Source organism: Actinomadura atramentaria DSM 43919, assembly GCF_000381885.1.
GTDB lineage: Bacteria > Actinomycetota > Actinomycetes > Streptosporangiales > Streptosporangiaceae > Spirillospora > Spirillospora atramentaria.
This window is the reverse complement of the sequence record NZ_KB907225.1, coordinates 1-56,248: the sequence shown is the minus strand read 5'-3', so window position 1 is coordinate 56,248 and position 56,248 is coordinate 1. Positions and strand designations below refer to the sequence as shown.

At 74.2% G+C, this 56,248-nt stretch carries 54 protein-coding genes, 1 tRNA gene and 3 pseudogenes (1 of these 58 cut by a window edge); 36 read left to right on the top strand and 22 right to left on the bottom strand.

Annotated elements, in window-relative coordinates; genetic code table 11:
• A protein-coding gene (locus G339_RS0129685; protein WP_026341897.1) for an MMPL family transporter crosses the window boundary here: on the bottom strand, positions 1-1,594 show its 5' portion. The gene continues 569 nt to the left of window position 1, outside the view; 1,594 of the gene's 2,163 nt are visible here — the first part of the coding sequence; the start codon lies at positions 1,592-1,594; the stop codon falls past the left edge of the window.
• A 105-nt stretch (positions 1,595-1,699) separates the two neighbouring features.
• Between G339_RS0129685 and G339_RS0129680 the strand changes: the two genes are divergently transcribed.
• From G339_RS0129680 to G339_RS0129660, 4 genes are all read left to right on the top strand, one after another.
• Entirely contained in the window at positions 1,700-2,416 is a 717-nt protein-coding gene (locus G339_RS0129680) for a TetR/AcrR family transcriptional regulator (protein WP_019634702.1), read from the top strand.
• Positions 2,417-2,719: 303 nt separating this feature from the next.
• Positions 2,720-3,829, top strand: coding sequence for a helix-turn-helix domain-containing protein (locus tag G339_RS0129675; RefSeq protein WP_026341896.1), 1,110 nt, complete (start codon positions 2,720-2,722; stop codon positions 3,827-3,829).
• A gap of 106 nt (positions 3,830-3,935) precedes the next feature.
• A complete protein-coding gene (locus G339_RS0129665) occupies positions 3,936-4,361 on the top strand; it encodes a PIN domain-containing protein (protein WP_019634699.1) in 426 nt (141 codons plus the stop codon).
• Between the two features lie 49 nt (positions 4,362-4,410).
• A complete protein-coding gene (locus tag G339_RS0129660; protein WP_019634698.1) occupies positions 4,411-4,716 on the top strand; it encodes a hypothetical protein in 306 nt (101 codons plus the stop codon).
• Positions 4,717-4,900: 184 nt separating this feature from the next.
• On the opposite strand, the gene G339_RS41170 is transcribed toward G339_RS0129660, so the two are convergent.
• The 4 genes from G339_RS41170 to G339_RS0129645 all read right to left on the bottom strand — a co-directional run bounded on the left by G339_RS41170 (position 4,901) and on the right by G339_RS0129645 (position 6,524).
• Complete coding sequence (locus G339_RS41170; protein WP_420804510.1) at positions 4,901-5,050, bottom strand: DUF397 domain-containing protein; 150 nt, start codon at positions 5,048-5,050, stop codon at positions 4,901-4,903.
• A 111-nt stretch (positions 5,051-5,161) separates the two neighbouring features.
• Entirely contained in the window at positions 5,162-5,407 is a 246-nt protein-coding gene (locus tag G339_RS35760) for a DUF397 domain-containing protein (protein WP_019634697.1), read from the bottom strand.
• Positions 5,408-5,421: 14 nt separating this feature from the next.
• On the bottom strand, positions 5,422-5,664 hold the full coding sequence (locus G339_RS0129650; protein ID WP_019634696.1) for a DUF397 domain-containing protein: 243 nt from the start codon (positions 5,662-5,664) through the stop codon (positions 5,422-5,424).
• A gap of 2 nt (positions 5,665-5,666) precedes the next feature.
• Positions 5,667-6,524, bottom strand: coding sequence for a helix-turn-helix domain-containing protein (locus G339_RS0129645; protein WP_019634695.1), 858 nt, complete (start codon positions 6,522-6,524; stop codon positions 5,667-5,669).
• A 204-nt stretch (positions 6,525-6,728) separates the two neighbouring features.
• Between G339_RS0129645 and G339_RS40120 the strand changes: the two genes are divergently transcribed.
• Positions 6,729-7,238 carry a hypothetical protein gene (locus G339_RS40120; RefSeq protein WP_019634694.1) on the top strand — a complete coding sequence of 170 codons (510 nt, stop codon included), beginning with the start codon at positions 6,729-6,731 and terminating at the stop codon, positions 7,236-7,238.
• Positions 7,239-7,679: 441 nt separating this feature from the next.
• Here the strand turns inward: G339_RS40120 and G339_RS38260 are convergent.
• Both G339_RS38260 and G339_RS0129630 read right to left on the bottom strand, forming a co-directional pair.
• Positions 7,680-8,451, bottom strand: a pseudogene (locus tag G339_RS38260) (IS481 family transposase); the annotation flags it as partial.
• A gap of 197 nt (positions 8,452-8,648) precedes the next feature.
• On the bottom strand, positions 8,649-9,509 hold the full coding sequence (locus tag G339_RS0129630; protein ID WP_019634692.1) for an SDR family oxidoreductase: 861 nt from the start codon (positions 9,507-9,509) through the stop codon (positions 8,649-8,651).
• 88 nt (positions 9,510-9,597) lie between these two features.
• Between G339_RS0129630 and G339_RS0129625 the strand changes: the two genes are divergently transcribed.
• The gene (locus G339_RS0129625; RefSeq protein WP_020722884.1) at positions 9,598-10,326 is read left to right on the top strand and encodes a TetR/AcrR family transcriptional regulator; all 729 of its coding nucleotides are present in this window, start codon (positions 9,598-9,600) and stop codon (positions 10,324-10,326) included.
• A 203-nt stretch (positions 10,327-10,529) separates the two neighbouring features.
• Positions 10,530-11,333, top strand: coding sequence for an SAM-dependent methyltransferase (locus tag G339_RS0129620; protein ID WP_033324749.1), 804 nt, complete (start codon positions 10,530-10,532; stop codon positions 11,331-11,333).
• A gap of 61 nt (positions 11,334-11,394) precedes the next feature.
• Here G339_RS0129620 and moeZ read toward each other — a convergent pair whose 3' ends face one another.
• Entirely contained in the window at positions 11,395-12,576 is a 1,182-nt protein-coding gene (gene moeZ, locus G339_RS0129615; protein ID WP_026341892.1) for an adenylyltransferase/sulfurtransferase MoeZ, read from the bottom strand.
• 203 nt (positions 12,577-12,779) lie between these two features.
• Between moeZ and G339_RS39590 the strand changes: the two genes are divergently transcribed.
• The 13 genes and pseudogenes from G339_RS39590 (at position 12,780) to G339_RS0129555 (ending at position 27,068) form a co-directional block, all read left to right on the top strand.
• Positions 12,780-12,932, top strand: a complete 153-nt coding sequence (locus G339_RS39590; protein WP_019634688.1) for a hypothetical protein — start codon at positions 12,780-12,782, stop codon at positions 12,930-12,932.
• Positions 12,933-12,974: 42 nt separating this feature from the next.
• Complete coding sequence (locus G339_RS40715) at positions 12,975-13,823, top strand: hypothetical protein (RefSeq protein ID WP_019634687.1); 849 nt, start codon at positions 12,975-12,977, stop codon at positions 13,821-13,823.
• A complete protein-coding gene (locus G339_RS40710) occupies positions 13,817-15,010 on the top strand; it encodes a S8 family serine peptidase (RefSeq protein ID WP_019634686.1) in 1,194 nt (397 codons plus the stop codon). The genes G339_RS40715 and G339_RS40710 overlap by 7 nt, the downstream gene beginning before the upstream one ends.
• A gap of 19 nt (positions 15,011-15,029) precedes the next feature.
• Positions 15,030-15,776: a hypothetical protein gene (locus G339_RS0129595; RefSeq protein WP_019634685.1), complete on the top strand. Its 747-nt coding sequence runs from the start codon at positions 15,030-15,032 to the stop codon at positions 15,774-15,776.
• 31 nt (positions 15,777-15,807) lie between these two features.
• The gene (locus G339_RS0129590) at positions 15,808-17,004 is read left to right on the top strand and encodes a S8 family serine peptidase (protein WP_019634684.1); all 1,197 of its coding nucleotides are present in this window, start codon (positions 15,808-15,810) and stop codon (positions 17,002-17,004) included.
• 14 nt (positions 17,005-17,018) lie between these two features.
• Complete coding sequence (locus G339_RS0129585) at positions 17,019-17,333, top strand: MGMT family protein (RefSeq protein ID WP_019634683.1); 315 nt, start codon at positions 17,019-17,021, stop codon at positions 17,331-17,333.
• Between the two features lie 80 nt (positions 17,334-17,413).
• Positions 17,414-17,758: pseudogene (locus G339_RS41165) on the top strand (PucR family transcriptional regulator ligand-binding domain-containing protein); the annotation flags it as partial.
• A gap of 54 nt (positions 17,759-17,812) precedes the next feature.
• A pseudogene (locus G339_RS41160) lies at positions 17,813-18,097 on the top strand (PucR family transcriptional regulator); the annotation flags it as partial.
• An 88-nt stretch (positions 18,098-18,185) separates the two neighbouring features.
• On the top strand, positions 18,186-21,332 hold the full coding sequence (locus G339_RS0129575) for an ATP-dependent helicase (protein ID WP_019634682.1): 3,147 nt from the start codon (positions 18,186-18,188) through the stop codon (positions 21,330-21,332).
• Complete coding sequence (locus tag G339_RS0129570) at positions 21,329-24,658, top strand: ATP-dependent helicase (protein ID WP_019634681.1); 3,330 nt, start codon at positions 21,329-21,331, stop codon at positions 24,656-24,658. Before G339_RS0129575 ends, G339_RS0129570 begins: the two co-directional genes overlap by 4 nt.
• A 139-nt stretch (positions 24,659-24,797) precedes the next feature.
• On the top strand, positions 24,798-25,727 hold the full coding sequence (locus G339_RS0129565) for a metal-dependent hydrolase (protein ID WP_051107999.1): 930 nt from the start codon (positions 24,798-24,800) through the stop codon (positions 25,725-25,727).
• Between the two features lie 189 nt (positions 25,728-25,916).
• Entirely contained in the window at positions 25,917-26,696 is a 780-nt protein-coding gene (locus G339_RS0129560) for a class I SAM-dependent methyltransferase (protein ID WP_019634679.1), read from the top strand.
• Between the two features lie 63 nt (positions 26,697-26,759).
• Positions 26,760-27,068 (top strand): hypothetical protein, encoded by a 309-nt coding sequence (locus tag G339_RS0129555; RefSeq protein WP_019634678.1) that lies wholly within the window; start codon positions 26,760-26,762, stop codon positions 27,066-27,068.
• Positions 27,069-27,072: 4 nt separating this feature from the next.
• Here G339_RS0129555 and G339_RS0129550 read toward each other — a convergent pair whose 3' ends face one another.
• Entirely contained in the window at positions 27,073-28,641 is a 1,569-nt protein-coding gene (locus tag G339_RS0129550) for an AMP-binding protein (protein ID WP_019634677.1), read from the bottom strand.
• Between the two features lie 160 nt (positions 28,642-28,801).
• Here G339_RS0129550 and G339_RS0129545 point away from each other — a divergent pair, with 160 nt between their 5' ends.
• Positions 28,802-28,999 carry a helix-hairpin-helix domain-containing protein gene (locus G339_RS0129545; RefSeq protein WP_019634676.1) on the top strand — a complete coding sequence of 66 codons (198 nt, stop codon included), beginning with the start codon at positions 28,802-28,804 and terminating at the stop codon, positions 28,997-28,999.
• Positions 29,000-29,012: 13 nt separating this feature from the next.
• Here G339_RS0129545 and G339_RS0129540 read toward each other — a convergent pair whose 3' ends face one another.
• The 3 genes from G339_RS0129540 to G339_RS0129530 are packed head-to-tail and all read right to left on the bottom strand — an operon-like array spanning position 29,013 to position 33,288.
• Entirely contained in the window at positions 29,013-30,614 is a 1,602-nt protein-coding gene (locus tag G339_RS0129540) for an IucA/IucC family protein (RefSeq protein WP_019634675.1), read from the bottom strand.
• On the bottom strand, positions 30,605-32,140 hold the full coding sequence (locus G339_RS0129535) for an IucA/IucC family protein (protein WP_019634674.1): 1,536 nt from the start codon (positions 32,138-32,140) through the stop codon (positions 30,605-30,607). Before G339_RS0129535 ends, G339_RS0129540 begins: the two co-directional genes overlap by 10 nt.
• Positions 32,137-33,288, bottom strand: a complete 1,152-nt coding sequence (locus G339_RS0129530) for an ATP-grasp domain-containing protein (RefSeq protein WP_019634673.1) — start codon at positions 33,286-33,288, stop codon at positions 32,137-32,139. The genes G339_RS0129535 and G339_RS0129530 overlap by 4 nt, the downstream gene beginning before the upstream one ends.
• A gap of 101 nt (positions 33,289-33,389) precedes the next feature.
• Between G339_RS0129530 and G339_RS0129525 the strand changes: the two genes are divergently transcribed.
• The gene (locus tag G339_RS0129525) at positions 33,390-33,998 is read left to right on the top strand and encodes an HD domain-containing protein (protein ID WP_019634672.1); all 609 of its coding nucleotides are present in this window, start codon (positions 33,390-33,392) and stop codon (positions 33,996-33,998) included.
• An 18-nt stretch (positions 33,999-34,016) separates the two neighbouring features.
• Here G339_RS0129525 and G339_RS0129520 read toward each other — a convergent pair whose 3' ends face one another.
• Together G339_RS0129520 and G339_RS0129515 are read right to left on the bottom strand one after the other, a co-directional pair.
• Positions 34,017-34,535 carry a hypothetical protein gene (locus G339_RS0129520; protein WP_019634671.1) on the bottom strand — a complete coding sequence of 173 codons (519 nt, stop codon included), beginning with the start codon at positions 34,533-34,535 and terminating at the stop codon, positions 34,017-34,019.
• A gap of 197 nt (positions 34,536-34,732) precedes the next feature.
• Entirely contained in the window at positions 34,733-34,996 is a 264-nt protein-coding gene (locus G339_RS0129515; protein WP_019634670.1) for a DUF4031 domain-containing protein, read from the bottom strand.
• Between the two features lie 221 nt (positions 34,997-35,217).
• Here G339_RS0129515 and G339_RS0129510 point away from each other — a divergent pair, with 221 nt between their 5' ends.
• Positions 35,218-36,600 (top strand): dipeptidase, encoded by a 1,383-nt coding sequence (locus G339_RS0129510; protein WP_019634669.1) that lies wholly within the window; start codon positions 35,218-35,220, stop codon positions 36,598-36,600.
• 8 nt (positions 36,601-36,608) lie between these two features.
• Complete coding sequence (gene nudC, locus G339_RS0129505; RefSeq protein ID WP_019634668.1) at positions 36,609-37,523, top strand: NAD(+) diphosphatase; 915 nt, start codon at positions 36,609-36,611, stop codon at positions 37,521-37,523.
• A gap of 64 nt (positions 37,524-37,587) precedes the next feature.
• On the opposite strand, the gene G339_RS0129500 is transcribed toward nudC, so the two are convergent.
• On the bottom strand, positions 37,588-37,842 hold the full coding sequence (locus tag G339_RS0129500; protein ID WP_019634667.1) for a mycoredoxin: 255 nt from the start codon (positions 37,840-37,842) through the stop codon (positions 37,588-37,590).
• Positions 37,843-37,979: 137 nt separating this feature from the next.
• Here G339_RS0129500 and G339_RS0129495 point away from each other — a divergent pair, with 137 nt between their 5' ends.
• The 5 genes from G339_RS0129495 (at position 37,980) to G339_RS0129480 (ending at position 42,457) form a co-directional block, all read left to right on the top strand.
• Positions 37,980-40,055: an ATP-dependent DNA helicase UvrD2 gene (locus G339_RS0129495; RefSeq protein WP_019634666.1), complete on the top strand. Its 2,076-nt coding sequence runs from the start codon at positions 37,980-37,982 to the stop codon at positions 40,053-40,055.
• A gap of 135 nt (positions 40,056-40,190) precedes the next feature.
• A complete protein-coding gene (tesB, locus tag G339_RS0129490) occupies positions 40,191-41,042 on the top strand; it encodes an acyl-CoA thioesterase II (RefSeq protein WP_019634665.1) in 852 nt (283 codons plus the stop codon).
• A gap of 213 nt (positions 41,043-41,255) precedes the next feature.
• Complete coding sequence (locus G339_RS39185; RefSeq protein ID WP_157408088.1) at positions 41,256-41,600, top strand: hypothetical protein; 345 nt, start codon at positions 41,256-41,258, stop codon at positions 41,598-41,600.
• A 109-nt stretch (positions 41,601-41,709) separates the two neighbouring features.
• Positions 41,710-41,991 (top strand): WhiB family transcriptional regulator, encoded by a 282-nt coding sequence (locus G339_RS0129485; RefSeq protein ID WP_019634664.1) that lies wholly within the window; start codon positions 41,710-41,712, stop codon positions 41,989-41,991.
• Positions 41,992-42,100: 109 nt separating this feature from the next.
• Positions 42,101-42,457 (top strand): hypothetical protein, encoded by a 357-nt coding sequence (locus tag G339_RS0129480; protein WP_019634663.1) that lies wholly within the window; start codon positions 42,101-42,103, stop codon positions 42,455-42,457.
• A 248-nt stretch (positions 42,458-42,705) separates the two neighbouring features.
• Here G339_RS0129480 and G339_RS0129475 read toward each other — a convergent pair whose 3' ends face one another.
• Both G339_RS0129475 and G339_RS0129470 read right to left on the bottom strand, forming a co-directional pair.
• On the bottom strand, positions 42,706-44,055 hold the full coding sequence (locus G339_RS0129475; protein ID WP_169514799.1) for an ABC1 kinase family protein: 1,350 nt from the start codon (positions 44,053-44,055) through the stop codon (positions 42,706-42,708).
• A 124-nt stretch (positions 44,056-44,179) separates the two neighbouring features.
• On the bottom strand, positions 44,180-45,535 hold the full coding sequence (locus G339_RS0129470; protein ID WP_019634661.1) for an MFS transporter: 1,356 nt from the start codon (positions 45,533-45,535) through the stop codon (positions 44,180-44,182).
• A 71-nt stretch (positions 45,536-45,606) separates the two neighbouring features.
• Between G339_RS0129470 and G339_RS0129465 the strand changes: the two genes are divergently transcribed.
• The gene (locus G339_RS0129465) at positions 45,607-46,497 is read left to right on the top strand and encodes a LysR family transcriptional regulator (protein ID WP_019634660.1); all 891 of its coding nucleotides are present in this window, start codon (positions 45,607-45,609) and stop codon (positions 46,495-46,497) included.
• 117 nt (positions 46,498-46,614) lie between these two features.
• Here the strand turns inward: G339_RS0129465 and G339_RS0129460 are convergent, their stop codons facing one another.
• A complete protein-coding gene (locus G339_RS0129460; protein WP_157408087.1) occupies positions 46,615-46,947 on the bottom strand; it encodes a hypothetical protein in 333 nt (110 codons plus the stop codon).
• Positions 46,948-47,232: 285 nt separating this feature from the next.
• On the opposite strand from G339_RS0129460, the gene G339_RS0129455 reads away from it, so the two are divergent.
• The gene (locus G339_RS0129455) at positions 47,233-47,787 is read left to right on the top strand and encodes a M48 metallopeptidase family protein (RefSeq protein ID WP_084693488.1); all 555 of its coding nucleotides are present in this window, start codon (positions 47,233-47,235) and stop codon (positions 47,785-47,787) included.
• Positions 47,788-47,793: 6 nt separating this feature from the next.
• Here the strand turns inward: G339_RS0129455 and G339_RS0129450 are convergent, their stop codons facing one another.
• From G339_RS0129450 to G339_RS0129440, 3 genes are read right to left on the bottom strand one after another with little or no spacing between them, the layout of a single operon-like run.
• Positions 47,794-48,345 carry an NUDIX hydrolase gene (locus G339_RS0129450; RefSeq protein WP_019634657.1) on the bottom strand — a complete coding sequence of 184 codons (552 nt, stop codon included), beginning with the start codon at positions 48,343-48,345 and terminating at the stop codon, positions 47,794-47,796.
• Complete coding sequence (locus G339_RS0129445) at positions 48,342-48,521, bottom strand: hypothetical protein (RefSeq protein ID WP_019634656.1); 180 nt, start codon at positions 48,519-48,521, stop codon at positions 48,342-48,344. Before G339_RS0129445 ends, G339_RS0129450 begins: the two co-directional genes overlap by 4 nt.
• Positions 48,518-49,864, bottom strand: a complete 1,347-nt coding sequence (locus tag G339_RS0129440; protein ID WP_019634655.1) for a zinc-dependent metalloprotease — start codon at positions 49,862-49,864, stop codon at positions 48,518-48,520. Before G339_RS0129440 ends, G339_RS0129445 begins: the two co-directional genes overlap by 4 nt.
• 89 nt (positions 49,865-49,953) lie before the next feature.
• Here G339_RS0129440 and G339_RS0129435 point away from each other — a divergent pair, with 89 nt between their 5' ends.
• Complete coding sequence (locus G339_RS0129435; protein ID WP_051107997.1) at positions 49,954-51,036, top strand: NAD-dependent epimerase/dehydratase family protein; 1,083 nt, start codon at positions 49,954-49,956, stop codon at positions 51,034-51,036.
• A 6-nt stretch (positions 51,037-51,042) separates the two neighbouring features.
• Here G339_RS0129435 and G339_RS0129430 read toward each other — a convergent pair whose 3' ends face one another.
• Positions 51,043-53,916, bottom strand: coding sequence for a UPF0182 family membrane protein (locus G339_RS0129430; protein ID WP_019634653.1), 2,874 nt, complete (start codon positions 53,914-53,916; stop codon positions 51,043-51,045).
• A gap of 120 nt (positions 53,917-54,036) precedes the next feature.
• Between G339_RS0129430 and G339_RS0129425 the strand changes: the two genes are divergently transcribed.
• From G339_RS0129425 to G339_RS0129410, 4 genes are all read left to right on the top strand, one after another.
• Entirely contained in the window at positions 54,037-54,573 is a 537-nt protein-coding gene (locus G339_RS0129425; protein ID WP_019634652.1) for a PPA1309 family protein, read from the top strand.
• A gap of 10 nt (positions 54,574-54,583) precedes the next feature.
• Positions 54,584-55,030: a molybdenum cofactor biosynthesis protein MoaE gene (locus G339_RS0129420; RefSeq protein ID WP_019634651.1), complete on the top strand. Its 447-nt coding sequence runs from the start codon at positions 54,584-54,586 to the stop codon at positions 55,028-55,030.
• 28 nt (positions 55,031-55,058) lie between these two features.
• Entirely contained in the window at positions 55,059-56,105 is a 1,047-nt protein-coding gene (locus G339_RS0129415) for a YlbL family protein (RefSeq protein ID WP_019634650.1), read from the top strand.
• 41 nt (positions 56,106-56,146) lie between these two features.
• Positions 56,147-56,220 (top strand) — tRNA-Met (locus G339_RS0129410).
• Positions 56,221-56,248 lie beyond the last annotated feature (28 nt).

Below are 56,248 nucleotides of genomic sequence, written 5' to 3'. Positions count from 1 at the left end.
GCAGCACGAACGACGCCAGGCCCACGGTCAGCGCCAGCCACGGCAGCCGCGCGCCGATCGCGGACAGGCTGTCGGCCAGCTCGGCGGTCTGGCCGCCGACGAGCATCCGCGCGCCGGGCGGCGGCGTCTGCGCGCGGACGTCCGCGACGAGGCGGCGGGCGGCGGGGGTGTTCGGGTCGCCGCGGAACCGGACGTCGATCTCGGCCGCGCCGCCGCGCGTCCGGGTGACGTCCGCGCCGGTCGCGCCGGGCAGGGCGCGGAGCGTCCCGGCGAACGCGGCGGCGTCGGCGGGCGCGCGCAGGCCGGTGAGGACGACGCGGACCGGCTCGGTGGACGAGCCGGGGAAGTCCACGCGCAGCGTCTCGGCGGCGGTCCGCGCGGACGCGCCGGACGGCAGGACGCGGGCGTCCGTCCCGCCCCACGCGATTCGCGCCAGCGGCGAGCCGACGGCCAGCAGCAGCGCGCCGATCGCGACGACCGTCACGGCCGGGCGGCGCATCGCGGCCGTCCCGACGCGGTGGAAGAACCCGGCGCTCTCCGGCCGCGCCGCGCGCGGCTTCCGGCGGATCGGCAGCCGCAGCGCGTCCACGCGCCGCCCGAGGACCGCGAGCAGGGCGGGCAGGACGGTGAGCGCCCCCGCGACGCACACCAGCACCGTCGCCATGCCGCCGAAGCCCATCGACCGCAGGAACATCTGCGGGAACAGCGTCAGCCCGGCCAGCGACACCGCGACGGTGACGCCGGAGACCAGGACCGTCCGCCCGGCCGTGGCGAGGGTGCGGCCGAGCGCGCCCGCGACGTCGTCGCCGCCGCCCAGCTCCTCGCGGAACCGCGACACCACGAACAGGCCGTAGTCGATGGCCAGGCCGAGGCCGAGGAACGTCGTGATGTTCACCGCGAAGATCGACACGTCCGTGACGGACGCGAGCAGCCGCAGCGCGGTGAACGAGCCGAGGATCGCGATGCCGCCGACGACCAGCGGCAGGCTCGCCGCGACGAGCCCCCCGAAGATCACCACGAGCAGGACGAGCAGGACCGGCAGCGAGAAGCCCTCGGCGCGGCCGATGTCGGCGCTGACGCGCTCGTTGATGTCGGCGACGGTCGCGACGGGGCCGCCGACCGCGACGGTGAGGCCGTCCGCGCGGGCGAGGCGGTCCTTGATGCGGTCGTAGGCGTCGGAGCGGGCCTCGTCGTCGGCCCCGGCCAGGCGCAGCGCCGCGTAGGTGGCGGTGCGGTCGTGGCTGACGAACGCGTCCGAACCGGTCGTCCAGCGGGTCGCGACGCCCGCGACGGCGTCCTTCGGCAGCGCGGCGAGCGCCCGTTCCACCGACGCGCGGACGGTCGGGTCGTCCACGTCCTTGCCGCGCGGCGCGCGGTAGACGGCGACGACGTCGGCGGCGTCGCGGCCGAGCGCGCGGTCCGCGACGGCGGCGGCGCGGGCGCTGTCGCTGCCGGGCGTGGTGAACGCGCCCGCCGAGCTGAGGGAACCGAACACGCCCGTCCCCCAGACGGCGGCGGCGACCAGCGCCAATGCGGACAGGACGAGCGCGGCCCGCCGTCTCCGGTGCAGTAGTCGTCCCCAGCGGTCGAGCATGGCTGCCTCCCGTGATAGCCGTTCGCGTCCGTAAACGCTGTTAACTCGTAACGGGTGTTAACCTCGCATGGCCCCAGCGGGCACGTCAAGCGGGCGGGAGGACGGATGGAGAGCCGGCGGGAGCGGCAGCGCGCGGCGACCGTGGACGAGATCACCCGGACCGCGCGCCGCATCCTGGTCGAGGCGGGGCCCGAGGCCGTCACGCTCCGGGCCATCGCCCGCGAGATGGGCATGACCGCGCCCGGCCTCTACCGGTACTTCGCCAGCCACGGCGACCTGCTGCGCCACCTCGTCGGCGTCCTGTTCGGCGAGATCACCGCCGCGCTGGAGGCGGGCATGGCGCGGGCGGCCAAGGGCGACCACGGGGGCAAGTTCCTCGCGGTGGCGCGGGCGTTCCGGCGCTGGTGCCTGGCGCATCCGCGCGAGTTCTCGCTGCTGTTCGGCGCACCGCTGCCGTCCCTGGACGACGAGGGCGACCTGGACTTCGCCGACCAGTGCGGGCGCGAGTTCGCGTGGACGTTCGTGCGGTTGTTCGTCGACCTGTGGCGCAAGCAGCCGTTCCCGGTCCCGGCCGACGAAGAGCTGGACCCCTCGCTGCGCGCGCAGTTGACCCGCTACCGCGACGACGTCCTGGGCGTCGACCTGCCGCTCGGCGTCATGCAGCTCTTCCTGCAGTGCTGGGTGCGGCTCCAGGGGGCGATCAGCCTGGAGGCGTTCGGGCACCTGAACTTCGCGCTGGACGATCCCGAGCCGCTGTTCGAGCTGATGCTGGCGGAGCTGTGCGGGCTGCTGAATCTGGAGTACGAGCCGCCCGCGGGGTGACGGCGGGCATGGGTTTTCGCCCGATTTCATGCCAGTATTTACTGTCATAGATCCGGGGCGCGCGGGGAGCGGGGCCGCGCTCCCCGGATCTTCCCCGTCACGCCGTCGTGTAGTCGGGGAGCGCGGTGTCCGTGGCGGCGGGCCAGGACCTACGCGCCGACGACGGCGGTCCCGACGCCCATTCCGCCGAGTGTCAGGCCCGCCGGGCCGCAGATCCTCGACGCGCTCGCCCTCACCGCCGCCGAGGACGGCTGACGCCTTTGGTCAGACGACCGGACGTTCGGCGTGTTCTATTATCGAACCATGCTGGTGGAGGCTAAGGAGATCGGCCGCCGGATCGCCGACGCGCGCGGCCGGGCTGGCTTCACGCAGGCGGATCTCGCGCAAGAGATCGCGCTGGACCGGTCGGCGCTCGCGAAGATCGAGACCGGTGACCGACGGGTCACCGCTCTGGAGCTGGCGCGGATCGCGCAGGCGGTGGGCGCGCGCATCGAATGGTTCGTCGAACAAGCTCCCGAGGCGATCGTCTCGAGGCGCAACCGGCAGGAGCCGGGCGCGCCGAGCCCGCGTATCGACCAGTGGGCGGAGCGTGTCGCGCGTGCCGTGGAGTTCACGGTCGGCTCGTCGCTGGGCGGCGTCCCCGCCGAAACGATGCCGACCGACAGGAACGAGGCCGAACGGCTGGCCGCGAAGGCGCGTCGACTGCTCGGCGCGGCTCAGGACGGTCCCCTGCCCGACCTTGCCGAGCACGTGGCGGAAATCGGGCTGCTGGCCTTCTCCTTCGATCTCGGGGTGGATTCGGCGGACGCCGCGACGGTGCTGCTCCGCTCCGGCGGCATCGCCATCGTCAACGGCGCGTCGCAGGTGGGGCGCAGGCGTCTCGCGCTCGCCCACGAACTGGGTCATTACCTCGTCGCGGATGAGTACACCGTGGATTGGCGTATCGCCGAACAAACCGGTGCCGAGCGACGGGAGAGCCTGCTGGACCGCTTCGCTCGCGCGCTGCTGCTGCCCGCCGACAGCCTGCGTCGGGACTGGGCGAAATCGGCCGATGGCCCGACCGGCGATCCGCGCGCGGCTGCGGTCCGCGTCGCGAGCGCCTACCGGGTCGACATGGCGACGCTCTCCCGGCGGCTGAGCGAGCTGGGAATCATCGACGGCACGGCGGCGGGACGCGTTCGCGCCGTGCGCACGACTCGGGCCGACATCGTGGAGCACGGCCTCGTCGTCGCCGACGAACTGGCCCCGCCCGCCCTGCCGCGCGCGTACGAGCGCGCCGTGCTCCGGCTCTACCGGCAGGAGGACGTGTCGGCGGCACGCGCCCTGGACCTGCTCTTCGACACCTGGGATGAGCCGAGCCTCCCGCAGCTTCCCCAGCGCCCCGAGCACGACATCTGGCAGTTCGTTCAGTGACGCCGAGGCAGGTGGAAACCCTCGTCTTCGATACGGGACCGCTCAGCCACTTCGCGAAACAGAATTGGCTCGGTGTGCTCCGCGCGGTCGTCGATGAGAGCGAGCGGTGATCCCGGACACCGTCGTCGCGGAACTGAGGGAGGGGGTTCATGCGCACTCGCACTTGACGGCCGTTCTCGAAGCTTCCTGGATTGAACACTGCGAGGTTCCCGTCAGCGCCGAGTTCGCGATGTTCGCCGCCCGGCTCGTCGGCGCTAACGGCCGCGACATCGGGGAGACCGGAGTGCTGGCCTACGCGAAAACACATGGTGCGACGGCGGTGATCGACGACGGTGCGGCCAGGAAGGCCGCGCAGGCGTACGGCGTCGAGCACACGGGCACGCTCGGCCTGCTCTGCGAGAGCATCCGCACGGGGCTGTTAACGGTGGCGTTGGTGTCCGCGCTCGCCGACCAGTTGATGGAGGGCGAATACCGGTTGCCCTTCGGACTCGGCGGTTTCGAACGATGGGCGAAAGAACAAGGCTTGGTTTGAAAGCGTTCGACCGGCTGCTGAGCGAGCGCATTGCGGGATGATGGTCGGTATGACCCAAGAGGAGAAGCCGACCACTCTGGGGGAGATGGCGGAGATGCTGCGGGTTCTCATCGACTCTCTCGGACCGGAGACGCCGGTTGAGTTCGCTGTGTGCGACGGCACGGGGCTGCTGATCCACGACAACGTCGATATCGGGCCATACCAGAGGTTCAGCGGCGAGTCCGGGGAGGCAGCCGGTGCATTCGTCATGCTCCGCGCGCACCATCACCCCGGCACCTCGCCGGGGCGGCGGCTCACGTCCCCGACTGCGGACCTGGATGAGGAACTGCGCGGGCTCATCGAGGGCGACGCCTGATCGCGCGGAGCACCGGTCGCGGGCGCTGGTCGCGGGCACGCGGTCGGACGGCCCGGAGCGCCGTGGCCGGCGAGGGGCAGTACGTCTGGCTTGGTTCCGAGGGCCATCGGGTCGGCGGGTGACGGACGGGCTCGCCGCCGACCGGGTGTCCCGCCGTCCGCGCGGCGGCGGGACGACCGCGCGGTCAGGCGAAGAAGTCGAACTCTCCGTTGCGGACGCCTGCGGTGAAGGCTTCCCATTCGGCGCGGGTGTAGATGATGAGTTCGGCGTCGGGGTGGTGGCTGTGGCGGACGGCTACGCGGTCGGTGCCGTCGTTGAGCGGGCCGGCTTCTATCGCAGTTCGGCCCGTTGTTGGGGCTGAACGTGCTGATGTGCCAGGCGACCCGGGCGCGCTCGTTGGGTTCGAGGGTGCCCGTCGTGGTGTCGTCCATGTCGCCTCCGGGGGTCAGGCGAAGAAGTCGAACTCCCCGTTACGTACCCCGGCGGTGAAGGCTTCCCACTCTCCGCGTGTGTAGACGATGAGTTCGGCGTTGGGGTGGTGGCTGTGGCGGACGGCTACGCGGTCGGTGCCGTCGTTGAGGGGGCCGGCTTCGACGCAGTTGCCGCCCCCGTTGGGGCTGTAGGTGCTGATGTGCCAACGGACGCGGGCACGCTCGTTGGGTTCGAGCGTGCCCGTCGTGGTGTCGTCCATGTCGCCTCCGGGGGTCAGGCGAAGAAGTCGAACTCCCCGTTACGTACCCCGGCGGTGAAGGCTTCCCACTCTCCACGCGTGTAGATGATGAGTTCGGCGTCGGGGCGGTGGCTGTGGCGGACGGCCACGCGGTCCGTGCCGTCGTTGAGGGGACCGGCCTCGACGCAGTTGCCCCCGTTGTTGGGGCTGAACGTGCTGATGTGCCAGGCGACACGGGCACGGTCCTCCGGACCGAACCCTTCGTGCGTCTTCGCCATGGTTACTGCCACTCCTTCGCTACCGCCAAGATCCGCTCGGCAGAGTCCTTCTGCGACAACGCCAGCGCTGTGTGCTCATCGTACGTTCGGAAGAACACCTCGGTGTCGGGCGACTCAACGTACAGAGCACCAGCCATGGTCTCCGTATGAGCGACCTGCGGAAGAGGATCGGGGAGTTCGAACATCTCAAAGGTTCCGTACGTGCTGGCGGGTGTTCCGGCGTTGAACGGGAGGACACGGATGTCGATGCCGGGCCGCGCGGCATAGTCCGCGAGGCGGCGGAGCTGCGCGATCATGATTTCTGCGCTGCCGATCTGGCGGAGCAGAACCGACTCGTCAAGGATCGCAGAGAAGAGCGGCGGCTCGTCAGAGTCGAGGATCTGTTGCCGAGCCATACGTAGCTCGTGCCAGCGTTCGATCTGTTCGGATGTCGCGTCGTTGTCGTTGATCCTGATGACCTCTTCGGCGTACTCCGGGGTCTGGAGCAGGCCGGGGACCACGATCGCGGCGTAGGTCCGAATATGCCGGGCGCGGGACTCCAGCCACACGTAGTCGATGAGCGAGCCGGTGACGTCCGTCGCGTAGCCGTCCCACCAACCCTTCTGCCACACGTCGTGGCTGAGGTGGAACAGCTTCTCGCGCAGTGCGGCGTCCGAGATGCCGTACAGGTCGAGCAGCGCCATGAGGTCCGGGCGGCGGATGGGGTAGTAGCCCGTCTCGTACCGGCTCAGGGTGGCGACGTCGCGCTGGAGGTACTGCGCGGCGTCCTTGAGAAGCATCCCGCGCTTCTCGCGCAGGTCTCGGAGCTGCTGTCCGAGCCAGTGCGAGCGGAGCGTCGCACCGCGTTGGGCGGCGGCCATCTCGTCCTCCCGGGGGTCGGAAAAAAATCTTGATCGGATTTCGTTGGGAAACTTGCCCAGTGTCGGTCGGGCTGCAACTATACCAAGCGTGCAAGGCCCGACGCAGGGAGTCACCAAAGATCGTTAAAGAAAAACGGACCGGGACGGTCAGTGCTTGGCGGCGTGCCCGTCCCGGCCCGCGGTGCTCGGAAGGGAGCGCATCACATGGATGGCGTCAACGAGTCCGAACGTCCGCCTGTCTACCACGCCTCGGCGGCGGGGACGAACGAGGCCGGGGCCGCCCGGCCCGGCGACGACCGCGATGATCTCGCCGCGCTCTGGCCGGAGGACGACCCGATCGTCCTCGCGGCGGACGCCGAGATGGTCGCGCGGCTGTTCGGGGACGACCTGCCCCGGCTGTTCGCGCTCGTCCGCGACCCCGGCGACGACGAGGACGACGGGGACGACGAGGACGACGAGGGGGACGACGACGGCGTGAGCGGCGACGTGCGGACCGGCGCGGACGGCGGCGACGGCGGCGACGGCCGCGCCGGGGCGGCGGCGGACGACGACGCGGCGCAGGTCGTGGAGCCGAAGCTCGTCGCGCTCGGCGTCGCCCTGCCGGGCGGGTCCGCGGCGACCTTCACCCCCGGCGGGCACACGTTCGGCCACTGGAACAGCGCCGAACGCGCCGCCCACCGCCTCCGCTCCGAACTCGTCTGGTTCGCGTCCTGACGCGGACGACCCCCGCACGACGGCAGGCCCCGGCCCACGGCCGGGGCCTCCCGCACCCCCAGCGCCGCGCCGCCTCGTGCCGCGCCGCCCCGTCCCGTCCCGCGCCGCCCGCCCCGCCCCGCCCCGCGCCGCGCCGCCTCGCACCGCCGCGCGCCGCCCGCCCGCACCGCACGCCCCGTCCCGCACCGCCCGCGCCGCACCGCCTCGTTCCGCGCTGTGCCGTCCCGTCCCGCGCCGCCTCGCGCCGTCCCGTCCCGCGCCGTCCCGCGCCGCGCCGCCTCGCGCCGCCTCGCGCCGCCTCGCGCCGCCCCGCCCCGCGCCGTCCCGCGCCGTCCCGCGCCGTCCCGCGCCGTCCCGTCTCGCGCCGCCTCGCGCCGCCCCGCCTCGCGCCGCCTCGCGCCGCGCCGCCCGCGCGCCGCTGCCCTCGGCTCGTCCCGCGCACTAGTTGTATTGACCCGCGGGATTGTTGACGTGGCTGATGGGTGGTTGGCCGTCAGGTGCGGTGTGGCACCGGTGGTGGTTGTAGGTGTGGAGGAAGTCCGTCAGGGCTTCGGTGCGTTCGGCGTTGCTGGAGTGCGGGCGCACGTGTGCCCATTCGTCGAGCAGGGTGTGATTTAGGCGCTCCACCTTGCCGTTCGTCTGCGGGCGATAGGGGCGCGCGCTTATGGACGATGCCGGTGGCGCTGAGAGTCCGGCCGAACAGGCGGGATCTGTAGCAGGAGCCGTTGTCGGTGAGGACGCGCTCGACGGTGATGCCGTGCTCGGCGAAGAAAGCATTCGCGCGCTGCCAGAAGGAGGCCGCGTTCTCCTTGCGTTCGTCGGTCAGAACCTCGCTGTACGCGAGCCGGGAGTGATCGTCGACGGCTGTGCGAACGAAGCTGTAGCCGATCACGGGACTGCCGCCCCTACGCACGTCGGTTGTGGCCTGCCGATTGCCTGCGGCCTGCTGGCGGGGCACGATCCGATGTCCGCCGCGGTCTGGAATGTTGCCGAGCTTCTTGATGTCGACGTGGACCAGTTCGCCGGGATGTGATCGTTCGTGGCGTCGGATGGTCTGACCGGTGGGCCGGCCCATCCAGCGCAGCCGGTTCAGGCCGTAGCGGGTCAGGACACGGTGGACCGTCGAGCTGGGTATGCCCAGGACCGGGCCGATCCGTGCAGGACCGAGCTTGCGGTCGCGCCGTAGCTCGCAGATGCGATTCCCGACATCGGCAAGAGCCGTCTGCCGTGGACGGTCAGCCGGGCATAGGGGTGGGGCACGGGAAACCTCTGGGATGGTGCGGAATCTGGTGCGGAATCTGAGTTCGTGCCCGAGGCCGCCGATCTGGTGATCGGCGTCCTCGGGCGACAGAGGGCGAGCCTTTTGTGGGCGGCGGGTCAGGCCGGGGCCGTCTGCGCGCCCCACGGGATCTATTCGGCCCAGGCATGCTCCAGCCGGGTGCGGAAGGTGGCGGGCTCTCGCCCGATCAGCTCGGCCAGCGTCGAGTCGACAGCGGTGAACTCGCCGTTCCGCGCCGCGGCGAAGATGCTCAGCATCAGGTCGCCGATCGGAGCCGGAACGCCGTGCGCCAAGACCTGCTCGCGGAAGGCGTCGTCGGGGACGACGGTGCGGGTGAAGGGCCGTCCGGTGGTCTGGGACGCGATCTCGGCGACGGTGTCGAAGTCGAGCGCCGCCGGGCCGGTGAGCGGCGGGGTGGGCCCCTCGAAGCGGTGCTCCTCGGCGAGGATCGCCGCGGTGGCCTCGGCGAGGTCGTCGTGGCCGGTCCAGGCGACGGGGCCGTCGGCGGGAAGGGCGATGTCGCCGGTGTGGCGGGCGGACTCCAGGAACTGCAGGGCGCTGGAGGCGTAGAAACCGTTGCGCAGCGCGGTCCAGGGCAGGCCGGTGGCGCGCAGCAGATCCTCGGTCTGGGCGTGGTCGCGGCATGCCTGGAACCGGGAGTCGTGGGCGGCGCCCACCTGGCTGGTGTAGAGGATGCGGCCGACGCCGGCCTTCACGGCGGCGTCGACGGCGGCGCGGTGGCCGCTGACGCACTCCTGGCCCGCGCGGTCGAGGGAGACGAGGAGCAGTTGCTCGGCGCCCTCGAAGGCGCGCACGAGCGAGGCGGGGTCGTCGAAGTTCCCCTGCCGGACGCGGACGCCGCGGTCGGCGAGGTCTCGGGCCTTGCGGGGGTCGCGGACGCTGACGCCGACGCGGTCGGCGGGGACGCGCTCCAGGAGGCGCTCGACGATGCGGCGGCCGAGCTTTCCGGTGGCTCCGGTCACGATGATCATTGGGTCTCCCGACACTGGTTCCGGTGGAATCGCTTCAACGGTAACATCGGAAATTCCGGTGGAACCAAATCCTCGGTACCATCGGTTCATGGCTACGCGCGACTCCACCGACAGCCCTCGGCGCCGCATCGTCGAGGCGGCCGTCGAGCTGCTGGAGAACGGTGGCCCCGATGCGATGAGCACCCGCGCGGTCGCCGCCGCGGCCGGAATGCAGCCGCCGGCGATCTACCGCCTCTTCGGCGACAAGGAGGGGCTCCTCGAGGCCGTCGCCGAGCACGGCTACGCGCAGTTCCTGGAGAGAAAGCGCGCGCAGCTCGACCCCGCTCCGCAGGACCCGGTGGAGGAGCTGCGCCGCGGCTGGGACATCGTGGTCGAGTTCGGGGTCTGTCGCCCCGAGTTGTTCGCGGTGATGAACAGGGCCACCGGCCGGGGATCGGACGCGGCACACCGCGCGGGCCTGGAGATCCTCCAGGGGCGGGTGCGTCGCCTGGCGGCCGGGGGGTGGCTGCGGGTCGACGAGGAGCTGGCCGCCCAGATCATCCAGGCCACCGGCCAGGGCGCGGTCACCACCTGGCACTCCACCCCTGCGGACCGCCGCAATCCGGCGCTGTTGACTGTCCTGCGCGAGTCCATGGTCGCGGCCGTCACCCGCGCCGAGCCGACACTTCCCACCGCGGAGTCCGGGCCCGCCGCAGCGGCCCGCGCGCTGCGCGCCGCCCTCCCCGACGACGCCGATGTCCTGAGCGACGCCGAGCAGCGCCTGCTGCGTGAGTGGCTCACGCGCCTGGCGGCGGACGGTGGCGCGCCGCATGCCTGATCACGTCTCCGCCGCCCACTGTTAACAACGCTCGTGGTCAATACAACTCGTCGCGGCCCGTGATCCCGGAACGAGCGCCCGTCCCACGTCCGAACCGTTTCCCCCGATCCCGCCGCGCGGTGATCAACGAGCTATTACCGTGAACGGCGACGATCTACGCGAAACGCAGCGACCTGTTGCTCGGACCCGGACGAGGGGCGCGGATGGGCTCTCAAGCGGAGCACGAGGGAATCGACACCACGACGGCCAGTACGGCACGCGTGTACGACTACCTGCTGGGAGGCAAGGACCACTACGCGATCGACCGCGAGTTCGCCGAACGGCTGGCGGAGCGGTGCCCCGAGCTGAATTTCAACTGGGAGGTCCGGCAGAACCGGGGCTTCATGGTGCGGGCCATCCGGCACCTGGCGGCCAACGCGGGGATGCGGCAGTTCCTCGACATCGGCACGGGGCTGCCGACGCAGGAGAACGCGCACCAGGTGGCGCAGGCCGTCGCGCCCGACGCCCGGGTCGTCTACGTGGACAACGACCCGATCGTCCTCGCGCACGCCCGCGCCCTGCTGACGAGCACGCCGGAGGGCGTCACCCGCTACATCGACCGGGATCTACGCGACCCGGACGCCATCCTGGAAGACGCCGCCCAGGTGCTGGACTTCTCCAAGCCGGTCGTGCTCTCCCTCATCGCGGTGCTGCACTTCGTCTCCGACCCGGAGCCGGTCCTGGAACGGTTGCGCGCCGCGCTGGCGCCCGGCAGCCACCTGGTCATCAGCCACGGCGTCCACCGTCCGGAGTTCGAGCCGATCGCGGAGACCTACCAGCGCGTGATGCGGCTGGAGGACGCGGCGCTGCGGCCCTACGCGCGCATCCAGGCGATGTTCGGCGGACCGGACTGGGAGATCCTCGACCCCGGCCTGGTGCCGGTGGCCGTGTGGCGGCCGGACGAGCCCACGCTGGTCGACCCGGCGAGCGGCGTCTTCATCGGCGGGATCTCGCGCAAGGTCGGCTGACCCGGCCGGATGTGGACAAGACGACGCCCCCCGGACGGGCCGGGGGGCGTCGGAACGCCGGTCAGTAGCTCGGCAGGCTCGGGTCGATCTGGTTCACCCACGCGACGATGCCGCCGCCGACGTGGACCGCGTCGCCGAAGCCCGCGCCCTTCACCACGGCCAGCGCCTCCGCCGAGCGGACGCCCGACTTGCAGTGCAGGACGATCTTCTTGTCCTGCGGCAGCAGCGCCAGCGCCGAGCCGTTCAGGAACTCGCCCTTCGGGATGAGCGTCGCCCCCGGGATGGAGACGATCTCGTACTCGTTGGGCTCGCGGACGTCCACGAGGAAGATGTCCTCGCCCCGGTCCTGGAGCGCCTTGAGCTCGTGGACGGAGATCGTGGAGTCCTTGACGGCCTCCGCGGCCTCGTCGGAGACCGCGCCGCAGAACGCCTCGTAGTCCTCCAGCAGCTCGGTCTGCGTGGGGTTCTTGCCGCACAGCGGGCACTCGGGGTCCTTGCGGACCTTCACCGAGCGGTACGTCATCTCCAGGGCGTCGTAGATCATCAGGCGGCCGACCAGCGGCTCGCCGATGCCCGTCAGGAGCTTGATCGCCTCGTTGGTCTGGATGGAGCCGATCGACGCGCACAGCACGCCGAGGACGCCGCCCTCCGCGCAGGACGGGACCATGCCGGGCGGCGGCGGCTCGGGGTAGAGGCAGCGGTAGCACGGCCCGTGCTCGGCCCAGAACACCGACGCCTGGCCGTCGAACCGGTAGATGGAGCCCCACACGTACGGCTTGCCGAGCAGCACGGCGGCGTCGTTCACCATGTAGCGGGTGGCGAAGTTGTCGGTGCCGTCGAGGATCAGGTCGTACTGACCGAAGATGTCCATGATGTTGTCGCGGTCCAGCGCGGTGTTGTGGACCACGACGTCGATCAGGGGGTTGATCTCGCGGACGGTCGCGGCGGCGGACTCCACCTTCGGCTGCCCCAGCGAGGACTGCCGGTGGATGATCTGCCGCTGCAGGTTGGACTCGTCCACCACGTCGAAGTCGATGACGCCGAGGGTGCCGACGCCCGCCGCGGCGAGGTACATCAGCGCGGGGGAGCCGAGGCCGCCGGCGCCGACGCACAGGACCCTGGCGTTCTTCAGTCGCTTCTGCCCGGACATGCCGACGTCGGGGATGATCAGATGTCGCGAGTAACGGTTGACCTCGTCGCGGGTGAGCTCCGCTGCGGGCTCGACCAGAGGTGGCAACGACACGGTGGCTGCTCCTGTGCTGACGCTCGTGGGGCGTGTGGGGGACGGACGACTGTGTCCGGTCACTGTCCTGTCACCGCACAACCCTGCCATGCGGCCCCGCATTCCCGAACCCCGGCCACCGGCCGTGAACGCGCACGTCAGCCGCGCCGCGCGCATGGAACGCCCGCGAGCGGGAAGCACGCCGTCCCGAGCGAAGGAGCGACATGCGATTCACCAGGCGGAAACGACGCCCCGCGACGCTGCGCGAGACCCGCGCCCGGATGCGGACGGCCCAGGCCGAGACGGACCTGCTCGCCACCGAGGTGCGCATCAAGGAGGAGGCCGCGCGCATCCGACGCGCGCTGCGCGCCCGCTGACCCTGCCGGGAAAGGGCGGGATGGTGGGTAATCTTGGCTGCTGTGGCGTTCCAGCCCCCGTCCCCCCAGCCCCCCGGCCGCCCGCCCGGCGCCCCGTGGCCGCCGCCGCTCGCGCCGCTGCGGCCGCTCCCGCCGCGCGAGCCGCGCCGGCTCGGCCTGACCGCCCGGCAGTGGGCGGGCGCGGCGTTCACGCTGGCGTGCTGCCTGCTCGCGCTGACGGCCGTCGCGGCCGTCGCCGGGTGGCAGACGCTGCACCGGCCGCCGACGTTCGCGGAGATGGAGCGCGCGGCGGACGCGGAGGTCGCGCGCCGCTGGTCCGCGTGGCCCGCCGACCGCGTCTTCCCCGCCGAGATCGCCTACCGGCCGGACGACGAGGGCCGCACCGCGACCGCGCGCCGCATCGGCATCGCCCCCGACACGGCCTGCGCCGACGCCGTGGACCCGGCCATCGCCGGAATCCTGACCGACAACGGCTGCCGCGCCGCGCTGCGCGCCACGTACGCCGACGAGCTGGGCGGCGTCGTCACGACGGTCGCGGTCGTCGCGTTCCCGGACGCGTTCGGCGCGGACCGGGCGCTGAAGGCGCTGCCCGCCCCCGCGTCCAACGAGGGCGTCAAGGAGATCGGCCCGGCGGTGCGCGCGGCGGCGTTCCCCGGCACCGCGTCCGCGCTGTTCACCGACGCGGCCCGGCTGAACCGCAGCCAGACCCGGAAGGGGCCGTACGTGGTGCTGACCGCGTCGGGGATGTTCGACGGGCGTCCGGTGCGGGCGCTGACGGCCGAACTGCCCGGCCACCCGTTCGTGGTCGCGCCGCAGCTCGGGTCCGCCATCGCGCGCGATCTGGGGGAGCGGCCGCTGCCGAACTGCCGGGACGGGGAGTGGAAGTGCTGAAAGCTCTCCGGGTCGCGGCGGCCCTCGGGATCGCCGCCGGCTGCGCGGTGCTGCCGCAGCCGCCCGCGTCCGCCGACGACATCCGCGCGCGGCAGTCGGGGTTCCTGCGCGTCATCGAGGCCGAGAAGGCGTGGCGGACGACGCGCGGCGCGGGCGTCACGGTCGCCGTCGTGGACAGCGGCGTGGACGCGAACCAGGCCGATCTTCGCGGATCGGTCACCACCGGCCCGAACATGATCAAGAAGATCGACGGCTCCGCGACGCCGAAACGCCTGCACGGCACCGGCATGGCGTCGATCATCGCGGGCCACGGGCACGGCGCGGGCAACGCCTCCGGCGTCATCGGGCTCGCGCCGCAGGCCAAGATCCTCGCCGTCCGCTCGATCGCCGAGCCGGAGGACACCGGGTACCCGCGCTACAAGACGTCCGAGGACGCCCGCGAGTCCGTCGCGGACGGCATCCGCTACGCCGCCGACCACGGCGCGGACGTGATCAACCTCTCGCTCGGCAACTACGACCCCGACCCCGGCGACCGGTCGGCCATCGCCTACGCCGTGCAGAAGAACGTCGTGGTCGTCTCGGCCGTGGGCAACGACGGGACGAAGCAGTCCAAGCTGGACGAGAACGGGTTCGCGCCCTACTCCTATCCCGCGTCGTTCTTCGGCGTCATCGGCGTCACCGCGACGACGCCCGGCGGCGCGCACGCCCCGTTCGCCAACAAGAACTACTCGGCCGTCGTCGCCGCGCCCGGCGTCGGCCTCGCGGTCGCCGGGCCGGGCAGCAGCTACTACATCAGCGACGGGACGAGCGACGCGAGCGCCGTCGTGTCCGGCATCGCCGCGCTGATCCGCGCGCGGCACCGGGGGCTCGCCCCCGCCGTCGTCGCGCAGGCGATCCTCACGAGCGCGCAGGGCGGCGGGTACTCCCCGGAACTCGGCAACGGCCAGGTCGGCGCGGCGCGCGCCCTCGCAGCGGCCGACCGGCTCGCCGGGGCGGGCGCGCAGACGGGCCTCGCGGCGGGCAGGCGCTTCGGTTCCGGCGACGCGGGGCCGGTCACCGTCATCCACCGCCCGGTGTGGATGCGCCCGCTCATCGTCGTCGTGCTCGTCGCGGGGATCGGCGGGGCCGCCGTCGGGCTCTGCGTCGCCGTCGCCCTGCTCCGGCGCGCCCGTGCCACCGGACCGTGAGGTTCGCTACGCTCCGGTCGTGTCGCGCGCCGAGATCCCCGCTCCGCACCTGGAGCGCCCGCCGGACGAGCCGGAGCCGCGGCGCGGGATGCGCGGCGCGCTCGTCGCGGCGGCCGCGGTCGGCTGCGCGGCCGTCCTCGCGCTGTCGGCGGCGCGGCTCACCGCCGAGCTGACCCGCGACCCGACGCCCGCCGAACTCGCCGCCGCCCGCACCGCCGAGGTCGCCAACCGGTACCGGACGTGGCCCGCCGGGCGGATCTTCCCCGCGTCGCTGCGCTACACGCTCCAGGGCTCGGCCGGGACCGCGCGCCGGCTCGGCGTCGACACCGGGACCGCGTGCCCCTCGGGCGTGGACACGGCCCTCGCCGACACGCTCGCGAGCCTCGGCTGCCGTGCCGTGCTGCGCGCCACGTACCTCGACGGGCAGCGCGCGCTCGCGATCACGGTCGGCGTCGTCGTGCTGCCGGACGCGGGGTCCGCCGCGCGCGCCGCCAAGTCGTTCAAGGTCAAGCGCGGCGTGCGGGCGCTGGCGTTCCCCGGCTCGTACGCGGCCCGGTTCGACGACGCGGCCCGGCAGACCGCGGCCGTCCGCACCGGCGGGCCCTACGTCGTCGCCGCGACCCTCGGGTACGCGGACGGGCGGCGGCGCGGCAGGAACCCGCAGCCCGACCTCCCGCCGCTCGCGGCGCAGCTCGCGGCGGGTGTCCTCGCACCCCTCGCCGCCCCCGCCGCCGTCGACTGCGCCGCCCGGGAGTGGTCGTGCTGACGCCCGCCGCCCGCGCCGGGCGGGAGCGGGCGTGTTGAGGCGCGTCGGGGCCGTTCTGGCGGCCGGCGCGCTCGCCGTCGTCCCGGTCGGGCCCGCGCCCGCGCGCGCCGACCAGGTCCGCGCCGCGATGGCACCCGTCCTGGCCGCCCTCGACGTCCCGCGCGCGTGGGAGCTGAGCCGGGGCGCGGGCGTCACCGTCGCCGTCCTGGACTCCGGTGTGGACGAGAACCAGGCCGACCTCGCCGGCAGCGTCGAGCAGGGCCCCGACTACACGGCGGGCGCGAACCCGCCGGGCGTCCTGCCGCGCCGCGTCCACGGCACCAGCATGGCCTCGATCATCGCCGGGCACGGCCACGGGATCGGCGGCGCGGACGGGGTGCTGGGCGTCGCGCCGCAGGCCCGGCTGCTGGCGGTGCGCGTCATCCTGGAGCGCGACGAGCCGGGGTTCGCCGAGTTCACCCGCGACCCGCGCTTCGAGGGCGCCATCGCGTCCGGCATCCGGTACGCGGTGGACCACGGCGCGGACGTCATCAACCTGTCGCTGGGCCGCTCGTACCCGACGAAGGCCGAACGCGCCGCCGTCGCGTACGCGCTGGCGCGCGACGTCGTGGTGGTCGCGGCGGCGGGCAACAGCGGCGCGGACCCCGCCGCGCCGGGAGCGAAGGCCGCGGACGGCGGCGGGTTCACCTACCCGGCGTCGTTCCCCGGCGTCATCTCCGTCGCGGCCGTGGACTCGGCCGGGCGGCACGCGGGGTTCTCCAACAAGAACACGGCCGTCGCGGTGTCCGCGCCCGGCGTCCAGATCATCGGCGCGGGGCCGGGCGGCCAGTACTGGATCGGCGACGGCACGAGCCCCGCGACCGCGTTCGTGTCCGGGATCGCCGCGCTGATCCGCGCGCGGCATCCGGGGCTCGCGCCCGCGCTCGTCGAACAGGCCCTCACGACCGGCGCGCAGCACCGGCCCGCCCGGGGCTACGACGCGTCGGTCGGGTTCGGGCGGGTGGACGCGCGCGCGGCGCTCGCCGCCGCCGACGCGCTCGCGGGGAACCGCGACGCCGGGCTCGGCCTCGACCCGGCGAGGCGGTTCGCGGACGGGCGGGCGCGGCCGGTCGAGGTCGTCCACCGCTCGGGCGCGGTCGTCGCGGCGACGTCCGCCGGGTGCGTGCTCGCCGCCGTCGTGATGTTCGCGGCCGTGCAGGATCTGCTCCGCCGCCGGCGGCTCCGATGAGCGACAATCCGGGCATGGACGACTACGCCGAAGCCGTGCTGGACGCCGTCGAGCGCATCCCGCCGGGCCGCGTCATGGCCTACGGCGACGTCGCCGAACTGGTCGGCGGGGGCGGCCCGCGCCAGGTCGGCCGCGTCATGTCGCTGTACGGCGGCGGCGTCCCGTGGTGGCGCGTGCTGCGCGCGGACGGCAGTCCGCCGACCGGCCACGAGGCCCGCGCGCTCGCCCGGTACCGTGCGGAGGGCACGCCGCTGCGCCCGGACGGCCGCCGCGTCGACATGCGGCGCGCGCGGTTCACCGGCGACTTCCCGGGGGACAATCCCAAATAAACCGGGCGAAGGAGGTACGTGTTTCCTGCTCGTAACGCGCCGGGCACCTGCCCCGAACAAACGTTTCGTACGTTCCTCCCGTGAAGACCGCTGACCTGCTGGAGGACCCCGACCTCGCGCTCCGGCCGCTCGCCTGCGCCGCCGCGCTGGACCGGCCCGTCCGCCAGGTGTTCGTCACCGACCTGCCCGACCCCAGCCGCTACCTCGACGGCGGCGAGCTCGTCCTCACCGGGCTCATGTGGCGGCGCGGGCCGTACGACTCGGTGCCGTTCGTCGCGTCGCTGGCCGCGCGGCGCGTCGCGGCGCTCGGCGCGGGCGAGGCCGCCGCGCCCGTCCCCGACGACCTGGTGGCCGCCTGCGAGCGCTACGGCGTCCCGCTCGTCGCCGTGCCCGCCGAGACGACGCTGTCGCGCGTCATGGCGATCGTCGTCCGGCGGCTCGACGCCGAGACCGGCGACCCCGGCGCGGCCGTCCCCGCCTCGCACGCCGCGCTGCTCGCCCGGCTGCCCGCCGAGGCGCGGCGCGGATTCCGGCAGCAGGTCCTCGGCGCGATCACCGCCTACGACCGCCGCTACCGCAGCGACCTGCTCGGCACGCTGACGCAGTTCCTCGCCTGCTCCGGGTCCTGGACGGCGTGCGCGCGGCGGCTGAACCTGCACGTCAACACGCTGCGGTACCGCATCCGGCGGATCGAGGAGCTGACCGGCCGCGACCTGTCGTCCCTCGAAGACCGGGTGGACCTCCTGCTGGCCCTGCGAGCCTGACCACGGGCCTGACCCGGCGCGGGACGGTCTCAAGTGTCGCGATCATCTGCTGAAATCGTTTCTTGTGTCGGGAGGGTCCTATCGTCTCGTGCGCCGCGCCGGTCCCGTCCGGGCCGCGGCGCCCCAGCTCGATGAGCGGCAGCGGCGCGTCGTCGAGCACGGCGGCGGGCCGCTGCTCGTGCTGGCCGGGCCGGGGACGGGCAAGACCACCACGATCGTCGAAGCCGTCGTCGACCGCATCGAGAACCGCGGAACCGACCCCGAGCGCGTGCTCGTCCTCACGTTCAGCCGCAAGGCGGCGGGCGAGCTGCGCGAGCGCATCACCGGCCGCCTGCGCCGCACCACGCGCACCCCGCTCGCGCTGACGTTCCACAGCTACGCCTACGCGCTGCTGCGCCGCGACGCGATTCAGAACGAGGAAGAACCGCCGCGCCTGCTGTCCGGCCCCGAGCAACTGCTGGAGGTCCGGCGGCTGCTGGAGGGCGAGCGCGCGGACGGCGCGGCGGGCTGGCCCGCCGACCTCCACGAGACGCTGGGCACGCGCGGCTTCGCCGAGGAACTGCGCGACTTCATGCTCCGCGCCGCCGAACGCGGCGTCCACCCCGAGCGGCTGGACGAGCTGGGGCGGCTGGCGGGCCGCCCGGAGTGGTGCTCGATCGCCGGGTTCATGGAGCGGTACGCGGCGCGGTTCGACCTCGATCCCGTCCCGACGTACGACTACGGGCAGCTCATCCAGCTCGCGGCGGGCACGCTCGCCGAGGAGACCGCGCTGGTCCGCGAGCGCGACGCCTACGACGCGGTGTTCGTCGACGAGTACCAGGACACCGACCCCGCGCAGGAGGAACTGCTGCACCGGCTGGCGGGGGAGGGCCGCGACCTCGTCGTCGTCGGCGACCCGGACCAGTCGATCTACGGGTTCCGGGGCGCGGACGTGCGCGGCATCCAGGAGTTCCCCGACCGCTTCCGCACGTTCGACGGCCGTCCCGCGCCGGTCGTCGCGCTGCGGACGTGCCGCCGGATGGGACCGGCGATCCTGGCCGCGTCCCGCCGCGTCGCGGACCGCCTGCCCGCCGCCGCCGGAAGCGCCGAGCACCGGGCGCTCCTGCACCCGCCGGAAGCGGAGGAAGGCGAGGTCCACGCCGTCGTCGCGGACTCCGCGAGCCAGGAGGCCGCGCTGATCGCGGACGAGCTGCGCCGCGCCCACCTGCTCGACGGCGTCCCGTGGTCGCGGATGGCGGTGCTCGTGCGCAGCGCGGCCAACCAGGTCCCGGCGCTGCGCCGCGCGCTGGGCCAGGCGGGCGTCCCGGTCGTCGTCACCGGCGACGACGTGCCGCTGATGGCCGAACCCGCCGTCCGCCCGTTCCTGCAACTGCTGCGCGCCGCGCTGAAGAAGGGCCACCTGGACGGCGAGGTCGCCGAGGACCTGCTGACGGGCCCGCTCGGCGGCGCGGACGCGCTCGCGATGCGCCGCCTCAAACGCGCGCTGCGCGACCTGGAGGAGATCGCGGGCAAGAACCGTCCGCTCGGGGACCTGCTCGTCGCGGCCGTCAGCGACGCGGGGGAGCTGGCGCTCGTCCACGAGAAGGTCCGCGCGCCCGCCGAGCGGGTCGCGCACCTGATCGCGGTGGCGCGCGGCGCGGCCGAGCGCGGCGGGTCCGCCGAGGACGTCCTGTGGGACGTGTGGCGCGAGAGCGGCCGCGCCGACGCGCTGCTGGAGCAGAGCGTGCGGGGCGGCGGCCGGGGCGCGTCCGCCGACCGCGACCTCGACGCCGTCGTCGCCCTGTTCGACCACGCCGCCCGGTTCGTGGACCGCCTCCCGCACGCCGGTCCCGAGCTGTTCGTGGACGACATCGCCGCGCAGGAGATCGCGGGCGACACCCTCGCCGAGCGCGCCCCCGACGGCGAGGCCGTCCGCATCCTCACCGCGCACCGCTCCAAGGGCCTGGAGTGGGACGTCGTGGTCGTCGCGGGCGTCCAGGAGGGCGCGTGGCCCGACCTGCGGCTGCGCGGCTCGCTGCTCGGCATCGAGGAGCTGGTCGAGTACGCGGCGGGCGCGGAGGTGCTGGGCGAGGGCGTCGCGGGGCCGTCGATGGCGGCGAAGATGCTGCACGAGGAGCGGCGGCTGTTCTACGTCGCGGCGACGCGCGCGCGGCGGCGGCTGGTGGTGACGGCGGTCGGCGGCGACGCGGCCGAGGACCGCCCGTCCCGCTTCCTGAACGAGCTGGTGCCGGGCGCGCTGGAGCAGTCCCAGTTGGACGAGAAGACGCGCTGGCTGTCGCTGCCCGCGCTCGTCGCGGACCTGCGCTCGGTCGTCGCGGACCCGGCGCGTCCCCCCGCGCTGCGCCGCGCCGCCGCCGGGCACCTGGCGCGGCTCGCGCGCGCCGGGGTGCGGGGCGCGCGGCCCGACCAGTGGTACGCGATCACGGCGCTGTCGGACCCGGGCCCGGCGTTCGCGGAGGACGAGGCCGTCCAGGTGTCGCCGTCGCAGGTGGAGACGTTCACCACGTGCGGGCTGCGCTGGCTGCTGACGTCGGCGGTCGGCGCGCAGGAGGGCGGCCCGGACGAGTACAGCACGATGGGCAAGGTCGTCCACGCCATCGCGGAGATGGCGGGCACCGACGACGGCGTGAGCGAGGTGGACGTCGCGCGCCGCCTCGACGAGATCTGGAACGACCTCGACTTCCGCGGCGGCTGGTACTCGGCGAAACAGCGCGCGCAGGCGGCCGAGATGGTCGACAAGTTCCTGTCCTGGCACCGCGACAACCCCAACGAGGTCGTGGCGCTGGAGGAGTCGTTCCGCGTCGACCTCGGCCGCGTCGTCATCAAGGGCCGCATCGACCGGGCCGAACGGGACGCGCAGGGCCGCGCCGTCATCATCGACGTGAAGACGTCCGGGTCGGCGGTGAAGAAGACCGAGCTGGACCGGCATCCGCAGCTCGGCGTTTACCAGTACGCGGTGATGCTGGGCGCGTTCGAGCGGCACGGGCTGATCGAGCCGGGCGGCGCGAAGCTCGTCCAGGTCGGGAAGGGCTCGCTGACGCGCAAGGCCCGCGAGCAGGAGCAGCGCCCGCTCGCCGAGGACCCCGACCCGGACTGGCCGAAGAAGCTCGTGGAGATCGTCGCGTCCGGGATGGCCAGCGAGGTCTTCAAGGCCCGCGCGAACGAGAAGTGTCGGAGCTGCCCGGTACGGTCCTGCTGTCCGGTGCAGGACGAGGGGAAACGGGTCGGCCCATGATCTCACCGGCCGAGCTGGCGCGGCTGCTCGGCGTGCCCGAGCCGACGGCCGAGCAGGCGGCGGTGATCGAGGCGCCGCTGGCGCCGATGGCCGTCGTCGCGGGCGCGGGGTCGGGCAAGAGCGAGACGATGGCGGCGCGCGTGGTGTGGCTCGTCGCCAACGGGTTCGTCCGCCCGGAACGCGTCCTCGGGCTGACGTTCACCCGCAAGGCCGCCGCCGAGCTGGCCGCGCGCGTCCGCAAGCGGCTCGACACGCTGCTGGCGGCGCTGCCGCCCGACGAGCTGGACCGCCTCGGCGGCGACGACCTGCGCAACGGCGAGCCGATGGTGTCGACGTACCACGCGTACGCGGCGCGGCTGTTCGGCGACCACGCGCTGCGCGAGGCGCTGGAGCCGACGATGCGGCTGATCTCCCCGGCGGTCGCGTGGCAGCTCTGCTCGCGGGTGGTGGACGCCTACGACGGGCCGATGGACGACGTGGACTGGACGCCCGACACCGTCACCAAGGCCGTCATGGACCTGTCCGGCGACCTCGCGGAGCACCTGCGCGAGCCCGACGACGTCCGGCGCGTCGGGGACTGGCTGCGCGAGCGGTTCGCGGCGCTGCCCAAACCGCTCGCCGCGCACCGCGACATCCTCGCCCGGCAGGCCGTGCGGGAGCGGCTGCTGCCGCTCGTCGACGCGTACCGGCGGGCCAAGCGCGGCCGGGAGGTCATGGACCACGGCGACCAGATGGCCCTCGCCGCGCGGATCGCGGCGCGGCATCCCGAGGTCGGGATGATCGAGCGGTCCCGGTTCTCGGTGGTGCTGCTGGACGAGTACCAGGACACCAGCCAGGCGCAGCTCGTCCTGCTGCGGTCGCTGTTCGCCGGGGGCCACCCGGTGACGGCCGTCGGCGACCCGTGCCAGTCGATCTACGGGTGGCGGGGCGCGAGCGCGGGGAACCTGCTGCGGTTCCCGCACGACTTCCCGCGCCGCCCGGCGATCGAGGGGCCGCGCGGGCGGGCCGCCGAGCCCGCGCCCGTCCGGCAGCTCAGCCGCAGCTTCCGCAACGGCGAGCGGGTGCTGGCCGCCGCCGCGCGCGTGCAGGCCGAGCTGCGCGCCGACACGCGGGACGTGCCGGTGCTGGTGCCGGGCGCGGGGCGGGAGGGGCGCGGGCGGGTCGAGTGCGCGCTGTTCGAGACGGTCGAGGACGAGGCGGAGCGGATCGCGGCGCGGATCGTCGCGCTGCACGGGGCGGAGCCGGGCGTCGCGCCGGACGGCGGCCCGGCGGACGAGCCGCCGCGCTGGTCCGACATCGCCGTCCTGGCCCGCAAGCGCGCGCAGTTCCCGCTGCTGCGGGCCGCGCTGGAGAACCGGGGCGTCCCGGTGGAGGTCGTCGGGCTCGGCGGGCTGCTGACCGTCCCGGAGGTGCAGGACGTCGTCGCGACGCTGCGCGTCATGCACGACCCGGCGGCGGGCGCGTCGCTGGCGCGGCTGCTGACCGGGCCGCGCTGGCGGCTCGGGCCGCGCGACCTGGTGGCGCTCGGCCGCCGCGCGCGGGAGCTGGCGCGGGACGCGGCGCGCGACATCGAGCGGCCGCAGGACGCGCCCGCGGCGGCGGACGAGCCGTCCGGCGACGATCCGCTGCGGCGGCTCGTCACCGAGCTGAACCAGGAGACCGGCAGCCTCGTGGACGCCTTGGACGACCTCGGCGAACCGGCCGCGTTCTCGCCCGAGGGCTACGGGCGGCTGCGCCGTCTGCGCGACGAGCTGCGGCACCTGCGCGCCCAGGCCGGGCTCGCGCTGCCCGACCTGGTGGCGGAGGTCGAACGCGCCCTCGGCCTGGACATCGAGGTCGCGGCCCGCACCGGACTTGACCCCGTCACCGCGCGCGCCGACCTCGACGCGTTCACCGACGCGGCCGCCGCGTTCGCGGGCGACGCCGAGGACGCGACGCTCGGCGCGTTCCTCGCCTACCTCAAGGCCGCCGAGTCCGAGGAGTTCGGGCTCGCGGCGGGCCGCGCGGGCGAGACCGACAGCGTGAAGCTGCTGACCGTCCACGCGTCCAAGGGCCTGGAGTGGCCGGTCGTGGTCGTGCCGGGCCTGGCGTACGCGCCGCGCAAGGACGGCGGCCCCGCGAACGGGTCGGTGTTCCCGTCGCCGCCGCAGAACGCCACCCGGTGGACGGCGAACGCGCGCGTCCTGCCGTTCCCGCTGCGCGGCGACCGCGCCGACCTGCCGCCGCTGCGCGGGCTGGACAAGGCCGACCTGGAGGCGTTCGACGCGGCCTGCGCCGAACGCGACCTGCGCGAGGAGCGGCGGCTGGCGTACGTCGCGGTGACGCGCGCGTCGAGCCTGCTCATCGCGACCGGCTACCGGTGGGGGCGGACGGGCCGCGCGCTCGAACCGTCGCCGTTCCTGGAGGAGGTCCGCGCGGTGTGCCTCGACGAGGGCGCGGGCACCGTCGCCGCCTGGGCCCCGCCGCCCGAAGAGGGCGCGACGAACCCGCTGCTGGAGCGCGGCGAGGAGGGCGCCTGGCCGCCGCCGCCCGACACCGGCCCCCGGCACGCCGCGACCGTCGAGGCCGCCCGGATGGTCGAGGACGCGATCCGCGGCCGCACCCGCCCGTGGGCGGGCGACGGCCTCGCCGAACCCGACCGGCTGCGGATGACCGCGTGGGCGCGCGACGTCGAACTGCTGCTCGCCGAGCGCGACCGGGGCCGCGCGGGCGACGGCCTCCAGGTCGAGCTGCCCGCGCATCTGACGGTGTCGTCGCTGGTCGCGCTCGCGGAGGACCCCGGGGCGCTGGCCCGGCAGATCCGCCGCCCGATGCCGCGCCCGCCCGCGCCGTACGCGCGGCGGGGCACGGCGTTCCACGCCTGGCTGGAGACCCGCTGGGGGCAGCAGCGCCTGCTCGACCTGGACGAGCTGCCCGGCGCGACCGACGAGGACGCCGCGCCCGACTCCGACGTCGACCTGCTGCGCGCCCGGTTCGAGGAATCGGAGTGGGCGTCGCGCGAACCCGTCGACGTCGAGGTCCCGTTCGAGACGATGATCGGGGACCGGCTGGTCCGGGGGCGGATGGACGCGGTGTTCCGGTCGGCGGACGGCCGGTACGAGGTCGTGGACTGGAAGACCGGCGCGCTGCCCTCCGGCGCGGCGGCCGCGCACGCGTCGGTGCAGCTCGCGGCGTACCGGCTGGCGTGGGCGCAGCTCGCGGGGGCGCCGCTGGAGGACGTCAGCGCGGCGTTCCACTACGTTCGGGCTAACCGGACGATCCGCCCGTCCGATCTGCTGGACGAGGCGGGGCTGGCCGCGCTGCTGGAGGCCGTCCCGGCGACCTGACCCGCTGTCAACCGCGTCCGCGCGTCGAAAACACCATTTCCGGGCGGGGCGTTTGTCAATCGCCTCGCTGTCGCCGCGCGGGCGTTCCTGGTTCCCTTGTCGCTCGTCGGAAATACGTCGGGAAAGGCTGGGCGGACGCATGGTCGCTGCTGGGGCGGAGAGCGGCACGGTGCCGGTGGACGAGCGGCATCCGCAGATCAGGACGCGGCGGGTCGCGTTCGACTGGGAAGAGACGCCGCTGCACTGGATTCCGGGCGCGCCGGTCGCCACGCATCTCGTCAACGCATTCCAAATTCTGCTGACGACCGGCGAGAAGTGGTTCATCCAGTGCGTGCGGGACGCGCTCCCGTACGTCGCCGACGAGCGGCTGCGCGCGGAGGTCAAGGGCTTCGTCGGCCAGGAGATGGTCCACTCCCGCAGCCACCAGGGCGTCCTTGACCGGCTGCTCGCCCGCGACGGCCTGCCCACCGCGCACCTCACCGACGCCGCGCACGCCAAGCTCGCCGAACGCGCGACGGCGATGGCCGAGCTGGCGCGCACCGACCCGCGCCGGTTCCGGCGGCGGCTGCGGTTCGAGCTGGGCGCGGTCAGCGCGATCGAGCACTACACGGCCGTCGTCGGGCAGTGGATCATCGAGAACGACGGGCTGGACCGGGCGGGCGCCGACCCGACGATGCTCGACCTGTTCCGCTGGCACGGGGCCGAGGAGGTCGAGCACCGGTCCGTCGTGTTCGACGTCTACACCGCGCTCGGCGGCGGGTACCCGCTGCGCGCCGCGTCGTGGGCGGTCGCGACGGCGCTGCTGTCGCTGGCGCTCGTGCAGGGCACGTTCGAGCTGCTGCGCCGCGATCCGTCGATCACCGTGCCGGTGACGTTCCGGCGCGTCCGCCGCTCGTACCGGGCGTCGGTGCGCAAGGGGCACGTCCCGGCGATGGCGACGATGTTCCTGCGCGAGGGGCTGACGTACCTGCGGCCGGGGCACCACCCGTCGAAGGTCTGCTCGACGGAGATCGCGCTGGAGTACCTGCGGCGCTCCCCGGCGGCCCGCGCGGCGGCGGGCGCGGCCTGACCAGGACCACCGCCCGGACCCCGACGACCTGGCGCGCTGCGTGTAGCGGGGCGGTCCGCCGTCGCCGCTGGTCGGCGGCCGTTCCGCCGCGCCCGCGCCGGGGTGCCGCCGCCGTGTGAGGGCTGTCACCGGCTCTGGTCACGCCGCCCGGTTTCAGGGATGATCCGGGCATCGACCCGAGGAGGCGGCGTGCCGACGAGCCACGACGAGAAGATCGTCACCGAGTTCACCAAGCAGGCGGTCACGTTCGCCGACCCGAAGCTGAACATCGCGTTCGTCCGCCATCTGGACCGGCTGCTCGCCTTCGCCGACCCCGAACTGGACCTGGAGGACGTCGTCCTGGAGGTCGCCGCCGGGACGGGCATCGTCGCGCGGGCGCTCGCGCCGCGCGTCCGGCACGTCACCGCGCTCGACCTGACGCCCGCGATGCTCGCCCAGGGCAAGGCCGACGCCGACCGCGACGGCCGCACCAACGTCACCTTCACGCGCGGGGACGCCACCGCGCTGCCCTACCTCGACCGGTCGTTCACGCTCGTCGTCACGCGGTTCTCCACCCACCAGGTCGCCGACCCCGCCGCGATGATCGCGGAGATGGCGCGCGTCGGTCGGCCCGGCGCGGCGCTGATCATCGCGGACATCGTGCGGCCCGCCGGACTCGACGGCGACCCCGACCGCATCGAGCGCCTCCGCGACCCGTCGCACGGGACGCTGCTCACCGAGGAGCGCGTCGCCGAACTCGTCGCGGCGTCCGGGGCCGAGGTGAAGCGGACCGAGCGGTTCGACGTCGTCCGCCCGCTGGAGACCTGGCTCGCGTCCGCGCGGACGCCCGACGACGCCGCCGCCCGCATCCGCGCCGAACTCGCCGCCGAACTCGACGGCGGCCCCGCGACCGGCATGCGCCCGGTACGCCAGGACGGCGAAATCCACTTCACCCACACGTACCTGCACCTTCAGGCGATTGTTGGGTGAACCACCCGGCGCATTCGCGCAAACGTTCGACGCGACGCCTCCGGGTGCCCTATCTTATCGAACATGCTTTCTAGCGGCACCGTCCTTCCCCCGGACCGCGAACCCGCGGCGCTGGCCATGCGCATCGGCGTCGTCGCGGCCGAGGCCGCCCTGGCGACCTTCGCCCGCAACCTGGACCTGGACGCCCTGGCCGACGGCCCCGTCGACTTCCAGGGCGCCATAGGCCCCCACGAATGGCCGATCTTCTCCCTGGTCATCGACACCCTCGCCGAATCAACCCCCGACGACGACCGCCCCCTGGACGAACGCCGCACCGAAGCCCTCAACGACCTCGCCAGAATCTGCCTAGCCGCCAAATCCCACGCCGCCTGACCGCTCAGGTGCGGAGGGCTTTTTTGCGGACTTTGCCGGTGCTGGTGCGGGGGAGTTCTTCCACGAAGGTGATGTCGCGGGGGACCTTGTAGCGGGCCAGGCGGCGTTTGACGTGGGTGCGGAGGGCGTCGGCGGTGACGGTCGCGCCGGGGGCGCGGACGACGTGGGCGGCGAGGCGCTGGCCCCACTCGTCGTCGGGCACGCCGGTGACGCTGGCCTCGGCGACGTCCGGGTGGCGGTTCAGCAGGTCCTCGACCTCGGCGGGGAAGACGTTCTCGCCGCCGGAGACGATCATGTCGTCGGCGCGGCCGTCCACGAACAGCCGCCCGGCCGCGTCGAGGTGGCCGAGGTCGCCGGTCGCGGTCAGGCCGTCGCGGAGCCGCTTCGCGCCGCCGCCGGTGTACCCGGCGAACCGGAGGCCGCCGCTGGTGTAGATCTCGCCGGTCTCGCCGGCCGGGAGCGCGCGGCCGTCCTCGTCGAGGATGCGCAGGGTGATGCCGAGCGTCGGCCGGCCGACCGTGCCGGGCGCGGCGCGCAGGTCGGCGGGCGTGGAGATCGCCGCCCAGCCCGTCTCCGTCGCGCCGTACACGTTGTGCAGGACGTCGCCGAACGCGTCCATGAACTCCTCCGACAGGTGCGGCAGGAGCGCCGCGCCGCCGACGAGCACCGCGCGCAGCGACGCCGGGCGCGAGCCGTCCGGCACGTCCAGCAGCCGCCGCAGCATGACGGGCACCGCGACGAGCGTCTCCGCGCCGTGCCGCTCGATCGCGGCGAGCGTCGCGGCCGGGTCGAAGCGGCGGGCCAGCACGACCGGGCAGCCGAGCGCGAGACCCGCGTTGAGCAGCCCGAACCCGAGCACGTGGAACAGCGGCGGCGCGACGACGATCGGCGCACCGGACCGCACCGGCACGCGCAGCGCGAAGCTCAGCGCGCCCGCCGCGAGCGCGGGCAGCGCGTAGTCGTGCCGGGCGCCCTTCGGCGTGCCGGTCGTCCCGGACGTCATGATGACGAGCTTCCCGGCGCGCTCGGCCGTCATCGGGCGGGGTTCGCCGACCGCCGCCACGAGCGCGGCGACCGACGGCCGCTCCCCGTCCGCGCCGTCGCCGTGGACGCGCAGGCCGCCGAACCCGGACTCGTCCACGACCGCGTCGAACTCGCCGTCGTGGACGAGCACCGTCACGCGCTCGCGGTCCAGGACCTCGCCGAGCTGCGGCGCGGAGAAGTCGGTGTTCAGCAGGACCACGTCGTTGCCGAGCCGCGACAGCCCGAGGACGGCCGTGACGAACTCGCGGTGGTTGCGGCACAGCACGCCGATCCGCCCGTCCCGCCCCGGCGCGTCGCGCAGCGCGGTGGCGAGCGCGGCCGCGCCGTGCTCCAGCTCCGCGCAGGTCACCGCCCCGCGTTCGTCGATCACCGCCGCCCGGTCGGGGAACCGGAGCGCCGCGACCGCCCCGAGCGTCGCCGGAACCGGCCCGAACCGGACGAGCTGGAGCGGGATGCGCGCCAGCCGGTCCGGCCGCACCACCCCCGCCGCGAGGACGTTGCGCGCCAGCGTGACGAGTGAGGACGACATGCGGTCACTCCTGTCTCAGGGCGGAGAGAACTCCGACATACCCGGCCATAGCGCGCCTACGCCGGTACAGTACCGCCGCCCGCGCCCCCGCCCCGGCCGGGAAATGACGGACCCGGACGGTAAGCATGGAGGAACCGTCCACCGCCCGGAGGTCCACCCGATGAGCACTCCGCTGCCGAAGACCGCGGCGCCCGCGCGCCGCGCCCTCGCCAACGCCGGATACGACGACCTGGAAAGCCTCGCCACGGCCACCGAACGCGAGGTCGCGGACCTGCACGGAATGGGGCCGAAGGCGCTCGCGACCCTGCGCGAGGCCCTGGCCGAGCACGGCCTGTCCTTCCGCGCGGACCCCGGCTGACCCGCGTCCGCGCTCAGAGGGGGTTCCGGGCCGGGACGTAGGTCGCCGCGCGGTCCGCGCTGCGCGACCAGCGGGCCCGCAGGTTCGCCTTCGCCGGGAACGGGACGCCCGCCAGCAGCGCCCGCACGCCGGGCCGGTCGGCGTGGCCGGAGCCGGTCAGCGCCCGCCGCACCGCCCGCCACAGGTCGCGGTCCAGCGCCGGGTGCAGGTCCGCGACGGCCGCCGCGACCTCCGCGAGGTGGTTCACGAACAGGCAGTACACGACCCGGTTCCAGCCGCGCTCGGCGTCGTAGGCGACGGCGTCGCGCACGGTGGCGTCCACGTCGCGCAGGTCCCACCGACCGGCCGTCAGCTTGGTGCCCTCCAGGTCGCGGAACACCGCCTGCACGGGCATCCCGTCGCCGTCCACGGCCATCAGCACGTTCTGCAGGTGCGGTTCGAGGATGACGCCGTGGTCGAGGCACGCGGCCAGGACGGGCCGCAGCAGCAGCCGGACGTAGGCGTCCCACCACCGCGCGGCGCCGTCCGGCGTCGCCAGCGGCGGCAGGGACGCCAGGACGGTCCCGTACGGGTCGGCGAGCGCGGCGGCGAGCAGCGGCGTGCCCGCGAGCCCGCCGACGCCCTCGCGCAGGATCGTCCCGAACCCCTCGTACAGCCGCGCGTCCGCGAGCGCGGCGGTGCGGTAGGCGGGCTCGGCGAGCAGCGCGCACCCGTCGAGCCGGGCGAAGACGGGCCGCAGCAGCCGGTCCAGCAGCACCGCGCCGTCCAGCTCGTACCAGGCGTTCTTGCGGACGCAGTTGGTGATGCGGACGTCCAGGCTGAACTTGAGGAACACGTCGGCGGCGGGCGCGTACACGGTCCGGACGGACGCGGTCGGGAACAGCTCCGGCCCGCCCGCGCCCAGGTCGCGGACGAGCCCGGCGGCGAGCGCACGGCGCAGGACGGGCCGGTCCGCGAGCAGCGCGAACTGCCACGGATGCACCGGAAGCGCCCGGTACCCGGCGGGGACGGGCGGCCCGAGCGCGTCCAGCCCGGCGAACGCGGCGCCGTCGCCGCCGGACGCGAGCGCGTCCGCGCGCACCGCGAGCCACCGGGCGCGGAACCGCGTCCCGGTCTCCGGCGCGTACGGCAGCCAGTCGGCGGGCGCGCCCTGCCGCGCCTTGGGCGACGGGTGGAACCGGTGCCCCGCGACGAGTGACCGCTCCGACGCCAGGTACGGATCGGCGTCGGCGGCGGGGGACGCCGCGCGCGCCGCCAGGATCGCGTCGAGCGCGGCGTGGCTGTCGCGGACCTGGCCGGGGAACTCGGGGTTGGCGCGGCCCGTCGCCAGTTCCAGTTCACCGGCGGCCAGATCAGCGAGCCGTTCCCAGTCCGCCGCCGCCCACCGGTCGCCGCGCCGCTCCTCCACCGGCGGGACGAGCCGGAACGTCGGCCCCACCGGTGGCCGCGCGAGTCCCGCCCGCAGCAGCACCCCGGCGCGCGGCAGCCGCAGCACCAGGCGGCGGCCGTCCGCCCAGACCTGGCGGTCGGGGGCGCACACCTCGCGGACGAGGCAGTTCAGCAGCGCGGTCGCGGTCGCCTCGTCGGCGGTCACGGTCCGGTGGGTCAGGAGCACGGTTCGTCCCGGAGGTAGTTCGGCCCACTGGGGCCGTAGTGCTTGTTGATGTCGGCCGCGCCGGTGCGCGCCTTGTCGACGAGCGTCCCGGCGGTGAGCATCGCCTTGCCGGGCAGGCGCGGGGCGTCGAGCGTCGCGGCGCGCAGGAACGCGTCGCCCGGGCCCAGGGCGGCGGCGAGCCGGTCCCGGACGAGCGCGACCGCGTCCGGCAGCAGCCCGCGCGCGGCGAGCCCGAACGCGGGCGCGGCGGCGCACAGGTGCAGGGTGATGGTGGTGAAGACGCGGGCGAGCGCGCCCGGGTCGGCGGTGCGCATCCGGGCGTCGGCGAACGGCGCGGGATCGTCGCGGGTGCGAAGGCGGGCGGCGAGCCGGGCGGGATCGACCATCGCCCCGTCATTGTCCTTGATCAGCAGCCGGAGGTCGCGGGGGTCGTCCCCGAGGACGAGCGCGACGTTCTGCTGGTGCGCCTCCAACGCGATCCCGTACCGGAAAAGGGTGACGTTCCACGCGAACAGCGCGTCCAGGAACGCGCGGAACAGCGCCCGGACGTCCCACCGCGCGATGACCGGCCCGCCGTCCGGATCGTCGGCGAGCAGCGCCGCGACGGGAACGACGTGCCGCCCCGCCGTCGCCGCCGGGAACCGCCGGACCAGGTACGCCAGCAGCGGCGATCCGGCGTGCCCGTAGGTCTGCTCGTCCGCGAGCAGGACGGGCAGGTGCGGTTCGCGCTCCAGGACGCGGCGCAGCAGCCGTTCGGCGAGCGCGCCGTCCCCGAGCGTCGCGGGCTTGATCGTGCGGATGTTGCGGAGCCCGAGCGTGCTCGTCGGCAGCGGCACTTTGACGTGCTCACCGGTGGCCGCGACGACCGTCCGCATCGACAGCGTCGGCCGGACCCGGACGGGCGGCACCGCGTCGGCGGGCAGCACCCGCGCGCCGGGCTCGGCGGCGACGAGCGGCACGGCCAGCGGATGCACCGGGAACAGGCCGTCCGGCCAGAAGTCCGGGAGCGTTCCCGCCGTGACGCGGTCTCCGCCGACTTCGGCCCAGCGCAGCGCGAACTCCGGCGCGTACTCGGGCGCGTGGCGTTCCAGGTCGGCGGCGCTCAGGCCCGTCCGCGCCCGGCCCAGCGGATGCACCGGATGCCCCGCGAACGCCGCCAGCGTCTCGTAGAACACCCCCGGCCCGAGCCGGTCGGCGCCGCGCAGCCGCGCGAGCGTGCGGGGGAGCAGCGCGGCGTCGGCGCGGTGCGCGGCGAGGGCGGCGGCGCACTCGCGCTCGAACGCGGCGACGTCGTCGCGCGGGTCCGCGAGCGCGCGGACGGCGGCGAGCACGTCCGCGAGCCGCAGCCCGGCCGCGTCCACCGCCCAGTCCGCGAGGAACCCGGGCCGCGCCAGCGGCACCGCGCGGCCCGGCAGCGCGAGCGCGCCCGCCCGCACCCGGGATCGCAGCCCGCCGTAGTCCTCGCGCAGCAGCGCCTCCAGCACCCGCGCGGCCAGGACGGCCTCCACGGCGCCGGCGTCGGTCAAGCGACGGTCCACGCGTGCGCGGCGCGGAACCGGGCGACGGCCGCGTCCACCGCCGTCGCGTCCGGGCCGATCGCCCGGATCGTCCCGAGATAGTCGCGGTTGGTGCGCGTCACCGCCACGGCGTCGCCCACGGCCCGCTGCGGCAGGTACCGGACGCGGACGCCGCCGTCGTCGCCCTCCCACGGCCCCGGCGCCGCCGCCAGCGTGCCGGGCCGCTCCGCGAGCACCGGTTCGGCGACGGCGGCCAGCCCCGGCGCGGGGACGGGCGGCGGCAGCGGACGCCCCAGATGCACGCCCAGGATCTGCTCGAACAGCGGCACGCCCAGCAGTTCCGCGAGCAGGAAGTCGCAGTGGTCCCCGATCAGCCGGTAGTTCACCTCGATGATCCGCGCCCGGCCCGCGTGGACGACGAACTCGGTGTGGCACGCCCCGAACCCGACGCCGAGCGCGCCGAGCAGCGTGAGCACCGCCGCGCTCTCCGGCGGCGGCGCGGCCCACTCCAGCCGCTCCTCCACGAAGTGCGGCGGCGGTGACAGCGCCGTCCGGAACGAACCGAGGACGCGCAGTTCCGTCCCGTCGCCCAGCGTCTCCAGCGTGTGCAGTTCGCCCGGCAGGTACTCCTCCACGATCAGCGGATCGTCCCGCCGCGCCGCGATCTCCGCGCGCCGCGCCGCCAGCTCCGCCGCGTCCCGGACGAGGACGACGTCTTCGCTGGCCACGCCCGCGCGCGGCTTGAGGACGAGCGGGTACGGCGCACCGGCGGGCACCCGGTCGGCGGGGGCCGCGAACACCGGGTCGAGCGCCGCGAGGTGCCGCCGCGCGAGCAGCTTGTCCTTGGCGCGCAGCGCGGCGCGCCAGTCCTTGCCGGGCAGCCCGAAGTAGTCGGCGGCGAGCGCGGCGGGGGACTGCAGGAAGTCGCTGTTGGTGAAGATCCCGAGCGGTTCCGGCCCGTCTTCGGCGGCCGCGACGATCGCCCGGTGGTCGGTGACGTCGCAGCGCACGACCGGGCCGTCGAACACGGCGGCGTGCGCGGCGGGCCGGTCGGTGAGCAGCACGACGGGCACGCCGAGCCGCGCGGCGGCGGGCAGGAAGCCGTGCGTGACGGCGTCGGTGACCTTCCCGGCGGCGAGATACAGCGAGGCGGCCACGGCCTCCCTTTCAGAGTGAGGTAAGCCTTACCTAACTGAGCGTGGTCATCATAGGCCCGCCGCTCGGGGCCGCGCGCGGGAACGCGCGAGATGATGGGCGCATGGACGTCCTCGACCGGTGGACCGCGCTCGCCGGGGCCGAGACGCGCCGCATCGGCGCCGACCTCGCCGCCCGCTACGCCGAACCGCACCGCCGATACCACACCGCCGCGCACCTGACCGCCGTCCTCGACCTGGTGGACGAGCTGGCCGCGCACGCCGCCGACGCCGACGCCGTCCGGCTCGCCGCCTGGTTCCACGACGCGGTGTACGACCCGTCCCGCGCCGACAACGAGGAGCGCAGCGCCCGCCTCGCCGTCCGCACCCTCGGCCGCACCGACCTGCCCGAGGCGGTGATCGCCGAGGTCGCCCGCCTCGTCCGCCTCACCGCCACCCACGACCCCGAGCCCGGCGACGCCAACGGCGAGGTCCTCTGCGACGCGGACCTCGCCGTCCTCGGCGCGGACCCGGCGACCTACGCCGCCTACGCCGCCGCCGTCCGCGAGGAGTACGCCTTCATCCCCGAAGAGATCTTCCGCGCGGGCCGCGCCGAAATCCTCCGCAACCTCCTCGCCGCCCCGACCCTCTACCGCACCCCCGAAGCCATAACCCGCTTCGAGACCCGCGCCCGCGCCAACCTCGAAACCGAACTGACCCTCCTCAACGCCTGACCGCCGGCGTCGGGTGCGTCAGTGAACAGACGTGATCTTGGCGTCGTTCGCCTGCCACGCAAGGACGGCCCAGCCCTTCGCGTTCCGGTTGTTCCACTCCTTGCAATTCACGGGACGCGAGACCTGGTTCTTCTTCGAATAGCGCACCCAAGGCTTCTTCGCACGGCAGATCGCCATTCGGAACGACTTGATCTTGTGCTTCGAGCTGACGGCGTGCCGGGTGCTCCCCCAGCCGTCCACCCCGGTGCCGCAGGCATAGGTCATGAGGGGACCGTGGTGCTCGTGCGGATCGGTGGTGAAGTCGAGCCAGACCTCCGCGCAATAGCCGTCGCTCTTGGTGTCGTGGACGTACGCCTGCAGCGTGTACCCGGTGCCCTGCTGCGCGTACAGTCCGATCCCGTAGACGCCCGTCGCGCTCATGGTGTGCTGCTGCCGCGGAGCGGACGCCAGCGCCGACGACGCCGGCGGTGTGACGACGAGTGCGGCGGCTGCGCCGAGGACGATCGCGACCTTGCCCGGCGCTGAGTTGTTTCGCATGTTTCCACTCCCCGAATATGAGCGTGTCCGCCCCTTGTCGTGCGGAGGCGAAAACACGCCATGGCGGGACGATCGTAGCTCAGGAGAACTGTGCGCGGCGTGGCCGGATCAGGCCGCGCGAAGTGCGCGGCTATTTTCGCCGCAGGGTTGGATGAGTCGATAATTAGTGAAATGTCGAATCTGTGCCGCGGCCGCAGTCAGCGCCGGGCGAATTTGCGGCGGCGGAGGCCCGCGGCCGTCAGGCGGGCCAGGAGTTCCTGGCAGCCGACGGCGTTCGCGCCCGCCGAGACGGCCGCGTCGTACAGCTCCGCGGGGACGTCGTAGTGGTCGCGCTCGAACGCGCGCGGCGGGACGCCGAGGGCCGCCGCGAACGCGTGCAGCTCGTCGAACGAGACGTCGCTGACCAGGTGCGACCACACCCGTCCCCGGGCCGGCCACAGCGGGGGGTCGATCAGGATCACGCACTCACCTCCTGAAGGCTTCCAATGTGCCTTAGCCACAGCGCGAGTGCGTCAACTGCCCGGTGAAGCGACGCCGGAGGCGAGCTTCACCGGGCAGATCGCGGAGCGATGCCGCGCTCGCACAGGCCCGGTCAGGCCCGAGCCGCCAGGCGAGGGCCGTAGGCCGGGACTTTGAAACACTGCCTAGAGTGCCATGCAGTGTCGAGAGGTGAGGGGGGCCGGTGGACGTCGTCGGCTATATCGAAGGGCAGCGGGAAGCGTTCCTCGCGGAGTTGAAGGAGTGGCTGGCGATCCCGTCGATCTCCGGCGACCCCGCGCACGCCGGGGACGTACGGCGCTCCGCCGAGTGGCTGGCCGCGCACCTGCGCCGCACCGGGTTCCCGACCGTGGAGGTCTGGGAGACCGGCGGCCTGCCCGCCGTGTTCGCCGAGTGGCCCGCCGCCGATCCGGGCGCGCCGGCGGCGCTGGTGTACGGGCATCACGACGTGCAGCCCGTCGATCCGCGCGAGGCGTGGGAGACGGACCCGTTCGAGCCCGTCGAGCGCGGCGACCGGCTGGTCGGGCGCGGCTCGTCCGACGACAAGGGGCAGGTGTTCTTCCACACGCTGGGGCTGCGCGCGGGGATGGCCGCGGCCGGGGCCGACGCGCCGCCCGTCACGCTGAAGCTGCTGGTGGAGGGCGAGGAGGAGTCCGGGTCGATCCACTTCGCGGAGCTGTTGCGGGAGCGCCGCGACCGGCTCGCGTGCGATGTCGTCGTCATCAGCGACACGACGATGTGGGCGGCGGACGTCCCGTCGATGTGTACGGGAATGCGCGGTCTGACCGAGGCCGAGCTGACCGTCCGCGGCCCCGACACCGACCTGCACTCCGGCTCGTTCGGCGGCGCGGTCCCGAACCCGCTGCACGCCCTCGCGGGCATGATCGCCGCGCTGCACGACGAGCACGGCCGCGTCACGCTCCCCGGTTTCTACGACGACGTCGTGGAGCTGACTGACGAGGAGCGCGCCCTGTTCGCCAAGCTCCCCTTCGACGAGGACGCCTGGCTGCGCACCGCCGGGAACAGCCGCGCCGCCGCGGGCGAGGCCGGCTTCACGACGCTGGAGCGCGTCTGGGCGCGGCCGACCGCCGAGGTCAACGGTATGTGGGGCGGGCACACCGGCCCCGGCGGCAAGACGATCGTCCCCCGCGAGGCGCACGCGAAGGTCTCGTTCCGGCTCGTCGCCGGACAGGACCCGGTGCGCGTCCAGGAGCAGTTCCGGGCGTGGGCCGCCGCGCACACCCCGCCGGGCGTCGAGGTCGAGGTGACAATCCCCGGCGGCGGCGTCCGCGCGTGCGCGTCCCCGATCGGCTCGCCCGCCGTCCGCGCCGCCCGCGCCGCGATGGAGAAGGCGTTCGGCCGCGAGGTCCTGTTCACCCGCGAGGGCGGCAGCGGCCCCGAGGCGGACCTCGCCGAGATCCTGGGCGCGCCGCTGGTGTTCCTCGCGGTCGGCCTGAACGACGACCGCATCCACGCCCCCAACGAGAAGGTCGAGATCCCGCTGCTGCTCAAGGGCGCGGAGGCCGTCGCGCACCTGTGGGACGAACTCGCGACCGCGCTGCGTTGAGGTACACCGTGACCGACGATTCCGCCCTCCCCTGGCTGGCGCTCGCGCGCGGCGACCTCGACCGGCGCGCCGAACTGCGCCGCGACGAGGACCGCCTCGCCGAAATGTGGAAGGACCCGCGCGCCCGCGTGCTCGTGGTCGAGGACGGGCGGACGCTCGTCGCCTCGACCCCCGAACCCGCCCTGATCACCGTCGCGCCCGCCGACGCGCCGCCCGGCGACCCCTGGTACCTCGGCTCCGCCGACGACGGCGTCCCGTACTTCGCCGTCGCGGGACCGCTCCCGGACGTCGAGGGCGCCGACCGGGGCGGGCTGCGCCGCCTCGGCGCGCTGCTGTCCGACCGCGACTCCGGCCTGCTCACCCACGCCGTCGCGCTGGCGAACTGGCACGCCGCGAACCGCTTCTGCCCGCGCTGCGGCACGGAGACGGTTGTCGCCGCCGCCGGGCACGTCCGCGTCTGCCCGAACGACGGCGGCGAGCACTACCCGCGCCTCGACCCGGCCGTGATCATGCTCGTCCGCGACGACGCCGACCGCGTCCTGCTCGCGCGCGGCCCGCAGTGGCCCGCCGACCGCCGGTCGATCCTCGCCGGGTTCGTGGAGCCCGGCGAGTCGCTGGAGCAGGCCGTCGCCCGCGAGGTCCGCGAGGAGGTCGGCGTCGGCGTCCGCGACGTCGAGTACCTCGGCAGCCAGCCGTGGCCGCTGCCGCAGAGCCTCATGCTGGGGTTCTTCGCGCGGCTCGACGGCCCGGCCGACCTCGTCCTGGACGGCGCGGAGATCAGCGACGCCGGATGGTACGGCCGCGACGAGCTGCGCGCCGCCGTCGAGTCCGGCGAGATCGTCACGCCCGGCGCGGTGTCGATCGCCGCGCAGCTCATCGAGCGCTGGTACGGCGGCCCGCTGCCGCAGACGCGGGCGTTCTGACCACGGGTGTTCTGACAGGCCGAAGGCCCGTCCGGAACGTTCCGGACGGGCCTTCGGCGCGGCGTCAGAGCGCGCCCAGCTCCTGGAGGTGGCGCTTGACCTCCTTGGCGCTGGGGTTGGTCAGCACCACGTCGTCGCCGATCGTCACCGTCGGCACCGTCTGGTTCCCGCCGTTCACGCTCATCACGAACTCGGCGGCGGCGGGGTCGCGCTCGATGTCGATCTCGACCATCTCGATGCCCTCGCGGGCGAGCTGGCTCTTCAGGCGGCGGCAGAACCCACACCAGGTCGTCGTATACATCGTGAGCGGCGTGGCCATCGGCGCGTGTCTCCTTGTCGGACGTCTCTCGGCGGGCGCACCGAACAACACCGGCGGCCCGGCCCCCATTCCGGAGGTTATCCACACCCCGGCGGCCCGGCGGCGGCGCCGCCCCCAGTCCTGGAAGGATGACGGTCATGGACGCACAGGCGGTGCTCGCGGGCCTCGACCCGGAACAGCGCGCGGTCGCCGAGGCCGTGCGGGGTCCGGTGTGCGTGCTCGCCGGAGCCGGAACCGGCAAGACGCGGGCGATCACCCACCGGATCGCCTACGGCATCCTCACCGGGCGGATGGTCCCGCAGCGCGTCCTCGCGCTGACGTTCACCAACCGCGCGGCGGGCGAGCTGCGCGGGCGGCTGGCGCGGCTCGGCGCGGCGGGCGTGCAGGCCCGCACGTTCCACGCGGCGGCGCTGCGGCAGCTCACCTACTTCTGGCCGCGGGTGGTCGGCGGGGAGCCGCCGACGATCCTGAAGTCCAAGATCCCGCTCGTCGCGGACGCCGCCCGCGCCTGCTCGATGTCGCCCGGCCGCACCGAGCTGCGCGAGATGGCCGACGAGATCGAGTGGGCGAAGGTCACCCAGCACCGCCCGGAGGACTACGCGGCCGCCGTCGCCCGCGCCGGCCGCCGCTCCGCCGCGAGCGTCGTGGACATCGCCAACGTCTACGCGATGTACGAGCAGCTCCGCCGCGAACGCAACCTGCTCGACTTCGAGGGGATGCTGGAGCTGACCGCCGCGATCCTCACCGAGCACCCCGAGGTGGCCCGCGAGGTCCGCGCGCAGTACCAGCACTTCGTGGTGGACGAGTTCCAGGACGTCAACCCGCTGCAGAAGCTCCTGCTGGACACCTGGCGCGGCGACCGCGACGACGTGTGCGTCGTGGGCGACCCGAACCAGACCATCTACTCGTTCACCGGCGCGACCCCGGCCTACCTGCTCGACTTCACCCGCGACTTCCCCGACGCGACCGTGGTGAAGCTCGTCCGGGACTACCGCTCCACGCCGCAGGTCGTGCGGCTCGCCAACGACGTCATCGGGCAGGCGCGCGGCGAGGCGGCCAAGCGCCACAAACTGGACCTGGTCGCGCAGCGCGCCGACGGGCCCGCGCCCGACTTCGCCGCCCACGACGACGAGGTCGCCGAGGCGGAGGACGTCGCCCGCCGGGCGCGCGCGCTCATCGAGAAGGGCGTGCCCGCGCGGGAGATCGCCGTGCTGTTCCGCATCAACGCGCAGTCGGAGGTGTACGAGACGGCGTTCGCCGCGCTCGACGTCCCGTACGTCGTGCGCGGCGCGGAGCGGTTCTTCGAGCGGCAGGAGGTCCGGCAGGCGGTGTTCGCGCTGCGCGGCGCGGCGCGGGCCGGGGCGGACGCCGAGACCGACGGCACCGGGCTCGTCCGCACCGTCCGGCACGTGCTGACCGGCGTCGGGTTCAGCGAGCGCCCGCCGGACGGGTCCGGCGCGGCCCGCGCCCGCTGGGAGTCGCTGGCCGCGCTCGCGCAGCTCGCGGAGGACATGGCCGCCGAGAACCCGCGCGCGGCCCTGCCCGACTTCGTCGCCGAGCTGGAGACCCGCGCCGCCGCGCAGCACGCGCCGCCGCTGGAGGGCGTCACGCTGGCGTCGCTGCACGCCGCGAAGGGCCTGGAATGGGACGCGGTGTTCCTCGTCGGCCTGACCGAGGGCATGATGCCGATCGTCTACGCCGAGACGCCCGAGCAGGTGGAGGAGGAGCGCCGCCTGCTGTACGTCGGGGTGACGCGGGCGCGCGAGCACCTGACGCTGTCGTGGGCGCTGGCGCGGTCGCCCGGCGGCGCGCGCGGCCGCCGCCCGTCCCGCTTCCTGGACGGCCTGTCCGGCAGGACGTCCACGCCGAGCCCCGCCCCGGTGGACCGCGCGAAACGCCCCCGCCGCGCCACCGGCCCGCAGCCGTGCCGCGTCTGCGGCCGTCCGCTGACGGCGGCGGTGGAACGCAAGCTCGGCCGCTGCGAGGACTGCCCGTCCGAACTGAACGAGGACGTCCTGCTCGCCCTGAAGGACTGGCGCGCGGAGGTCTCCGCCGAGCAGAAGGTCCCCGCCTACGTCGTCTTCACCGACGCGACCCTCCAGGCCATCGCCGAACGAGCCCCCGGCTCCCTGGAAGAACTCGCCCAGATCCCCGGCGTCGGCCGCGTCAAACTCGACCGCTACGGCGACGCGGTCCTCAACCTCTGCGGCTGAACCCCGGCGCCAGCGGGAGTGGAGCGTGTCGGACATCTGATGTGATTCGTGCCGGATCGGCAGTGACCAACGCCATCGGGGGTGAGCGGACCGAAGCGGGCGGTCGTTTGGGAGACTGCGGATGTGAAGGAGTCCATGAAGGCACTGCTCGATCTGCTGGATCTGGAGCAGATCGAGAACGACATTTTCCGCGGGCGCAGCCCCGAGGACCGGCAGCAGCGCGTCTTCGGCGGCCAGGTCGCCGGGCAGGCGCTGGTCGCGGCGGGCCGCACGGTGCCGGTGAACCGGCCGGTCCACTCGCTGCACGCCTACTTCATCCGCCCCGGCGACCCGCTGGTCCCGATCGTCTACACGGTCGACCGGGTCCGCGACGGGCGGTCCTTCACGACGCGCCGGGTCACCGCAGTCCAGCACGGCAAGGCGATCTTCACGCTGTCGGCGTCGTTCCAGATCGCCGAGTCCGGGCCGGAGCACCAGGCCCCGATGCCGCCCGCGTCCGACCCGGAGACGCTGCCGACGAGCCGGGACCGGTTCGTGCCGCTGTTCGGCGAGCGGTTCGCCGACGAGTGGGTCAGCCGCCGCCCGTTCGACGTCCGGCACGCGACCCCGCTGACGTGGGAGGCCGCCAAGGACCCCGCGCTGGCGACACCGGTGTCGGAAGTCTGGCTGAAGGCGGACGGCGAACTGCCCGACGACCCGCTGCTGCACGTCTGCCTCATGACGTACGCGTCGGACATGACGCTGCTCGACACCGTCCTGCTGAACCACGGCCTGGCCTGGGGCGACAAGCGGACGATGGGCGCGAGCCTCGACCACGCCATGTGGTTCCACCGGCCGTTCCGCGCGGACGACTGGCTCCTGTACCTCCAGGACACCCCGTTCGCCGGGGGAGCGCGGGGACTCGCGCGCGGTCAGGTGTTCACGCGCGACGGCCAGCTCGTCGTGTCGGTGATGCAGGAGGGCCTGATCCGCGTCACCGACGCCTGACCGGCGAACGCCGCCCCATCTTCCTGAGATGCGGCGAATCGCCCGGAAGTTCGCTGCGGAACGCGTGAAGTGAACCACGAAACCGCAGGTCAAAAATATCTTGCCGATGTCGCGCCGAGCCCCGTACGCTCGACGCGAGCAATCAACCGGCCGCCCCGGATGCCCAGATCCGGCGGAACGGCCCCGATGCGCCGAGAGGTGGTGTGCAGTCCGGTGATCAACAACACGACGAAATCGTGGCGCGCTCTGACTGCCGCGCCGCGCTCCGGCGCGTCCCCCGTGTATTGCGCTCTGCCCTCGGCTCTGCCGGGCCTCGCGCAGGCACGGCCGTGCGAGCCGGGACGGCTCAGCGAGCGGCCGGGCCTCGGCCTGGTCGGCGCCGCACGGCCGAGCGCGCGGCCTGACGGAGCGCGGCAGAAGCAGATCCAGCAGCGGGCGGATCGCCATGAGTTCGTCGGCGCCGAGAAGGCGACGGCCGAATTCGGCGTCCGCGCCATGACCGGCCTCTCCCGTCTGGGAGAGGTGTCGGGTCCGCAGCCCTGGAGGCGACCGGTCTAGCAACAGCCGGCGAGCCCCAGGCCGCGGATTCCGACACCGGAATCCGCGGCCTTTCTCTTTGCCCGAAGACCAACGACACACCCGCAGAGATCCAATGAGAGGAACCAGGGTGACCGTGACGCAGGGGGCTCTCGCCGTGAGCGACGAGGACCTCACACTTCCCTGCCGGACCGACCCGGAGCTGTTCTTCGCGGAGGCTCCCGCCGATGTGGAGCTCGCCAAGGCGCTGTGCCTGGAGTGCCCGCTGCGCAAGCGGTGCCTCGCGGGCGCCGTCGAGCGCCGGGAGCCGTGGGGCGTCTGGGGCGGCGAGCTGTTCGTGCGCGGCGTGATCGTCGCGCGCAAGCGGCCCCGCGGACGTCCGCGCAAGCACCCGGTGCCCGAGGCGTCCTGATCCCGGCCGGGCCGCGCGCCGCGCGGCCCGGCCGGGGCCGGACGACCGGCACCGCACGACGCGGCGGGCGGCCCGAACCACCGGGCCGCCCGCCGGAAGAGGGGAACCGATGACGAACACCACCACCGCGCGGACGACCTCCGCGCCGACCGCCACCGCGCCGATCGCGGTGCCGCTGGCCGCCACCGCGCCGACTGCCATCGCGCTGGCCACGGCCGCGCCGGTCGCGGGCGCGTCGGCCACGGTCGCGCGGGCCGCCACCGCGTCGGCCACGGCCGCGCTGGCCGCGGCCGTGCCGGTCATGGCCGCGCCGGTCGTCGGTGCGGCGCGCGCGGCGGAACTGGAGCGCATTCGGCGCGTCGCGGCGCTGCGCCGCGCCCGCCGGGACGCGCGGACGCGGGCGGCCCGTGTCGCGCGGGTGCTGCTCGCCCCGACTCCGCGGGAGGCTCCCCGGCCCACGCACTGACCACCGGGCCCACCACGGGGGTCCTCACCACCGGCCATCACTCGGCCCGTCCGGTTCCGCCACGGGGGCGAACCGGGCAGGCCGCACCCGGCCCGCCCGGCCGGTCGCAGGCGCCGTCCGTCCTTTCTGGGATGGTTTCGACGGGCCGCGCGCCTCCCGGCCGGGCCACCCCGCACCGGAGATCCCCTCCCCGGTGCGCCGAAGCCCGCGCGCCTCATCAGCGCGCGGGCTTCGCCTTTGCCCAAAGGTCAGGACGAGGCGGGCGTCAGCTCCGCGTCGTCCTCGTCCGCGAACCCCGGAATCCACCGGATGGACTCGGCGCGCGCCGGGATCTCGCATTCGAGCTGGCACAGCACGCCCGTCCCGGCGGACAGGACCCGGTGGACGATCACGTACTCCGGCGGCAGGTTGAGCTGCCGGACGACGTTGGTCGGCCGCAGGTCGGTGACCGTCGCCGCCATGTCGCGGAGCCATTCGCGGTTGAACGCGAACGTCTCGTTGATGAACGGTTCGGTGATCGGCGCGAGGAACGCCTGCAGCGCCTCGGCGTCGATCGTGACGTTCTCGCGGATGAAGTCCTCGTCGCGCAGTGCTTCTTCGACCTCGTCGATCTCGGCGAGGGTGCCGATGCGCAGGAGGCGGCCCATCCGGTTGAGGAACTCCGGCGGGATGCGGTCGACCGCGCCGAAGTCGAGCACGCCGAGGCGCCCGTCCTCCAGGAGGCGGAAGTTGCCGGGGTGCGGATCGCCGTGGAGCATCCCGGCGCGCTTCGCGCCCGACAGCAGGAACCGGCAGTACAGCAGCGCGGCGTGGTTCCGCTGCTCCTGGTCGCCCTCGCTGATGACCTTCGACAGCGGGATGCCGCCGATCCACTCGGTGACCAGGACGTTCCCCGCCTGCGCGACGACCTCGGGGATGTAGAAGTCCGGGTCGTCGGCGGGGTACGCCTCGCGCATCGCCGTCTGCGAGTCGGCCTCGATCGTGTAGTCGAGCTCCTCGACGACGCGTTCCTTCAGCTCGGCCAGCATCGACTTGACGTCCAGGCCCGGCATGAGCACGCCGAACAGCCGTCCGAGCCGCGCGAGCTGGTTGAAGTCGCTGATCAGCGCCTTGCCCGCGCCGGGGTACTGCACCTTGACGGCCACCGCGCGGCCGTCGTTCCAGACGGCGCGGTGGACCTGCCCGATGGACGCGGCCGCGGCGGGCTTGTCGTCGAACGACGCGAACTCGTCCCGCCAGTCCGGGCCGAGCGCCTCCGCCAGCACCTTGTGGACGGCGGACGCGGGCAGCGGCGGCGCGGCCTCCTGCAGCCGGGTGAGCGTCGCCCGGTACGGCCCGGCGATCTCCGGCGGCAGCGCGGCCTCGAAGATCGACAGCATCTGGCCGAGCTTCATCGCCCCGCCCTTGAGCTCCCCGAGCACCTTGAACAACTGCTCGGCGGTGCGCTGCTGGATCTCCAGGGCGACGGCCTCGGCGGGCCGCCCGAACGTCTTTTTCCCGATGCCCAGCGCGGTGCGCCCGGCGAAACCGAGCGGGAGGGACGCCAGCTTTGCGGACCGCGTCACCGCGCGGCGGGGAAGGTCGCTCACGTCACCCATTGTCCGCGATGTACCCGCTTTCCCGCCACAGCGACCGTCAAGAAAACCGAGCGCCCGCTTTGGTCAAGGCCGCTGCCTGCGCGAACGTCGTAAGTGTGCGCTTTCTCACCCCGGACGCGCGGCATCACGGCCCGGTCCGGCGCGGAATCGCGCGGGCGAACCACAGACCGGCGGCCGCGCAGACCCCGCCCGCGAGCCACAGCGCCCCGTGCGCCGCGCCGACCGCGCCCATCGCGGCCACGCCGAGCGTCGCGCCGACCTGGCGGCCCGCGTTCAGCAGCCCGCCGGTCGCCCCGGCCGTGCCGGGCGGGGCCGCGCCGACCACCGCCGCGACGAGCGCGGGCAGCACGAACGGCATCCCGAGCCCGGTCAGCAGCAGGCCCGGCAGCAGGCCGAGGTAGCCGCCGTCCGTCCGCGCCGCGACGGCCAGCGCCGCGCCGCCGAGCGCGAGCAGCGCCGTCCCGGCCAGGATCGGCGCGCGCGGGCCGGACCGCGCCACGATCCGCCCGGTCGCCGTCGGCAGCAGGACGAACGGCAGCGTCAGCGGCAGGAACGCCAGCCCCGTCCCGACCGGGCCGTACGACCGGTCGTGCAGCAGCAGCGGGAGGACGAACAGGTCGCCGGTCAGCGTGAAGTTCGCCGCCGCGCCGACCAGCAGCCCCGCCCGGACGCCCCGGCCGCGCAGGAACGCCCGGTCCAGGACGGGCGCGGCGCTGCGCCGCTCCAGCGCCGCGAACACCGCCGCCGCGGCGGCCGCCCCGGCGAGGGACGCGCCCGCGTGCGGCCACGCGGCCCCGCCCGCCGCGATCACCGCGTCCGTCAGCAGGGCCAGCACGGCGCAGCCCGCCGCCTGCGCGAGCCAGTCGACGCGGCGGTCGCCGCGCGGCGTCCGGACGAGGCGGCCCGCCGCGAGCGCGAGCACCGCGACCGCGATCGGCGCGTTGACGACGAAGATCGCCCGCCAGCCCGCGAGCCCGACGAGCAGGCCGCCGACGACGGGGCCGGCCGCGACCGCGCTCCCGCTGATCGCCGCCCACACCGCGACGGCCCGCGCGTGCGCGCCCCTGCCGGGGTACAGGCGGCCGATCACGGCCATCGACGCGGGCACGCACGCGGCCGCCGCCGCGCCCAGCACCGCGCGGACCCCGACGAGGAACGCCAGGTCCGGCGCGACCGCGCACAGCAGCGACCCCGCGCCGAACACCGCGACGCCCGCGCGGAACACGCGGTGCGCGCCGTACCGGTCCGCGACCGCGCCCGCCGAGGGAAGCAATGCCGCGAACACCACCGTGTACGCCGTCGTCGCCCACTGCAGGCCCGCGACGGACGTGCGCAGCGACCCGGCGAGGTCCGGTTCCGCGACGGACAGGACGGTCGTGTCGAGCAGCACCATGAAGTAGCCGAGCGAGATGCCGATCAGCGCCGCGCGGCGGCGCGCGGCGCCCGGTTCCGCCCGGACGGAAGCGTCGAGGGAAGTCATGCCGCCCACTGTCGGCCCGCGCCCGGTCCGGCTCGACCGGCTGCGCCGTACACTCCGTTCGGGAAAACCGAATGATCGGCGGGGGCATGGAACTGCGGCAGCTCCGGACGTTCGAGGCCGTCGTCCGGCACCGGACCGTGAACGACGCCGCGGCGGCGCTCGGCCTCGCGCCGTCCACGGTGTCCGAGCAGATCCGTGCGTTGGAACGGTCCCTGGACGTCGCGCTGTTCGAGCGCACCGCGCGCGGCATGCGGCTCACCGCGGCGGGGGACCGGCTGACCGGTTGGGCGCGCCGCCTGCTCGACCAGGCCGAGCAGGCGCGGCGCGAGGTCGCGGCCGAGCCCGTCGCGCTGCGGCTCGGCGCGCTGGAGACCCTCGCCGCCGTCCACGTCCCGCGCGTGCTCGCGCGGCTCGCCGAACGGCGGCCCGGCGCGGACGTCCGGGTCGTCACCGCCGCCAGCCGCGACGACCTCCTCGCGGACGCCGCCACCGGGGCGCTGGACGCCGTCCTGCTGCTCGACGCCGGCCCCGCGCTCGGGGACCTCGGGTTTCCCGTCCCCGCCGCGCCGCTGGCGTTCCTCGACCTCGACCCGGTGCCGCTCGCGCTCGTCGCCGAACCCGGCCACCCGCTCGCGGACCGCCCGCACCTCGCGCCCGGCGACCTCGCCGGGGAGCGGCTGCTCGTCAACGTCCCGAACTGCTCGTTCTGGATCGCGGGGGAGCGGGTGCTCGGGTCCGCGCCCGACCGCGTCCGCGCCGGGAGCGTCGCGGTGATGCGGGCCTGGGCCGAACGCGGCCTCGGCGTCGCGCTGCTCCCGGAGTTCGCCGTCGCGGACTCACTCGCCGCCGGAACCCTCGCCCGCCTCGCCCTTCCCGCCCCCGACCTGCGCCTGCGCCTGGTCTGGCGCGCGGACCGCGAGGACCGCCCCGGCCTCCGCGACGTCCTGTACGCGGCCTGCTGACACCCGGCCGCAGAAAGGCGGGCGGAACGGAAGTAGATCAACCCGTGATCGGACGCGGAAAGGCGGGACGCCGTTCACCACGACGCCCCGCCCGCACGGCCGGAAAGACCCGCCCGCTCAGCTCCCGGCGACCGCCGCCGGCCGCCCCGCGGGCTCGGCCGGCGCGTCCGCGCACGCCTCGGCGGCCCGCAGCGGCAGCGGCTCCGCGGCGGCGTGCCGCCGCGTCCGCCGCCGCCGGACCAGCCGCGCCGCCGTCACCGACAGCGCCAGCGGGGCCAGCACCTGCATGAGCCGGATCATCGCGGAGGCGTGCAGCCGCACGCGCGGCGCGGCCCGGTGCGCGGACGGCCGCAGCTCCCGCGCGACCGCCCGGCCGAGCACCGCGCCGACGCCGCCCGGCGTCCCGCGCCCCCGGCCCGTCCCCGTCTTCCTCTTCCTGCGCGCACCCACGGCAACCCCCCGATTCGCCCGGCGCGTCCGCTCTGGAGAGCGGTCGTCGCGTTCCTATCGAACGACACGTTGTGTACCCGCATGAATGCGGAGAGAAACGGCGCGGCCGGGCGACCGGGACGCCCGCGCGGGGCCGTGCGGGGCGCGTCCGGCCTGACCGTCCGCGTGAAAAGCCGGTGATGATTTTGTGTAATCGGCGACCGAAAGGTAAAAACATCGCGGTTGACCTGCGGCTACGCTAATTGACCCCTGTGGTTTCCACCAACGATTGGGTACGGTTCATGTGTGCCCCCAAACGTTGAGGTCCGCCGAAGCAGCCGACGACGGCGGACGGTGTCCGCCTACCGCGACGGGGACAAGGTCGTCGTGCTGCTGCCGTCCCGCCTGAGCAAGGCCGAGGAGGAGCAGTGGATCGCCACGCTCCTCCAGCGGCTCGCCGAACGGGAGCGCCGGCGGCGTCCGAGCGACGACGACCTGTTCACCCGCGCCCTGGAGCTGTCCCGCCGCCATCTGGGCGGCCGGGCCGAGCCGGCGAGCGTCCGCTGGGTCGACAACCAGCACGCGCGCTGGGGGTCCTGCACCCCCGACGACGCCACGATCCGGCTGTCCACCCGGCTGCGCGGCATGCCGCCCTGGGTGCTGGACTACGTCCTGGTCCACGAGCTGGCGCACCTGCTGATCCCCGGCCACGGCCCGGACTTCTGGGCGCTCGTCGGGCGGTATCCCAAGGCCGAGCGGGCGCGCGGCTACCTGGAGGGCGTCGCCGCCACCGCGCACCTGCCGCTCGGGCTGGACGACGCCGACGAGCTGGACGACGCGCGCCGCAGCGTCGCGGGCTGACCGGCCCTAGGTCAGTACGCGGTCGACGAGCCGCCGCAGTGACTCCTCCAGCGAGTCCGGCAGTTCGTCGCGCGTGAACCAGCGCAGGTCGTCGGCCTCGTTGCTCGCCACGGGCCGCGCGTCCGGCGGCGCGACCGCGGCGAAGTGGACGTTCAGGTGCCAGGACCCGCCCGGCCGGCACACGGCCCGGTAGCGCTCCAGCGCGGGCGGGACGGGGTCGAGCCGCAGTCCCGCTAGGCCGGATTCCTCCGTGGCCTCGCGCAGCGCCGTCCCCGCGAGCGAGGCGTCGGACGGCTCGCAGTGCCCGCCCAGCTGCACCCACAGGCCGAGCTTGCGGTGCAGCATCAGCAGGACGCGCGCGCGGTCGGCGTCGACCACCAGCGCGCTCGCCGTCAGATGCCCGGCCGCGCACGCGCGGTCCGCCGCCGCCGGGAACGCCGCCAGATGCGCCAGGAACTCGCGCCGCAGCGCCTCCTGGCCCGCGTCCGGCGCGACCCACGACGACAGCAGCCGCACCGCGTCCCCGTGGACGCCCGCGGCCCGGGGAACGGCCGTCACGCCCGTCCGACGCGCCGGTACTGCGATCCGGACCGCCGCAGCCGCCGCCGCTCGTGGTCGGTCGGCCGCTGCCAGCACAGCGCCGTGCGCGCCACCCGCCGCCGCACCGCGACCGTCGAGGACGCCGGGTCGAGGCGGCAGCCGCTCAGCCAGGAGCGGGTCCGGGGCCGTCTCACGAGCGGCCCTCCGGGCCGTCGCCCTCGTCGTCCTCGCGCTTGTCCTCGGCGTCCTCCGCCGACTCGTCCAGCAGCGAGTCCAGCCCGGACAACTCCGCCGAGCCGCCCCGCACGAACGCCTCCGGGTCGTCCAGGTCGTCCGCGCCGGGCAGCAGGTCCGGGTGGTCCCAGATCGCGTCCCGGCCGTCCGCCCCGCGCGCCTCCGCCAGCGCGCGCCACAGCGCCGCCGCCTCGCGCAGCCGCCGGGGCCGCAGCTCCAGCCCCACCAGCGTCGCGAACGTCCGCTCCGCCGGGCCGCCCGTCGCGCGCCGCCGCCGGACCGCCTCGGCCAGCTTCTCGGCCTCCGGCAGCCGCCCGGCCGCGACGCCGTTGACGACCGTGTCCACCCAGCCCTCGACCAGCGCCAGCGCCGTCTCCAGCCGGGCCAGCGCCGCCTTCTGCTGCGGCGTCTCCTCCGGCTGCAGCGACAGCTCGCCGCCCAGCGCCTCCTGGATCGCCTCCGGGTTGGACAGGTCGAGGCCCTGCACGGCCTGCTCGATGCCCGACAGGTCCACCGTGATGCCGCGCGCGTAGTCCTCCACGGCGCCGAGCAGGTGCGCCCGCAGCCACGGGACGTGCGCGAACAGCCGCTGGTGGGCGGCCTCGCGCAGCGCCAGGTAGAGCCGGACCTCCTCGTCGGGGACCTCCAGGCCCGCGCCGAACGCCTCGACCCCGGCGGGCAGCAGCGCGCCCACGCCGTCCGGCGCGAGCGGCAGCCCGACGTCCGCCGAGCCGACGACCTCGCGGGCCAGCGCGCCGAGCGCCTGCCCGGCCTGCCCGCCGACCATCGCGCCCGCCATCTGCTGGACCATGCCGATCAGCGGACCGGCCATCGCCTGCATCTCCGGCGGGATCTCCCCGCCGCCGAGCGCGCCGCCCATGCTCTCGACCATCCGCGCCGCGATCGGGTCGCAGACCTTGGCCCACACCGGCAGCGTCTGCTCGATCCACTCCGACCGGCTCCACGCCTTCGGCGCCTTGATCCCGGCCGGGACCGACGTCGCCTCGTCGAGCCACAGGTCGGCCAGCCGGAGCGCCTCCTCGACCTGGCGGCGCTCGGCGTCCACGATCGAGGGGTCGCCCTGCTCGACGACCGCGTGCCGGGCGATGTTCTTGGCCATGTCCCAGTTCAGCGGACCGCCGCCGCCACCGCCGGCGGCCTGGCCGCCGATCATGTCCGCGAAGCGGTGCAGCATGTCGGCGAACTGCCGCATGTCGCCGCCCATGCCGCCGAACGGGTTCTGGGGGTTCTCGTCGTCGCCGTCGCCGCCCGGACGGTTGAAGCCGAAGGGAGTGCCGCTCATCGGTTCGCCCCCGGGATGCATGATGGGCTCATGTCCGCAACGTTAGCCGGTCCCGGCGACGTCGCGTACCCGAGGAAGGGGGCACCTCGATGGCAACGGGCAAGGTTCGCCCTCGGCGTAGCCGGGGCCCGGTCGTGGCCGTCACCGGCGCGGCCGGGGGAGCGGGACGGCTGCTGGCGGCCCGGCTCGCCGGGAACGCGGCGGTCGGGAAGGTCGTCGCCGTCGACGACCACCGGGGCGACGCCGAGGGCGTGGTGTGGCGCGTCGCGGACGTCCGCGACCCGCTGCTGTCCAGCAGGCTCGCGGACGTGGACGTCATCGTCCACCTCGACCTCGTCCGCTCGCCGGACGCCGACGCCCGCGAGCGCCGCACCCACAACGTGCGCGGCGCGCAGACCGTCGTGCTCGCCGCCGCCGCGGCGCGGGTCCGGCGCGTGGTGCTCGTCACCAGCTCGATGGTGTACGGGGCGGCGGCCGACAACCCCGTCCCGCTCGCCGAGGACGCCCCGCTGCGCGCCGAGGCCAACGAGAGCATCGCGGGCGACTACCTGGAGATCGAGGAGCTGGCGGTCAGCGCCGCCGCCGCGCATCCCGGGCTGGACGTGACGGTCGTGCGGCCCGCCGCGCTCGTCGGCCCCGGGATCGACACGGTCGTCACCCGGCACTTCGAGGCGCCCCGGCTGCTGTCGGTGAAGGGCACCGCGCCCGGCTGGCAGTTCTGCCACGTCGAGGACCTGGCCGCCGCGCTGGAACTCGTCGTCGCGAACGAGCTGACCGGCCCGCTGGCGGTCGGCGGGGACGGGTGGCTCGCGCCCGAGGAGGTGGCCGAGATCACCGGGAAGCGGTCCTTCGAGGCGCCCGCCGCCCTCACGTTCGGCATGGCGCAGCGACTGCACCGGCTCGGGATGACGCCCGCGCCCGCCACCGACCTGCACTACGTCGCCTACCCGTGGGTCGTGGACTGCGCGCGGCTGCGGGCGGCGGGCTGGAAACCGGCGTACGACAACGCGGCGGCGCTCCGCGTCATGCTGGCGGAGTCGGCGGGGCGGCACGCCGTCGTCGGCCGCCGCGTCGGCGGCAAGGAGGCCACGATGGCGACGGCGGCCGGGGCGACGGTCGCGGCGATCGGCGCGGCCGCCGCGATCCGCCGCGCCCGCAGGCGCCGCCGCTGACGGGCGTCAGCCGCTCGCGGTGGGGGACGCCGTCGGACCCGGCTTGGCGGCCGGCTTGGCGGCCGTGCCGCCCGCCTTGGCGAGGGCGTCCCGCGCCGCGACGATCCGCTTCCACGCCTCGCCCATCGCCGGGTAGTCACCCGCCCGCCGCGCCGCGTCGAAGTCGTTCACCGCGTCCGCCAGCTCCGCGATGGCCTTGCGGGCGTCCGCGCCGAGCGCCGTCTGCCCGCCGCCGTCCGCGGACGGCACCGAGTCCGTCCCGAAGATCTTGTCGGTGGCCTCGTCGAACGTCGTCCCCGAGGCGATCTTGTCGCCGAACCGCACCAGCACCTGCCCGAGGATCGGGTACGGCTGCTGCTCGGTGCCGCCCGCCGCCTTCGCGTACATCGGCTCGACGTACAGCAGGCCGCCCGCGAACGGGATCGTCAGCAGGTTCCCCGCGACGGTCTGGGTGTTGCCCAGCCGCAGCGCGTTGAGGGCCTGCTTCACCTGCGAATCCGTCTCGAACGAGTTCTGCACCTGCCCGGGGCCCTGCGTCGGCGGCGTCCGGGGGAGCTGCAGGACGCGGATCTTCCCGTAGTCGCCCGGGTCGGACCCGACCGCCATGAACGCCGCCAGGTTCGGGCTGTTGCGCGGGTTGAACACCGTCGTCAGCGCGAAGCTCTTCGACGTCGTGCCCGGCATCTGGATGCTCTGGTAGTACGGCGGCTGCCGCTTGCCCTTGGACGCCGGGTCCTCCGGGACGTCCCAGAACCCCTCGCCGTTGTAGAACGCCGCCGGGTCCGTCACGTGGTACTTGGCGAGGATCTGCCGCTGCACCTTGAACAGGTCCTGCGGGTACCGGAAGTGGGCCTCCAGGTCGCGCGGGATCGCGGTGCGCGGCTGGACGGTCCCCTTGAACACCTTCATCCACGTCTTCAACACCGGGTCGGAGGCGTCCCACTGGTACAGCTTCACCGTGCCGTCGTAGGCGTCCACGGTGGCCTTCACCGAGTTGCGGATGTAGTTGACGTTGTCGTTGGCCTGCCGCGCGACCGCCGAGCGGGTGTCGGTGATCGTGTCGCGCGTCGCGTCGCCGAGGCTGGTGTTCTCCGCGTACGGGTAGCCGCCCGCGGTGGTGTAGCCGTCCACGATCCACTGGATTCGGCCGTCCACCACCGCCGGGTACGGGTCGCCGTCGACCGTCAGCCACGGCGCGGCCCGGCGCACGATGTCGCGCGGCGTCCGGTTGTAGAGGATCTTCGCGCCCTTGTTGATCGCGCCGGACAGCAGGAGGTTCTTCTCCTGGAACTTCGTCGCGAACAGCAGCCGGTGGAAGAACGAGTCGATCGGGACGCCGCCCCGGCCGTCGTAGGTCGTGCTGACCTGGCCCGCCTGCGTCTTGTCGGCCGGGTAGTCCAGCTCCTGCTGGCCGCTGCCGCCGACCACCGAGTACGACGGGGACCGCTCGCCGAAGTAGATCTGCGGCCGGTCCACCCGGATCTGCGCGTCCCCGGTGACCGGCATGTCCTTGGTCAGGAAGTTCGGGACGCCGCCCGCCGCGAGCCTGTCGCCCGGCGCGGACACGATCCCGTAGCCGTGCGTGTAGACCATGCGGTCCTTCACCCAGCTCTGCTGCCCGGCGGGCGCGCCCGACAGCTCGCGCAGCGCGACGAGCGTGTCGGTGGTCTGCCCGTCGATCGGGTACCGGTCGACGTCCAGGATGTCGGGGAAGCGGTAGAACGGACGGACCTGCTGGAGCTGCTGGAACGTCTCCCCGACGACGTTCGGGTCCAGCAGCCGGACGCCGTGCAGATCATCGCGCGCCTGCTTCAGCTTCTTCGGGTCCGACTCCACGTTCTCGCCGTACGGGACGACCTCCGCGTCGGAGATCCCGTACGCGGCGCGCGTCGCCTCGATGTTGCGCTCGATGAACGGGCGCTCCTTCGCCAGCTCGTCCGGACGCACCTGGAACTGCTGGATCACCAGCGGGTACACCCCGCCGAGCAGGATCGCCGACAGCACCAGCAGCGTGAACCCGACGCCCGGCAGCATCATCCCGCGCCGCAGCAGGTTGCTGACGAACAGGCCCGCGCAGATCAGCGCGATGATCGCCAGGATCGTCTTGGCGGGCAGCAGCGCGTTCACGTCCGTGTAGGACGCGCCCGTCGTCACGCCGCGCTCGGAGTGGACGAGCCCGTACCGGTCGAACCAGTACGCGAACGCCTTCAGCAGGATGAACACGCCGACCAGCACCGACAGGTGCGCCCGCGCCGCCGGGCTCGCCTTGTCGCCCGGCCCCTGCAGGCGCAGCCCGCCGTACAGGTAGTGGACCATCACCGAGGCGATGATCGACAGGATCACCGTCGCGAACACGACGCCGAGCAGCAGCCGCAGGAACGGGTACGTGAAGACGTAGAACGAGACGTCCTTGTGGAACTCGGGGTCCTTCACGCCGAACGGCGTCCGGTTCAGGAACGCCAGCCACACCGGCCACCGGCCCATCACCGACGAGCCCGTCAGCACGCCGAGCAGCAGCAGCGCGCCCGCCGTCACCAGGCGGCGGCGCGGGTCGATCAGCGCGCGGTACCGCTCCAGGCCCTGCTGCTCCACCGACAGCGGCCGGTACGCGGGCGGCAGCCGGTACGCCACCGCCATGTTCAGGCCGACGACCAGCGCCATCAGCAGGCCCGACCCCGCGAACAGGACGGCCTTGGCGGAGAGCTGCGTCGTGTAGACGCCCGAGAAGCCGATCGAGCGGTACCACAGCAGGTTCGTCCACACGGCCGTGAACACCAGGAAGACGATCAGCAGCACGGCCAGCGCGACCAGGACGGGCAGCACCAGCCGGCTCCGGCCGGTCCCGAGCGCGCGCCCGAAGCCGGGGGTCCGGAAGGTCAAGGGGCTCTCCGTTTCGACGTTCGGGCCACCGGCGGCCCCGCCGGTTCCTGCCTTAGCAACTTATCGACTCCGCTGGGGGTTCCCGCACCGCGCCGGATCAGCGGCCGCCAAGATGGTCGGGTGAATCCTCTGGAAGACGTCGTCCTCACCCTCGAACGCACCATCGGCGAGGAGGGCTGGGACCTGCCGCCCCGGCTGTACGCGCTCGTGCCCGCCGCCGAGCTGCGCGCCGCGTCCCCCGACCTGGCCGCCGAGATCGGCCTCGACCCGGCCGCCGACCAGCTCGTCCTGCTGGAGCAGCCCGACATGCCCGCCGCCGACTCGCTGGAGGAGTCGCTGGCCACCATCGTGTGGCCGGACGCGGTCGCGGGCTGCGCCATCGCGCTGGAGCGCGTCGTGCTGCCGCCCGCCGTCGAGGACGACATCCCCGACGACGCCGACGAGGCCGCCCGCTGGGTCGCCGGGCACCCCGCCCGCGAGGACGTCCGGATGATCGTCGGCGTGCTCCGCGACGGCACCCGGCACTCCGCGCTCCGGTTCCGCCGCCACGCCGCCGACGACGAGGTCCTGCACGGCGACGACCTGGTCCCCGCCGTCGGCGACGCCCTGGAGGCCACCCTGGAGCCCGACGAGCCCGACGACCCGGCCGCCGGGTAACCTGCGACGGGTGAGCGACAACGGGATTCCGGTCGCGGACCCGATCCGGCTCGCCCGAGTCCAGGACCGGCCGCTGTCGGTCGACGAGGTCTTCGCCGCCGTGGGCGACCCCGCCGCCGGCGGCGTCGCGCTGTTCGTCGGGACCGTCCGCGACCACGACCACGCGCGCGCCGTCCGGCGGCTGTCCTACAGCGCCCATCCGAGCGTCGAGGACGAGCTGCGCACCGTCATGGGCAAGGTCGCGGCGGACCTCCCCGTCCGCGCCCTCGCCGCCGTCCACCGCGTCGGGGACCTGGAGATCGGGGACCTCGCCGTCGTGGTCGCCGCGTCCTGCCCGCACCGCGCCGAGGCGTTCGCCGCGTGCCGCCGCCTCATCGACGACCTCAAGGCGCAGGTGCCGATCTGGAAGCACCAGCTCTTCGCGGACGGCGGCGACGAGTGGGTCGGGGCCTGCTGAACCGGCGGCTGCGCATAGAGTTTCGGCCATGTCCCGACACGCCGTCACCCTGACCGTCGCGAGCGTCCTCGTCCTGCTGCTCGCGGCCGTCGCGTCGGTCCTGAAGGTGCCCTACGTGGCGCTCATGCCCGGCCCGACGAGCAACACCCTCGGCGCCAACGACAAGGGCGAGCCCCTCGTGAAGATCGAGGGACGGCAGACCTACGACGACTCGGGGCACCTCAACTTCACCACCGTCACCTACCGGGGCGGGCCGGGCGCGCGGATGGACCTGCTCAGCGTCCTCAACGGCTGGCTCAAACGGGACGTCTCCATCGTCCCCGAGGAGACGCTGTTCCCCAAGAACGAGTCGCAGAAGCAGGTGGACGCCGAGAACACCCGGCAGATGCAGGACTCCCAGCAGAACGCCGAGGTCGCCGCGCTCCACGAACTCGGGATCACCGTGCCGTCCGGCGTCGTCGTCCAGTCCGTCCAGAAGGGCAAGCCCGCCGACGGGCAGCTCCGGCCCGGCGACGAGGTCGTCGCCCTCGACGGACGGAAGATCACCGACGTCGCCGACGTCACCAGGCGCATGGGGGACCGGCGGCCCGGCTCCGTCGCCGAACTCACCCTCCGGCGCGACGGCAGGGAACAGAAGGTCACCCTCGCCACCGTCCCCTCCGACGACCGCAAACGCGCCGTCGTCGGCGTCGTCCTCGGCACCGCCTACCGGCTCCCCTTCAAGATCGACATCAGCGTCGGGGACATCGGCGGCCCCAGCGCCGGCCTCATGTTCTCCCTCGCCATCCTCGACAAACTCACCCCCGGCTCCCTCACCGGCGGCAAGTTCATCGCCGGCACCGGCACCATCGACCCCGCCGGGAACGTCGGCCCCATCGGCGGCATCCAGCAGAAGATGATCGCCGCCCGCGACGCCGGCGCCACCGTCTTCCTCACCCCCAAGGACAACTGCGCCGACGCCACCGCCGCCCGCCCCAAGGGCCTCCGCCTCGTCCGCGCCGACACCCTCCACCAGGCCCGCCAAGCCCTCGACGCCCTCACCACCGGACACGGCCCCATCCCCGCCTGCCCCTGATTTGCACAACCCCCCACCGCCCCATAGAGTTAAGACATCGCCGCGGGGTGGAGCAGTTCGGTAGCTCGCTGGGCTCATAACCCAGAGGTCGCAGGTTCAAATCCTGTCCCCGCTACGGAGCTTGGGGCTCGTCTGGTCGCAAC

Excerpts from the sequence above, each read along its gene's own strand:
- G339_RS0129680 (WP_019634702.1), top strand. The coding sequence starts at position 1,700 with ATGGAGAGCCGGCGGGAGCGGCAGCGCGCGGCGACCGTGGACGAGATC.
- G339_RS0129465 (WP_019634660.1), top strand. The coding sequence starts at position 45,607 with ATGATCGGCGGGGGCATGGAACTGCGGCAGCTCCGGACGTTCGAGGCC.
- G339_RS0129475 (WP_169514799.1), bottom strand. The coding sequence starts at position 44,055 with ATGGGTGACGTGAGCGACCTTCCCCGCCGCGCGGTGACGCGGTCCGCA.
- G339_RS0129555 (WP_019634678.1), top strand. The coding sequence starts at position 26,760 with ATGCTTTCTAGCGGCACCGTCCTTCCCCCGGACCGCGAACCCGCGGCG.
- G339_RS35760 (WP_019634697.1), bottom strand. The coding sequence starts at position 5,407 with ATGGACGACACCACGACGGGCACGCTCGAACCCAACGAGCGTGCCCGC.
- G339_RS0129645 (WP_019634695.1), bottom strand. The coding sequence starts at position 6,524 with ATGGCCGCCGCCCAACGCGGTGCGACGCTCCGCTCGCACTGGCTCGGA.
- G339_RS0129570 (WP_019634681.1), top strand. The coding sequence starts at position 21,329 with ATGATCTCACCGGCCGAGCTGGCGCGGCTGCTCGGCGTGCCCGAGCCG.
- G339_RS0129545 (WP_019634676.1), top strand. The coding sequence starts at position 28,802 with ATGAGCACTCCGCTGCCGAAGACCGCGGCGCCCGCGCGCCGCGCCCTC.
- G339_RS0129625 (WP_020722884.1), top strand. The coding sequence starts at position 9,598 with ATGGCTACGCGCGACTCCACCGACAGCCCTCGGCGCCGCATCGTCGAG.
- G339_RS0129525 (WP_019634672.1), top strand. The coding sequence starts at position 33,390 with ATGGACGTCCTCGACCGGTGGACCGCGCTCGCCGGGGCCGAGACGCGC.
- G339_RS0129440 (WP_019634655.1), bottom strand. The coding sequence starts at position 49,864 with ATGAGCGGCACTCCCTTCGGCTTCAACCGTCCGGGCGGCGACGGCGAC.
- G339_RS0129435 (WP_051107997.1), top strand. The coding sequence starts at position 49,954 with ATGGCAACGGGCAAGGTTCGCCCTCGGCGTAGCCGGGGCCCGGTCGTG.
- G339_RS0129550 (WP_019634677.1), bottom strand. The coding sequence starts at position 28,641 with ATGTCGTCCTCACTCGTCACGCTGGCGCGCAACGTCCTCGCGGCGGGG.
- G339_RS0129520 (WP_019634671.1), bottom strand. The coding sequence starts at position 34,535 with ATGCGAAACAACTCAGCGCCGGGCAAGGTCGCGATCGTCCTCGGCGCA.
- G339_RS0129415 (WP_019634650.1), top strand. The coding sequence starts at position 55,059 with ATGTCCCGACACGCCGTCACCCTGACCGTCGCGAGCGTCCTCGTCCTG.
- G339_RS0129565 (WP_051107999.1), top strand. The coding sequence starts at position 24,798 with ATGGTCGCTGCTGGGGCGGAGAGCGGCACGGTGCCGGTGGACGAGCGG.
- G339_RS0129675 (WP_026341896.1), top strand. The coding sequence starts at position 2,720 with ATGCTGGTGGAGGCTAAGGAGATCGGCCGCCGGATCGCCGACGCGCGC.
- G339_RS0129620 (WP_033324749.1), top strand. The coding sequence starts at position 10,530 with ATGGGCTCTCAAGCGGAGCACGAGGGAATCGACACCACGACGGCCAGT.
- G339_RS0129650 (WP_019634696.1), bottom strand. The coding sequence starts at position 5,664 with ATGGCGAAGACGCACGAAGGGTTCGGTCCGGAGGACCGTGCCCGTGTC.
- G339_RS0129470 (WP_019634661.1), bottom strand. The coding sequence starts at position 45,535 with ATGACTTCCCTCGACGCTTCCGTCCGGGCGGAACCGGGCGCCGCGCGC.
- G339_RS40120 (WP_019634694.1), top strand. The coding sequence starts at position 6,729 with ATGGATGGCGTCAACGAGTCCGAACGTCCGCCTGTCTACCACGCCTCG.
- G339_RS0129480 (WP_019634663.1), top strand. The coding sequence starts at position 42,101 with ATGACGAACACCACCACCGCGCGGACGACCTCCGCGCCGACCGCCACC.
- G339_RS0129630 (WP_019634692.1), bottom strand. The coding sequence starts at position 9,509 with ATGATCATCGTGACCGGAGCCACCGGAAAGCTCGGCCGCCGCATCGTC.
- tesB (WP_019634665.1), top strand. The coding sequence starts at position 40,191 with ATGAAGGCACTGCTCGATCTGCTGGATCTGGAGCAGATCGAGAACGAC.
- G339_RS39590 (WP_019634688.1), top strand. The coding sequence starts at position 12,780 with ATGCGATTCACCAGGCGGAAACGACGCCCCGCGACGCTGCGCGAGACC.
- G339_RS0129495 (WP_019634666.1), top strand. The coding sequence starts at position 37,980 with ATGGACGCACAGGCGGTGCTCGCGGGCCTCGACCCGGAACAGCGCGCG.
- G339_RS0129585 (WP_019634683.1), top strand. The coding sequence starts at position 17,019 with ATGGACGACTACGCCGAAGCCGTGCTGGACGCCGTCGAGCGCATCCCG.
- G339_RS0129500 (WP_019634667.1), bottom strand. The coding sequence starts at position 37,842 with ATGGCCACGCCGCTCACGATGTATACGACGACCTGGTGTGGGTTCTGC.
- G339_RS0129660 (WP_019634698.1), top strand. The coding sequence starts at position 4,411 with ATGACCCAAGAGGAGAAGCCGACCACTCTGGGGGAGATGGCGGAGATG.